General features: G+C 61.2%; 54 protein-coding genes and 1 pseudogene (2 of these 55 cut by a window edge). 34 read left to right on the forward strand and 21 right to left on the reverse strand.

Features of this window, described 5'->3' with window-relative positions; translation table 11 throughout:
* On the reverse strand, window positions 1-223 hold the 5' portion of the coding sequence (gene rimO, locus C4J90_RS05915) for a 30S ribosomal protein S12 methylthiotransferase RimO (RefSeq protein ID WP_124419406.1). Its footprint begins 1,118 nt before the window's first position; the window shows 223 of its 1,341 coding nt (coding positions 1-223); its start codon is at window positions 221-223; its stop codon lies off the left edge, out of view.
* A 111-nt stretch (window positions 224-334) separates the two neighbouring features.
* Between rimO and C4J90_RS05920 the strand changes: the two genes are divergently transcribed.
* Window positions 335-532 carry a hypothetical protein gene (locus C4J90_RS05920; protein WP_124419407.1) on the forward strand — a complete coding sequence of 66 codons (198 nt, stop codon included), beginning with the start codon at window positions 335-337 and terminating at the stop codon, window positions 530-532.
* 142 nt (window positions 533-674) lie between these two features.
* On the opposite strand, the gene C4J90_RS05925 is transcribed toward C4J90_RS05920, so the two are convergent.
* Complete coding sequence (locus C4J90_RS05925) at window positions 675-1,184, reverse strand: GNAT family N-acetyltransferase (protein ID WP_124361559.1); 510 nt, start codon at window positions 1,182-1,184, stop codon at window positions 675-677.
* Between the two features lie 9 nt (window positions 1,185-1,193).
* Window positions 1,194-1,625, reverse strand: coding sequence for a hypothetical protein (locus C4J90_RS05930; protein WP_124419408.1), 432 nt, complete (start codon window positions 1,623-1,625; stop codon window positions 1,194-1,196).
* Between the two features lie 378 nt (window positions 1,626-2,003).
* Here C4J90_RS05930 and C4J90_RS05935 point away from each other — a divergent pair, with 378 nt between their 5' ends.
* The 3 genes from C4J90_RS05935 (at window position 2,004) to C4J90_RS05945 (ending at window position 5,575) form a co-directional block, all read left to right on the forward strand.
* On the forward strand, window positions 2,004-3,905 hold the full coding sequence (locus C4J90_RS05935; RefSeq protein ID WP_124361561.1) for a potassium transporter Kup: 1,902 nt from the start codon (window positions 2,004-2,006) through the stop codon (window positions 3,903-3,905).
* 156 nt (window positions 3,906-4,061) lie between these two features.
* Window positions 4,062-5,168 (forward strand): NADH:flavin oxidoreductase/NADH oxidase, encoded by a 1,107-nt coding sequence (locus C4J90_RS05940; RefSeq protein WP_124361562.1) that lies wholly within the window; start codon window positions 4,062-4,064, stop codon window positions 5,166-5,168.
* A gap of 221 nt (window positions 5,169-5,389) precedes the next feature.
* On the forward strand, window positions 5,390-5,575 hold the full coding sequence (locus C4J90_RS05945; protein WP_124361563.1) for a hypothetical protein: 186 nt from the start codon (window positions 5,390-5,392) through the stop codon (window positions 5,573-5,575).
* A gap of 50 nt (window positions 5,576-5,625) precedes the next feature.
* On the opposite strand, the pseudogene C4J90_RS27355 reads toward C4J90_RS05945, so the two are convergent.
* Both C4J90_RS27355 and C4J90_RS05950 read right to left on the reverse strand, forming a co-directional pair.
* Window positions 5,626-5,721: pseudogene (locus C4J90_RS27355) on the reverse strand (N-acetyltransferase); the annotation flags it as partial.
* A 5-nt stretch (window positions 5,722-5,726) separates the two neighbouring features.
* On the reverse strand, window positions 5,727-7,352 hold the full coding sequence (locus C4J90_RS05950; protein ID WP_124419409.1) for a glucan biosynthesis protein D: 1,626 nt from the start codon (window positions 7,350-7,352) through the stop codon (window positions 5,727-5,729).
* A 302-nt stretch (window positions 7,353-7,654) separates the two neighbouring features.
* Between C4J90_RS05950 and C4J90_RS05955 the strand changes: the two genes are divergently transcribed.
* From C4J90_RS05955 to C4J90_RS06030, 16 genes are all read left to right on the forward strand, one after another.
* Window positions 7,655-8,362 (forward strand): tellurite resistance TerB family protein, encoded by a 708-nt coding sequence (locus C4J90_RS05955; protein ID WP_124361565.1) that lies wholly within the window; start codon window positions 7,655-7,657, stop codon window positions 8,360-8,362.
* A gap of 191 nt (window positions 8,363-8,553) precedes the next feature.
* Window positions 8,554-10,176, forward strand: coding sequence for a methyl-accepting chemotaxis protein (locus C4J90_RS05960; RefSeq protein ID WP_124419410.1), 1,623 nt, complete (start codon window positions 8,554-8,556; stop codon window positions 10,174-10,176).
* Window positions 10,176-10,688, forward strand: coding sequence for a chemotaxis protein CheW (locus C4J90_RS05965; protein WP_124361567.1), 513 nt, complete (start codon window positions 10,176-10,178; stop codon window positions 10,686-10,688). The genes C4J90_RS05960 and C4J90_RS05965 overlap by 1 nt, the downstream gene beginning before the upstream one ends.
* Entirely contained in the window at window positions 10,685-11,944 is a 1,260-nt protein-coding gene (locus tag C4J90_RS05970; RefSeq protein ID WP_124419411.1) for a protein-glutamate O-methyltransferase CheR, read from the forward strand. Before C4J90_RS05965 ends, C4J90_RS05970 begins: the two co-directional genes overlap by 4 nt.
* On the forward strand, window positions 11,941-12,642 hold the full coding sequence (locus C4J90_RS05975; protein WP_124361569.1) for a chemotaxis protein CheW: 702 nt from the start codon (window positions 11,941-11,943) through the stop codon (window positions 12,640-12,642). The genes C4J90_RS05970 and C4J90_RS05975 overlap by 4 nt, the downstream gene beginning before the upstream one ends.
* A complete protein-coding gene (locus C4J90_RS05980; protein ID WP_124419412.1) occupies window positions 12,639-14,906 on the forward strand; it encodes a hybrid sensor histidine kinase/response regulator in 2,268 nt (755 codons plus the stop codon). Before C4J90_RS05975 ends, C4J90_RS05980 begins: the two co-directional genes overlap by 4 nt.
* Window positions 14,903-15,913 (forward strand): chemotaxis response regulator protein-glutamate methylesterase, encoded by a 1,011-nt coding sequence (locus tag C4J90_RS05985; RefSeq protein ID WP_124419413.1) that lies wholly within the window; start codon window positions 14,903-14,905, stop codon window positions 15,911-15,913. The genes C4J90_RS05980 and C4J90_RS05985 overlap by 4 nt, the downstream gene beginning before the upstream one ends.
* Before the next feature lie 52 nt (window positions 15,914-15,965).
* Entirely contained in the window at window positions 15,966-16,967 is a 1,002-nt protein-coding gene (locus C4J90_RS05990; protein WP_124361572.1) for a PleD family two-component system response regulator, read from the forward strand.
* A gap of 628 nt (window positions 16,968-17,595) precedes the next feature.
* Window positions 17,596-18,691, forward strand: a protein-coding gene (prfB, locus tag C4J90_RS05995; protein ID WP_100226016.1) for a peptide chain release factor 2 whose coding sequence is annotated in 2 segments (ribosomal slippage) — window positions 17,596-17,667 and window positions 17,669-18,691 — 1,095 coding nt in all. Because the reading frame shifts where the segments join, the coding sequence is not laid out codon by codon here.
* Window positions 18,692-18,787: 96 nt separating this feature from the next.
* Entirely contained in the window at window positions 18,788-20,290 is a 1,503-nt protein-coding gene (gene lysS / locus C4J90_RS06000; protein WP_124419414.1) for a lysine--tRNA ligase, read from the forward strand.
* A 110-nt stretch (window positions 20,291-20,400) separates the two neighbouring features.
* Window positions 20,401-21,105, forward strand: coding sequence for a TetR/AcrR family transcriptional regulator (locus C4J90_RS06005; RefSeq protein WP_124419415.1), 705 nt, complete (start codon window positions 20,401-20,403; stop codon window positions 21,103-21,105).
* Between the two features lie 35 nt (window positions 21,106-21,140).
* Complete coding sequence (locus C4J90_RS06010) at window positions 21,141-22,418, forward strand: flavohemoglobin expression-modulating QEGLA motif protein (RefSeq protein WP_124361575.1); 1,278 nt, start codon at window positions 21,141-21,143, stop codon at window positions 22,416-22,418.
* Between the two features lie 41 nt (window positions 22,419-22,459).
* Window positions 22,460-23,365, forward strand: a complete 906-nt coding sequence (locus C4J90_RS06015; RefSeq protein ID WP_124419416.1) for an alpha/beta hydrolase — start codon at window positions 22,460-22,462, stop codon at window positions 23,363-23,365.
* On the forward strand, window positions 23,362-23,688 hold the full coding sequence (locus C4J90_RS06020) for a hypothetical protein (RefSeq protein WP_124366087.1): 327 nt from the start codon (window positions 23,362-23,364) through the stop codon (window positions 23,686-23,688). The genes C4J90_RS06015 and C4J90_RS06020 overlap by 4 nt, the downstream gene beginning before the upstream one ends.
* Window positions 23,689-23,856: 168 nt before the next feature.
* Window positions 23,857-24,222 (forward strand): hypothetical protein, encoded by a 366-nt coding sequence (locus tag C4J90_RS06025; protein WP_177413389.1) that lies wholly within the window; start codon window positions 23,857-23,859, stop codon window positions 24,220-24,222.
* 144 nt (window positions 24,223-24,366) lie between these two features.
* Window positions 24,367-24,573 (forward strand): hypothetical protein, encoded by a 207-nt coding sequence (locus tag C4J90_RS06030; protein WP_124361578.1) that lies wholly within the window; start codon window positions 24,367-24,369, stop codon window positions 24,571-24,573.
* Window positions 24,574-24,602: 29 nt separating this feature from the next.
* Here C4J90_RS06030 and C4J90_RS06035 read toward each other — a convergent pair whose 3' ends face one another.
* The 3 genes from C4J90_RS06035 to C4J90_RS06045 all read right to left on the reverse strand — a co-directional run bounded on the left by C4J90_RS06035 (window position 24,603) and on the right by C4J90_RS06045 (window position 26,487).
* The gene (locus C4J90_RS06035) at window positions 24,603-25,388 is read right to left on the reverse strand and encodes an OmpA family protein (RefSeq protein WP_124419417.1); all 786 of its coding nucleotides are present in this window, start codon (window positions 25,386-25,388) and stop codon (window positions 24,603-24,605) included.
* 56 nt (window positions 25,389-25,444) lie between these two features.
* A complete protein-coding gene (locus C4J90_RS06040; RefSeq protein ID WP_124361579.1) occupies window positions 25,445-25,870 on the reverse strand; it encodes a DUF4398 domain-containing protein in 426 nt (141 codons plus the stop codon).
* Between the two features lie 272 nt (window positions 25,871-26,142).
* The gene (locus tag C4J90_RS06045; protein WP_124366088.1) at window positions 26,143-26,487 is read right to left on the reverse strand and encodes a pilin assembly protein; all 345 of its coding nucleotides are present in this window, start codon (window positions 26,485-26,487) and stop codon (window positions 26,143-26,145) included.
* Window positions 26,488-26,650: 163 nt separating this feature from the next.
* Here C4J90_RS06045 and ppc point away from each other — a divergent pair, with 163 nt between their 5' ends.
* The 7 genes from ppc to C4J90_RS06080 all read left to right on the forward strand — a co-directional run bounded on the left by ppc (window position 26,651) and on the right by C4J90_RS06080 (window position 33,851).
* Complete coding sequence (ppc, locus tag C4J90_RS06050) at window positions 26,651-29,278, forward strand: phosphoenolpyruvate carboxylase (RefSeq protein ID WP_124419418.1); 2,628 nt, start codon at window positions 26,651-26,653, stop codon at window positions 29,276-29,278.
* 280 nt (window positions 29,279-29,558) lie between these two features.
* On the forward strand, window positions 29,559-30,206 hold the full coding sequence (adk, locus tag C4J90_RS06055) for an adenylate kinase (protein WP_124361582.1): 648 nt from the start codon (window positions 29,559-29,561) through the stop codon (window positions 30,204-30,206).
* Window positions 30,207-30,297: 91 nt separating this feature from the next.
* A complete protein-coding gene (gene tsaB / locus C4J90_RS06060; RefSeq protein ID WP_124419419.1) occupies window positions 30,298-30,984 on the forward strand; it encodes a tRNA (adenosine(37)-N6)-threonylcarbamoyltransferase complex dimerization subunit type 1 TsaB in 687 nt (228 codons plus the stop codon).
* A gap of 160 nt (window positions 30,985-31,144) precedes the next feature.
* Window positions 31,145-31,435 (forward strand): hypothetical protein, encoded by a 291-nt coding sequence (locus C4J90_RS06065; protein ID WP_124361584.1) that lies wholly within the window; start codon window positions 31,145-31,147, stop codon window positions 31,433-31,435.
* Window positions 31,435-32,295: a DUF72 domain-containing protein gene (locus C4J90_RS06070; protein WP_124413998.1), complete on the forward strand. Its 861-nt coding sequence runs from the start codon at window positions 31,435-31,437 to the stop codon at window positions 32,293-32,295. The genes C4J90_RS06065 and C4J90_RS06070 overlap by 1 nt, the downstream gene beginning before the upstream one ends.
* A gap of 26 nt (window positions 32,296-32,321) precedes the next feature.
* Window positions 32,322-33,149, forward strand: coding sequence for an oxaloacetate decarboxylase (locus C4J90_RS06075; protein ID WP_124361586.1), 828 nt, complete (start codon window positions 32,322-32,324; stop codon window positions 33,147-33,149).
* A 21-nt stretch (window positions 33,150-33,170) separates the two neighbouring features.
* Window positions 33,171-33,851: an extensin family protein gene (locus tag C4J90_RS06080; protein WP_124419420.1), complete on the forward strand. Its 681-nt coding sequence runs from the start codon at window positions 33,171-33,173 to the stop codon at window positions 33,849-33,851.
* 3 nt (window positions 33,852-33,854) lie between these two features.
* Here C4J90_RS06080 and C4J90_RS06085 read toward each other — a convergent pair whose 3' ends face one another.
* Window positions 33,855-34,475 (reverse strand): energy transducer TonB, encoded by a 621-nt coding sequence (locus tag C4J90_RS06085; protein ID WP_124361587.1) that lies wholly within the window; start codon window positions 34,473-34,475, stop codon window positions 33,855-33,857.
* A gap of 96 nt (window positions 34,476-34,571) precedes the next feature.
* On the opposite strand from C4J90_RS06085, the gene C4J90_RS06090 reads away from it, so the two are divergent.
* The gene (locus C4J90_RS06090) at window positions 34,572-35,354 is read left to right on the forward strand and encodes a class I SAM-dependent methyltransferase (RefSeq protein WP_124419421.1); all 783 of its coding nucleotides are present in this window, start codon (window positions 34,572-34,574) and stop codon (window positions 35,352-35,354) included.
* Window positions 35,355-35,398: 44 nt separating this feature from the next.
* Here C4J90_RS06090 and C4J90_RS06095 read toward each other — a convergent pair whose 3' ends face one another.
* The gene (locus C4J90_RS06095) at window positions 35,399-36,052 is read right to left on the reverse strand and encodes a TetR/AcrR family transcriptional regulator (protein ID WP_124361589.1); all 654 of its coding nucleotides are present in this window, start codon (window positions 36,050-36,052) and stop codon (window positions 35,399-35,401) included.
* A 93-nt stretch (window positions 36,053-36,145) separates the two neighbouring features.
* Here C4J90_RS06095 and C4J90_RS06100 point away from each other — a divergent pair, with 93 nt between their 5' ends.
* The 3 genes from C4J90_RS06100 to C4J90_RS06110 all read left to right on the forward strand — a co-directional run bounded on the left by C4J90_RS06100 (window position 36,146) and on the right by C4J90_RS06110 (window position 40,662).
* Window positions 36,146-37,246 carry an efflux RND transporter periplasmic adaptor subunit gene (locus C4J90_RS06100; protein ID WP_124361590.1) on the forward strand — a complete coding sequence of 367 codons (1,101 nt, stop codon included), beginning with the start codon at window positions 36,146-36,148 and terminating at the stop codon, window positions 37,244-37,246.
* Window positions 37,247-37,252: 6 nt separating this feature from the next.
* Window positions 37,253-40,312, forward strand: coding sequence for an efflux RND transporter permease subunit (locus C4J90_RS06105; protein ID WP_124403291.1), 3,060 nt, complete (start codon window positions 37,253-37,255; stop codon window positions 40,310-40,312).
* 128 nt (window positions 40,313-40,440) lie between these two features.
* On the forward strand, window positions 40,441-40,662 hold the full coding sequence (locus tag C4J90_RS06110) for a hypothetical protein (RefSeq protein ID WP_124361592.1): 222 nt from the start codon (window positions 40,441-40,443) through the stop codon (window positions 40,660-40,662).
* 61 nt (window positions 40,663-40,723) lie between these two features.
* On the opposite strand, the gene C4J90_RS06115 is transcribed toward C4J90_RS06110, so the two are convergent.
* From C4J90_RS06115 to plsB, 3 genes are read right to left on the reverse strand one after another with little or no spacing between them, the layout of a single operon-like run.
* The gene (locus C4J90_RS06115; RefSeq protein ID WP_124361593.1) at window positions 40,724-41,413 is read right to left on the reverse strand and encodes a DUF4197 domain-containing protein; all 690 of its coding nucleotides are present in this window, start codon (window positions 41,411-41,413) and stop codon (window positions 40,724-40,726) included.
* Between the two features lie 22 nt (window positions 41,414-41,435).
* Window positions 41,436-41,837 (reverse strand): YbaY family lipoprotein, encoded by a 402-nt coding sequence (locus C4J90_RS06120; protein ID WP_124403292.1) that lies wholly within the window; start codon window positions 41,835-41,837, stop codon window positions 41,436-41,438.
* Window positions 41,838-41,883: 46 nt separating this feature from the next.
* Complete coding sequence (gene plsB / locus C4J90_RS06125; protein ID WP_124419422.1) at window positions 41,884-44,394, reverse strand: glycerol-3-phosphate 1-O-acyltransferase PlsB; 2,511 nt, start codon at window positions 44,392-44,394, stop codon at window positions 41,884-41,886.
* 179 nt (window positions 44,395-44,573) lie between these two features.
* On the opposite strand from plsB, the gene C4J90_RS06130 reads away from it, so the two are divergent.
* Window positions 44,574-44,783: a cold-shock protein gene (locus C4J90_RS06130; protein ID WP_124366102.1), complete on the forward strand. Its 210-nt coding sequence runs from the start codon at window positions 44,574-44,576 to the stop codon at window positions 44,781-44,783.
* Between the two features lie 131 nt (window positions 44,784-44,914).
* Here the strand turns inward: C4J90_RS06130 and C4J90_RS06135 are convergent, their stop codons facing one another.
* From C4J90_RS06135 to C4J90_RS06150, 4 genes are all read right to left on the reverse strand, one after another.
* Window positions 44,915-45,292: a hypothetical protein gene (locus C4J90_RS06135; RefSeq protein ID WP_124419423.1), complete on the reverse strand. Its 378-nt coding sequence runs from the start codon at window positions 45,290-45,292 to the stop codon at window positions 44,915-44,917.
* A 54-nt stretch (window positions 45,293-45,346) separates the two neighbouring features.
* Entirely contained in the window at window positions 45,347-46,156 is an 810-nt protein-coding gene (locus tag C4J90_RS06140; RefSeq protein WP_124419424.1) for a putative RNA methyltransferase, read from the reverse strand.
* Complete coding sequence (gene dapE, locus C4J90_RS06145) at window positions 46,156-47,307, reverse strand: succinyl-diaminopimelate desuccinylase (RefSeq protein ID WP_124361597.1); 1,152 nt, start codon at window positions 47,305-47,307, stop codon at window positions 46,156-46,158. The genes C4J90_RS06140 and dapE overlap by 1 nt, the downstream gene beginning before the upstream one ends.
* Window positions 47,308-47,417: 110 nt before the next feature.
* A complete protein-coding gene (locus tag C4J90_RS06150; protein WP_124419425.1) occupies window positions 47,418-50,009 on the reverse strand; it encodes a glycosyltransferase in 2,592 nt (863 codons plus the stop codon).
* A gap of 217 nt (window positions 50,010-50,226) precedes the next feature.
* Between C4J90_RS06150 and tcdA the strand changes: the two genes are divergently transcribed.
* Window positions 50,227-51,036, forward strand: a complete 810-nt coding sequence (gene tcdA, locus C4J90_RS06155; RefSeq protein WP_372237484.1) for a tRNA cyclic N6-threonylcarbamoyladenosine(37) synthase TcdA — start codon at window positions 50,227-50,229, stop codon at window positions 51,034-51,036.
* Between the two features lie 100 nt (window positions 51,037-51,136).
* Here tcdA and C4J90_RS06160 read toward each other — a convergent pair whose 3' ends face one another.
* From C4J90_RS06160 to C4J90_RS06175, 4 genes are all read right to left on the reverse strand, one after another.
* A complete protein-coding gene (locus C4J90_RS06160; RefSeq protein ID WP_124361600.1) occupies window positions 51,137-51,544 on the reverse strand; it encodes a SufE family protein in 408 nt (135 codons plus the stop codon).
* Window positions 51,541-52,746, reverse strand: coding sequence for an aminotransferase class V-fold PLP-dependent enzyme (locus tag C4J90_RS06165; RefSeq protein ID WP_124419426.1), 1,206 nt, complete (start codon window positions 52,744-52,746; stop codon window positions 51,541-51,543). Before C4J90_RS06165 ends, C4J90_RS06160 begins: the two co-directional genes overlap by 4 nt.
* Window positions 52,747-52,814: 68 nt before the next feature.
* Entirely contained in the window at window positions 52,815-53,849 is a 1,035-nt protein-coding gene (dapD, locus tag C4J90_RS06170) for a 2,3,4,5-tetrahydropyridine-2,6-dicarboxylate N-succinyltransferase (protein WP_124361602.1), read from the reverse strand.
* Window positions 53,850-53,880: 31 nt separating this feature from the next.
* Window positions 53,881-54,243 (reverse strand): ArsC family reductase, encoded by a 363-nt coding sequence (locus C4J90_RS06175; protein WP_099583364.1) that lies wholly within the window; start codon window positions 54,241-54,243, stop codon window positions 53,881-53,883.
* A gap of 211 nt (window positions 54,244-54,454) precedes the next feature.
* On the opposite strand from C4J90_RS06175, the gene C4J90_RS06180 reads away from it, so the two are divergent.
* On the forward strand, window positions 54,455-55,918 hold the 5' portion of the coding sequence (locus tag C4J90_RS06180; RefSeq protein WP_124361603.1) for a Na+/H+ antiporter. Its footprint extends 180 nt past the window's final position; the window shows 1,464 of its 1,644 coding nt (coding positions 1-1,464); its start codon is at window positions 54,455-54,457; its stop codon lies off the right edge, out of view.

A 55,918-nucleotide genomic window follows, 5' to 3' on the forward strand; every position in this document is an offset into this window, starting at 1 on the left:
CCTTGATGGCTTCGCCGATCACTTCCAGGGATTCAGCCTTGGCCGAGTCGATAAAGCCGCAGGTGTTGACCACCACCACGTCGGCGTCCTGGTAAGTGGACACGACGTCATAGCCTTCCATACGCAGTTGCGTGAGGATGCGCTCGGAGTCAACCAGAGCCTTCGGGCAACCCAGGGATACAAAGCCGACCTTGGGGTTGGCTTTTGCGATGGTGGTGGACATGTCTAACCTCGGTATTGAATGACGCCGCCAGTCGGGCACGACACGGCGGTACACGGGCGTTTGTGACGCCTCTGATCAAAAAGTGCGCAATTCTAGCGGCGGGCCACGCACTTGACCAGCTTTATGCAGGGAAATGCGACGAGTGCTGCGCTTTACCTGCGCGCCGTTCTGGTCGAGATCAGGCAGCACACCGGATTGCGCTTTCGCGTCCTGGATCAACTTTATGTCGGCGTAAAAGCGCCGTTCTTCTACAGCCTGGTCGCTGGTTACCAAGACATGGCAGCGTCGTTCTGCGCAAAGGCGCTCTAAGTCAAAGCTTGGTAGATGGCTTGGGAGAAGGAAGGCCATGGTTTACGTGGGCTATGGCCAAGTCTTTCAGGTTCACCGGTTTGCACAAGTGTGCACACTGCTGCCCTGTGGATGACCAGGTACGAGCTATGTCTGCGGGAGGTTAGTTTCGTGCATCTAACATCTGGATGAAGGTTGCGGTAGAAAGTACCAAGCGAAGGGGGCTATTCGTGGATGGCACAAACCCTAACTTACGTTGGTAGTAATCCGCAGCATCTTGGTCTTTTGCATCGACGATCACAAAAGCTACACCAGACTGCTTGGAAACCGTGTACACGCGACGGAAGAAGTCAGACATCAATCTCTGGCCGAGCCCCTTGCTTTGAGCACCCTTGTCGATCGCCAGACGACTCAAAAGCACTGCCGGCATAGGATACCGAGGCATTTTCTTTTTTTGGTCATCGCTTAGCGCTTCAAGGGCTACAGAGGCATTCGCTAGGGTGTAATAGCCCAGCAGCGTCCCATCTTCGACGTACATGAATGTGCGGGAGACGTTTCGCTTTTGGTCTTGCCCTGCGTGCTGGGCAATGTACGTGTTCAAGGCTGGGTGCGCCCCGCAATCAAATGCAGAACGATCAATCGACTTGTCGAAGTCGACGGTGATGAAGTCCATTAACAGCCCTTAGCGCAAGGCAAGCAGGTTGCGAAGTGTGTCAGTGGGCTCAGGGGGATTATCTAGCAGTTGGTACGCTGTGTTGGCGTCAAGCACGGTTATGCCCTCGACATCAAAATCAGCAGCCTTCTCTTCATGCGCAACAGAGCGCACGGCCAGTGCCGCAACAACCTTCTTCAGTTCTTCCAGATCGCGTTCAAGGCCCGAGAGATGGGGCGCACGCATTGGACGATGCGTTAGGTCTTTTTGACTCAACACGCTGCTCGAGAGGCTTTTCGTGACATGCCGCTCAACCACATCGTCCGCGCTTGAAAGGAGAGCCTTGAAGCTTCCGTTTTTCCGGCCACGAATGGTCACGGACACCATTTTGCCGTACGTAATTCGGGTATGTTTTTTTGCTGAGCTGCTTTGTTCACGCTTTATTCCTCCGTCAGCCTTCATTCTATCTCATTTTTGCTAACCGCCTATGGCCTTGCCTTTAAGGGGTTATTACTAAAGATCAAGGTGTAGAGTAAAGATCTTAGGGGCAACCCAGGGATCCAAAGCCGACCTTGGGGTTGGCTTTTGCGATGGCGTTGGATATGTCTAACCTCGGTATTGAATGACGCCGCCAGCCGGGCACGACACGGCGGGCCACGCACTTGACCAGCTTTATGCGGGGAAATGCGACGAGTGCTGCGCTATGCTTCGCGCCGTTGCGCGTAGGTAAAATCCTAAGGTCAACAAAACGTCTGTTACGTGAAGTAAAACAGCGCATGCTAGGGGCCGTTTGGGCACGTTGTTTATAAAAGACCTCAGGTCAAAGGGCAGGAGTGGTTGATGGGTCAGGCAAGTAGTCAGGCAGCGGGTGCCGAGCATTCAAACGCCAAGCCGATTGGCATGCTGGTGGCAGCGGTCGGGGTGGTGTACGGCGATATCGGCACCAGCCCGCTCTACACCCTTAAAGAGGTGTTCAACGGCGGTTATGGGGTGCAGGTCAACCATGACGGCGTATTGGGGATCCTGGCGCTGATCTTCTGGTCGCTGATCTGGGTCGTGTCGATCAAGTACATGCTGTTTGTGCTGCGCGCCGATAACCAGGGCGAAGGCGGCATCATGGCACTGACCGCCCTGGCACGCCGGGCGGCGGGGGAGCGCAGGAAGTTGCGCAGCTTCCTGGTGGTGTGCGGCTTGTGCGGCGCAGCGCTTTTCTACGGCGATAGCATGATCACCCCGGCGATTTCGGTGTTGTCGGCCGTCGAGGGCCTGGAACTGGCTTTCGATGGCCTGGAACGGTGGGTAGTCCCTATCGCGCTGGTGGTACTGGTGGCGCTGTTCCTGATCCAGAAACACGGCACAGACCGCATCGGCAAGCTGTTCGGCCCGGTGATGGTGACCTGGTTTCTGGTGCTTGGCGGCCTCGGCGTGTATGGCATCACCCTGCACCCTGAGGTGCTCAGTGCCATGAACCCGATGTGGGCCGTGCGCTTCTTCGAGGCGCACCCCGGAATTGGCGTGGCCATCCTCGGCGCAGTGGTGCTGGCCCTGACCGGGGCGGAAGCGCTGTATGCCGACATGGGCCACTTCGGCCGCAAACCCATCGCCCGCGCCTGGTTCATCCTGGTGCTGCCGGCGCTGGTGCTCAACTATTTCGGCCAGGGCGCCATGCTGCTGGGCGATCCGGAAGCGGCCCGCAACCCGTTCTACTTGCTGGCGCCGAGCTGGGCGCTGGTCCCGCTGGTGGTGCTGTCGACCCTGGCCACGGTGATTGCATCCCAGGCGGTGATTTCCGGTGCGTTCTCGCTGACGCGCCAGGCGATCCAGTTGGGCTATATCCCGCGCATGCACATTCAACATACCTCCAGTGCCGAACAGGGCCAGATCTATATCGGCGCGGTGAACTGGTCGCTGATGGTCGGCGTGATCCTGCTGGTACTGGGCTTCGAGTCTTCCGGTGCGCTGGCGTCGGCCTATGGCGTAGCGGTGACTGGCACCATGCTGATGACCACGATCCTGGTGTCTGCGGTGATGCTGCTGCTGTGGAAATGGCCACCGGTGCTGGCCGTGCCGGTGTTGCTCTGCTGCCTGTTGGTGGACGGGCTGTACTTTGCCGCCAACGTGCCGAAGATCATCCAGGGCGGCGCCTTCCCGGTATTGGCCGGGATCGTGCTGTTCGTGCTGATGACCACCTGGAAGCGCGGCAAGCAATTACTCGTCGAGCGCCTCGACGAAGGCGGCCTGCCGCTGCCGATATTCATCAGCAGTATCCGCGTGCAGCCGCCCCATCGCGTGCAGGGCACGGCGGTGTTCCTCACGGCTCGGCCCGACGCCGTGCCCCACGCGCTGTTGCACAACCTGCTGCATAACCAGGTGCTGCACGAGCAGGTGGTGCTGCTGACCGTGGTCTACGAAGACATCCCGCGTGTGCCTGCGACGCGGCGTTTCGAAGTGGACGCCTATGGCGAAGGGTTCTTCCGGGTGATCCTGCACTTCGGCTTTACCGATGAGCCGGATGTGCCCGAGGCGCTGAAGCTGTGCCATTTGGACGAACTGGATTTCAGCCCGATGCGCACCACCTACTTCCTCAGCCGTGAAACCGTGATCGCCTCGCGCATCAAGGGCATGGCGCGTTGGCGCGAGGCGCTGTTCGCGTTCATGCTGAAGAATGCCAACGGCAACCTGCGCTTCTTCAAACTCCCGGTCAACCGGGTGATCGAACTGGGCACCCAGGTCGAAATGTAAGGCGCTGCAGGGCGGGGCGGGAGCCGGCAATCGGCTCCCGGTTTACTCCTGAACCGTTTACCTCTGAACCCTGTGCGATCCGTCGTTGTCGACTAGGCTCTAAGCACCATGAAAGAGAGCCTTGGAGCTTGCCCACAGAACCCGAAGAGGTGCGCCATGAGTCAGCTGCTCGAACCCTATACCCTGCGACAACTCACCCTGTTGAACCGCATCGCGGTCTCACCGATGTGCCAATACTCAAGTGAGGATGGCCTGGCCAACGACTGGCACCTGGTGCACCTGGGCAGCCGCGCCGTCGGTGGCGCCGGGCTGATTTTTACCGAAGCCACCGCCGTGACCGCCGATGGCCGCATCACCGCCCAGGACCTGGGCCTGTGGAAAGACGAACAGATCGAACCCCTGCAACGTATTACGCGCTTCATTGCGGCCCAAGGCGCGGTGGCGGGTATTCAGTTGGCGCACGCCGGGCGCAAGGCCAGCACGTATCGGCCCTGGATTGGCAAGCATGGCAGCGTCAAGCCAGCAGACGGTGGCTGGGTGCCGGTCGGCCCATCGCCCATCGCATTCGACCCCCAGCATACGCAACCCACGCCGCTGGACGAAGGGCAGATCCAACAGGTGATCGCCGATTTTGTCGCCGCCGCCAAGCGTGCCTTGACTGCCGGCTTCGAAGTGGTAGAGATCCATGCCGCCCACGGTTACCTGCTGCATCAGTTCCTGTCGCCCATCAGCAACCAGCGTCAGGACCAGTACGGCGGCTCGTTCGAAAACCGCATCCGCCTGGTCCTTGAGGTCACCCGCGCGGTGCGCGACGTGTGGCCCCAGGACTTGCCGCTGTTCGTGCGCGTGTCGGCCACCGATTGGGTGGAGGACGGCTGGAACCCCGATGAAACCGTCGAACTGGCGCGCCGCCTGAAAGACCTGGGCGTGGACTTGATCGACGTGTCCTCCGGTGGCACCGCCGCCAATGCCGAAATCCCTACCGGCCCCGGCTACCAGACGCGCTTTGCCGAACGTGTGCGCAAAGAGTCGGGTATCGCCACCGGCACGGTGGGCATGATCACCGAACCGGCCCAGGCCGAGCACATCCTGCGCACCTGCCAGGCCGACCTCATCTTCCTCGCCCGCGAATTGTTGCGCGACCCGTACTGGCCGCTGCATGCCGACGACGACCTGGGAGGGCGCAAGGCGACCTGGCCTGCGCAATATCAGCGCGCGACGCACCGCGACCAGCCGATTCATGAGTCCGATCTCAGGGATTGATCCTTAGCGTATGCCTACAGAGCCCACCCTGATCCGGTGGGCTTTTTTTTGCTCGCTTATAGGAAGAAGGCGGATCAAGCAACGAACGCATGGGAATCGACTGTAGGTATTTATTACCGATCTAATTATTTAAGTTAATACTCTAAAAAAATCCCACACGTAACTGGATTCTTTCTAAGCTTAAGGCAGGAGTATTGGATCGATATCAGGAGAAGCAGTCCATGGCCAAGTCCTATGGTGTAGCGGGTGTGGTGATGTCTTTTCTGACCCGCAGGCTGTCCTTGCGTGGCCGCAGATTGAGTTCGGATGAAGTTGAATTGCTGGCGCATTATCGCACCCTGACCGAGAACGACCAGGTAGCGATGCGCTATCTGATTGGGGCGATGAAAACTGTGTCGCGGTTCTGAATGACGAAACGGGCTCGCCACGATGCCCTTCAGGCATGGCGAACACGGTACCTGTGGCGAGGGAGCTTGCTCCCGCTGGACTGCGCAGCAGTCCCATCGTTTGGGGCCGCTTCGCGGCCCAGCGGGAGCAAGCTCCCTCGCCACAGATGGTTCAGGTGTATTTGCGCTTGTCCGGCGCGGGCGGGAAGTACTGATACAGCCAGGTTTCACTCAAGGTGCGGTCCTGGGTGCGGATAAACAAGCGCAGCTCTACCGGCTCCACGCTGTCGCTGGTGGGGTACCAGTCGAACAGAATGCGATAGCCCTTGATGTTATCGAGCACCAGCACGCTGAAATCTTTCACCTCGCCGTGAGAGCAGGTGACCACCGGCTCGATGCCCGTGCCGGGTGGCAAACGGTCCAGGCCGCCGCCCTTGAAGTCCACGGCAAAGCGGCGTGCCCACACCTCAGGGTAATGCTCGCCCGGGGCCCAACCTTCGGTGAATCCCCCCATGCCTGAACGGGTCGCGTCGACCTGGGCCAGCGGTGTGCTCACCGGCGGCAGGGCGCTCCAGTAGAGTTTGTAGCCGTAGTTGAGCGAATCACCGGCCGCCACCGGCTTTTTCGGGGTCCAGAAGGCCACGATGTTATCGAGGGTTTCGCCGGTGGTCGGGATTTCCAGCAGGTCGATCGAGCCCTCACCCCAAGCGGTGGTGGGTTCCACCCACAGGCTGGGGCGCTTGCTGTACCAGTCCACCGTGTCCTGGTAACTGGCGAATTCGTGGTCGGTTTGGACCAGGCCAAAACCTTTGGGATTAGTGTCGGCGAATGCGTTGAATTGCAGCTTGGCCGGGTTGTTCAGCGGGCGGCAGATCCACTCGCCGTTGCCGCGCCACATGGCCAGTCGGTCCGAGTCGTGAATTTGCGGGTGGATGGTGTCGCACATCCGCCGTTCGTGTGTGCCGCAACTGAACATGCTGGTCATTGGCGCAATCCCCAGCTGTTCGATGGCGGTGCGCGCATTGATATGTGCGTCGATGGCCATCACCACTTGATTGGCCTGGCAGTCGATATCGAAGCGATAGGCGCCGGTAGCGCTGGGCGAATCGAGCAGGGCGTAGACCACGAAGCGGGTGGCGTTCTTGTCCGGGATTTCGAACCAGAACTGCGTGAAGTCAGGGAATTCCTCACGTTTTTTCGCGTAGGTGTCAATGGCCAGTCCGCGCGCCGACAGGCCGTACTGGCCGGTGGAGTCCACGGCACGGAAGTAGCTGGCCCCGAGGAACGACAGCACGTCATGCCGGTCCAGCTCCGGCGCCTTGAACAGCTTGAAGCCGGAGAAACCCAGATCGCCGGTCAGCTGTTTAGTGTCGACCGTGGTTTTTTCATAGTTGAACAGCGAAGGGCGGAAATGCACTTCGCGGGCCTCGCGGGTGTTGGGGTCGACGCTGTGCATGCGCACCGGCGTCTTGAAACCCATGCCGACGTGGAAAAACTGCACGTCCAGTTGCCCCTTCAGTTCCTTCCACAACGAATGGTTGGCGTCATAGCCGATGGCGTTGAAATTCTGTGGGGTCATGGTCGCCAAGGTGGGCGGCAGCACCTGCCGAGTATCTTTATACGCGCTGCCAGCGAGCTGCTTGGCCTGGGCTTTGAGCGTTTCAAAATCGAATGCCACGGCCTTGCCATCGGCGGCACGGTTGCCGGCCCAGGCCTGCGCGGCCAACAGGCCACTGGCCGACAAACCGGTGTAGGCCGCAATGGCCATGGACGCTTTGAGCAAATTCCTGCGGTGCATAGAGACAACCTGTCGTGAGCGAATCCCGCGCCGTTCCTGGCACGTAACGGATCAGAAATAACGGTTCGGACATGCCTTCGGCCAAACGCAACGGACAATAAACAGACGCCGGATAGCTTAAGCGGTTCGATGCTGAAGCAAAAATCATTGATGGCGGGATGATGGCGCCGCTGTGCAACAAGACATTTCTGATATCAGGATGAGCGTTACATCTGGAAGCACTCTAGATCGGGGCTTTTTTGCACTTAGTTTTACGCTGGGGGCCTATTGGTCCTACGAACCCAAGTGTCTGGAGGCTACGCATGAATACCCGTGGATTGCTCGATCAGTTGCTCAAGTCTGGTCAGGACATGTTGCAGAACAAGGCTGGCGGCCAGCGCCCGTCAGCCGACAAAGGCGCCCTCGGTGGGCTGCTTGGCGGCGGCGGGCTCGGCAGTTTGCTCGGTGGTGCCGGCGGTGGCGCACTGGCGGCCGGCGCCATGGGCTTGCTGCTGGGCAACAAAAAAGCCCGCAAGTTCGGCGGCAAGGCCCTGACCTACGGAGGCCTGGCCGCCTTGGGGGTCATCGCCTACAAAGCCTATGGCAATTGGCAGGCGCAGCAGGCCAGCGCGCCCCAGGGTGAGCCGCAAACCATCGACCGCCTGCCGCCGGCCCAGGTCGAGCAGCACAGTCAGGGCATTCTCAAGGCGCTGGTTGCCGCCGCCAAGGCCGACGGCCACGTGGATGAGCGTGAACGCGCGTTGATCGAAGGCGAGTTCACCAAACTCGACAACGACCGCGAGCTGCAAACCTGGCTGCACGCGGAGCTGAACAAACCCCTCGACCCGGCCGACGTCGCCCGCGCCGCCAGCACGCCGGAGATGGCCGCCGAGATGTACATCGCCAGCGTGATGCTGGTGGACGAGGAAAATTTCATGGAGAAGGCCTACCTGGACGAACTGGCGCGCCAACTCAAACTTGAGCCGGGTTTGAAGGCAGAGCTGGAGAAACAGGTACGCCTCAACACATAAGCAGCGCCGTGCATCCATTTAAGTGTGGAGGGGGCAAGCCTCTCCCACATTTAAATCGAGTCTGGCTGAGTCGCCGCAATGGCGCAGCCCAATACCGGCACTGCTGCTCAAACCCCCGAAAACCATTGATTAGTAGACGCCTTCGCTCAGCTATACTCCCCTCCATTTGAATGGCCCTGCGAGGAATTACTGTGAAGAACTGGACCCTGCGCCAACGGATTTTGGCGAGCTTTGCGGTAATCATTGCGATCATGCTGCTGATGGTCGTGCTCTCGTATTCGCGGCTGCTGAAAATCGAATCCAGCGAAACCCTGGTCCGGGACGACGCCGTGCCTGGCGTGTTTTTAAGCTCGATGATTCGCAGCGCCTGGGTCGACAGCTACCTGCAAACCCAGGAGTTGGTGGGGATCCACAAGAACCAGGGCATTTCCGAGGACGACAAGCAGGATTACAAATCTTTCGAGGCGCGCCTTGAGAAGTACATGGCCGATTACGCGAAAACGATCAACTTCACTCGGGACCGCAACGAGTTCGATGCCTTCGAAAAATTCCACCAGAGCTACAACCAGACCCTCGCCAAGGTGCTCGAGGCGCAGCAGAACAACAACGGCGCCGAGGCACTCAAGCTGTTCAACGAACAACTGACGCCCGCCTGGGTCGCCGGCCGCATGAAACTCAATGACATCATCCTCGCGAATAAACAGGTCGCCGACGACGCCACCGACGCCATCGACAGTGCCGTCGAGGCCGCGAAAATCAGCATGGGCGTCTCGCTGCTGCTGGCGATTCTTGCCGCCGCGCTGTGTGGCCTGCTGCTGATGCGCGCAATCATGGCGCCGATGCAGCGCATCGTCGATATCCTCGAAACCATGCGCACCGGCGACCTGAGCAAGCGCCTGAACCTGGAGCGCAAGGACGAGTTCAACGTGGTTGAAACCGGCTTCAACGACATGATGACCGAACTGACCGCTCTGGTTTCCCAGGCACAGCGCTCGTCGGTGCAGGTCACGACCTCGGTGACCGAGATCGCCGCCACCTCCAAGCAGCAACAGGCGACCGCCACCGAAACCGCCGCCACCACCACTGAAATCGGCGCCACTTCCCGTGAAATCGCCGCGACCTCCAAGGACCTGGTGCGCACCATGATCGAAGTGTCCACCGCCGCCGACCAGGCCTCGGTCGCCGCCGGTTCCGGTCAGCAGGGCCTGGCGCGCATGGAAGAAACCATGCACTCGGTGATGGGCGCCGCCGACTTGGTCAATGCCAAGCTGGCGATCCTCAATGAAAAGGCCGGCAACATCAACCAAGTGGTAGTGACCATCGTCAAAGTGGCGGACCAGACCAACCTGCTGTCCCTCAATGCCGCCATCGAGGCCGAGAAAGCCGGTGAGTACGGGCGCGGTTTTGCGGTGGTCGCCACCGAAGTGCGCCGCCTGGCCGACCAGACCGCCGTCGCGACGTACGACATCGAGCAGATGGTGCGTGAGATCCAGTCGGCCGTATCGGCCGGCGTGATGGGCATGGACAAGTTCTCCGAAGAGGTGCGCCGAGGCATGTTCGAAGTGCAGCAGGTGGGTGAGCAATTGTCGCAAATCATCCATCAAGTGCAGGCCCTCGCGCCGCGAGTGCTGATGGTCAATGAAGGCATGCAGGCCCAGGCCACCGGTGCCGAGCAGATCAACCACGCGCTGGTGCAACTGGGCGATGCCAGCAGCCAGACCGTCGAGTCCCTGCGCCAGGCCAGTTTTGCCATCGATGAACTGAGCCAGGTTGCGGTCGGTCTGCGCAGCGGCGTGTCGCGTTTCAAAGTCTGATGAGCGACCTCGCGGCTAAACGCGGCGCCGTCCCGGCAGCGAAAAAGGCGTTGTTCCTGGTGTTCCACATCGGCAGTGAACGCTTTGCCCTCAAGGCGACGGAAGTGGTCGAGGTGCTGCCGCGCCTGCCGCTCAAACCCATCGCTCATGCACCGGTGTGGGTGGCGGGCATCTTTGCCCATCGCGGCGCGCTGGTGCCGGTCATCGACCTGAGCGCCTTGACGTTCGGCGTTGCGGCCCAAGCGCGTACCAGCACGCGGCTGGTGCTGGTCAATTATCAGCCACAGCCCTGGAGCGAAGCGCGTTGGCTGGGGCTGATTCTGGAGCAGGCTACCGACACCTTGCGTTGCGACCCCGCCGAATTCCAGCCCTATGGCCTGGATAACCGCCAGGCGCCTTACCTGGGGCCGGTGCGCGAAGATGCGCTGGGCTTGATGCAATGGATTGGCGTCGCCGAGCTGTTGACCGATGACGTGCGCGCCTTGCTGTTTTCCAGCGAGTTGAGCCTATGAGCAGTGACCCGCGCTTCTGGGCCTTCCTTAAAGAACGCATAGGCCTGGACGTCGCCTCGGTGGGTGAGGCGATTATCGAGCGCGCGGTGCGCCAGCGTTGCCAGTTGTCCCAGGCGCAGACGGCAGAAGCGTACTGGCAACTCCTGCACAGCTCCCATGATGAGCAGCAGGCGCTGATCGAAGCGGTGATCGTCCCCGAAACCTGGTTCTTCCGCTACCCCGAGTCCTTTGCAACCCTGGCCCGCCTGGCCCACGCACGGTTGGCCGAAATCAAGCAGATGCGCGCTTTGCGCATTCTCAGCCTGCCATGCTCCACTGGAGAAGAACCCTATTCGATCGCCATGGCCCTGCTTGACGCGGGCCTGGCACCGCACCAATTCAAAGTCCAGGGCATGGACGTCAGCCCGCTGTCGGTGGAGCGTGCGCGCTGCGGCGTGTACGGCAAGAACTCGTTTCGCGGCGGCGACCTTGAGTTTCGCGACCGTCACTTCACTGAAGACGGCGGTGCCTATCGCATTGCCGACCGGGTTCGCGAACAAGTACGCCTGCAAGTCGGCAACTTGCTCGACCCGGCCCTGCTGGCCAACGAGCCCACCTACGACTTTGTGTTCTGTCGCAACCTGCTGATCTACTTCGACCAGCCCACCCAAAAGCAAGTTTTCGACGTGCTCAAGGAACTGACCCACGTGGACGGCGTGCTGTTTATCGGCCCGGCCGAAGGCGGCCTGCTGGGGCGCCATGGCATGCGCTCGATTGGCGTGCCGCAGTCGTTTGCGTTCAGTCGGCATGTGGAGCCGGCTGCACCCGCCCCTGTGTTTGTACCGATGCTGGCGCCCGCGTCGCAACGCAGTCCGGCGCCGATCGCGCTCAAGCCGCGCCCGTTCAGTACGGCCGGCACCCAGGCGGTACCGGTCAAAGCGCCGCCCCCGGAGGCTGGCGAGATGCTCAACCAGATCGCCACCTTGGCCAACCAAGGCAAAAGTGCCGAGGCCCGTGCTGCCTGCGAACGTTATTTGAACAGCTATCCGCCGGCCGCCGCCGTGTTCTACTGGCTGGGCCTGCTCAGCGATGTCGCCGGCAGCGCCGTGGAGGCGCAGAGTTATTACCGCAAAGCCTTGTACCTGGAACCGCAGCATCCGCAGGCCTTGATGCACCTGGCCGCGTTGCTCGAGTCCCAGGGCGACAGTGCGGGGGCGCGCCGTTTGCAGGCGCGCGCCGCACGTAGCGAGCGAGCTGACAGTGAGTCCAAACGATGAGTAGCCCTGACGCGCTCGGCACCGCAGGCCTGGACCTGACCCTGGCCGACACCCAAGCCATTGATGACTGCTGGAACCGCATCGGCATTCATGGCGATAAATCCTGCCCCTTGCTGGCAGAGCACATCCATTGTCGCAACTGCTCGGTGTATTCCGCCGCCGCCACGCGCCTGCTCGACCGCTATGCGCTGCAGCAGGACGACCGGCCTGCGCAGGCGGCTGGCGAGCTCGATCACCAGATGGTCACCCGTTCCTTGCTGATGTTCCGCCTCGGCGAAGAGTGGCTGGGCATCGCCACCCGTTGCCTGGTGGAAGTGGCGCCGTTGCAACCGATCCACTCGCTGCCTCACCAGCGTTCCCGGGCCTTGCTGGGTGTGGCCAACGTGCGCGGGGCATTGGTGGCCTGCCTGTCGCTGGTGGAATTGCTCGGCCTGGACAGCAGCAGTACCGGCGCTACCGGCGGGCGCATCATGCCGCGCATGCTGATCATTGCCGCGCAGGATGGCCCGGTGGTCGTACCGGTGGACGAAGTGGATGGCATCCATGCCATCGATGAGCGCACCTTGAACGCCGCGTCGACCTCCGGCACCCAGGCCAGCGCGCGCTTTACCCAGGGTGTCGTGCAGTGGAAAGGTCGCAGCCTGCGCTGGCTGGACGAAGCCCAATTGCTGTCCGCCGTGACCCGGAGCCTCGCATGACCCCCGACCAGATGCGCGATGCCTCGCTGTTGGAATTGTTCAGCCTGGAAGCCGATGCGCAAACCCAGGTGCTCAGCGCAGGCTTGCTGGCCCTGGAGCGCAACCCAACCCAGGCCGACCAGCTCGAGGCCTGCATGCGCGCCGCACATTCGCTCAAAGGCGCGGCGCGGATTGTCGGTGTGGAGGCTGGCGTCAGCGTGGCCCATGTCATGGAGGATTGTCTGGTCAGTGCCCAGGAAGGCCGCTTGTACCTGCAGCCCGAACATATCGACGCGTTGCTGCAGGGTACGGATTTACTGATGCGCATCGCCACCCCGGGCAATGACGTCGGGCCTGCGGATATTGCAGCCTATGTGGCGCTGATGGAGCGCTTGCTGGACCCGTCGCAACCCAGCGCCATGCTCGCGCCGAAACCTGCGCCGGTGCCCGCGCCGGTGATCGAAGCGTCGGAACCTGAGCCGGCGCCAGCCGTGCCGAGCGAGCCGCCGCGTCAGAGCAAACCTATGACCGAAGGCGGCGAGCGCGTGCTGCGGGTCACGGCCGAGCGCTTGAACAGCCTGCTGGACCTGTCCAGCAAGTCGCTGGTGGAAACCCAGCGACTCAAGCCTTACCTCGCCAGCCTGCAGCGCCTCAAACGCATTCAAAGCAACAGCCTGCGCGCCCTGGATGTCCTGGACGGTCACCTCAAGGTCGTCGATTTGAACCTCGAGGCCCAGGAAGCCCTGGCCGATACCCGCCGTTTGTTGAGCGAAGCCCAGGCGCTGCTGGCGGAAAAAAATGCCGAGCTGGACGAGTACGCCTGGCAGGCCGGCCAGCGGGCCCAGGTGCTCTACGACACTGCGTTGGCCTGTCGCATGCGCCCATTTGCCGATGTGCTGGCCGGCCAGGCGCGCATGGTGCGCGACCTCGGTCGCAGCCTGGGCAAGCAAGTGCGCCTGGAGATCGAAGGGGAAAAAACCCAGGTCGACCGCGACGTGCTGGAAAAGCTCGAGGCGCCCCTGACGCATTTATTGCGCAATGCTGTCGATCACGGCATCGAAATGCCCGAGCAGCGGCTGCTGGCGGGCAAGCCGGCGGAAGGCTTGATTCGCCTGCGCGCGTCGCATCAAGCCGGGCTGCTGGTACTGGAGTTGAGCGATGACGGTAACGGCGTCGACCTTGAGCGCCTGCGCGGCACCATTGTCGACCGGCACCTGTCCCCCGTGGAAACCGCGCTGCGCCTGAGCGAGGAGGAACTGCTGACGTTCCTGTTCCTGCCGGGGTTCAGCTTGCGCGATAAGGTCACCGAAGTCTCCGGTCGCGGCGTTGGCCTGGATGCGGTGCAGCATATGGTGCGTCAATTGCGCGGCGCGGTGGTGCTGGAGCAGGCGGCAGGGCAGGGCAGCCGTTTTCATCTGGAGGTGCCGTTGACCTTGTCGGTGGTGCGCAGCCTGGTGGTGGAAGTCGGCGAAGAGGCGTATGCCTTCCCGCTGGCGCACATCGAACGCATGTGCGACCTGGCCCCCGAGGACATTGTGCAGCTGGAAGGTCGCCAGCATTTCTGGCACGAGGGCCGGCATGTCGGCCTGGTCGCCGCCAGTCAGCTGTTGCAGCGTCCACCGGGGCAGACCCCTTCGGAAACCTTGAAAGTGGTGGTGATCCGCGAGCGCGATGCCGTGTATGGGATTGCCGTGGAACGTTTCATCGGCGAGCGCACCCTGGTGGTGTTGCCGTTGGATGCTCGCCTGGGCAAGGTCCAGGATATTTCCGCTGGAGCCTTGCTCGACGATGGCTCGGTGGTCTTGATCGTCGACGTGGAAGACATGCTGCGTTCGGTGGACAAGTTGCTCAACACCGGCCGCCTGGAGCGCATCGCAAGGCGCAGCCAGCAGGCCAGCGAAGCGCCGCGCAAGCGCGTGCTGGTGGTGGACGACTCGCTGACCGTGCGTGAGCTGCAACGCAAGTTATTACTCAATCGCGGTTATGAAGTGGCCGTCGCGGTCGATGGCATGGATGGCTGGAACGCATTGCGCTCCGAGGATTTCGACCTGCTTATCACAGATATTGATATGCCACGCATGGACGGTATTGAATTGGTCACACTCTTGCGCCGTGACAGTCGCCTGCAATCGTTGCCGGTGATGGTGGTTTCCTACAAGGATCGTGAAGAAGACCGACGCCGTGGCCTCGACGCCGGCGCCGACTATTATTTAGCCAAAGCCAGCTTCCACGACGACGCCCTGCTCGATGCCGTGGTTGAATTGATTGGAGGCGCCCGGGCATGAGGATTGCAATCGTCAATGACATGCCGTTGGCCGTCGAGGCGTTGCGTCGCGCCTTGAGTTTCGAGCCTGCCCATGAAGTGGTGTGGGTCGCCAGCAATGGCCTGGAGGCGGTGCAGCGTTGCGCTGAGGTGATCCCGGATTTGATCCTGATGGACTTGATCATGCCGGTGATGGACGGCGTGGAAGCGACCCGCCAGATCATGGCCGACACGCCATGCCCGATCGTGATTGTCACCGTGGACCGCCAGGCCAATGTCAGCCGGGTCTTTGAAGCCATGGGCCACGGCGCGTTGGATGTGGTGGACACGCCAGCGCTGGGGGTGGGCAACCCCAAGGATGCGGCGGCGCCGTTGTTGCGCAAGATCCTCAATATTGGCTGGCTGATCGGCCAGCGCGGCAGCCGCGTGCGCGCCGAAACCGCGCCGCAGCGCAGCACCGGCAAGCGCCAAAGCCTGGTGGCCATTGGTTCGTCGGCAGGTGGCCCGGCGGCCCTGGAAGTGCTGCTCAAGGGGTTGCCGCGTGACTTTTCTGCCGCGATCGTGCTGGTGCAGCATGTGGATCAGGTGTTCGCCGCCGGAATGGCCGAGTGGTTGAGCAGTGCGTCCGGCCTGCCGGTGCGCCTGGCCCGTGAAGGGGAGCCGCCCCAAAGCGGGGTGGTCTTGCTGGCCGGTACCAACCACCATATTCGCTTGTTGAAAAATGGCACGCTAGCCTATACCGCAGAGCCGGTGAACGAAATTTACCGGCCTTCCATCGACGTGTTTTTTGAAAGTGTCGCCAGCCATTGGAACGGTGACGCCGTCGGCGTACTGCTGACCGGCATGGGGCGCGACGGGGCCCAAGGCCTCAAGTTGATGCGAGAACAAGGATATTTGACCATCGCCCAGGACCAGCACAGTTCGGCGGTGTATGGCATGCCCAAAGCGGCAGCGGCGATTGACGCCGCTGTTGAAATTCGCCCACTGGATAGAATTGCGCCCCGACTGCTGGAGGTCTTCGCAAAATGATCGAACATCTCCCGCTGTGCAGGTTTGCAGGCAGTAATTCAGGTGACTGCACATGATTGATTTACAGCTCGACGACTTCAAGACCGACGAAAACGCCGCCATGGTGCTGCTGGTCGACGACCAGGCCATGATTGGCGAAGCCGTGCGGCGCGGCCTGGCCCATGAAGAAAACATCGACTTCCACTTTTGCGCCGACCCGCACCAGGCGATCTCCCAGGCGATTCGCATCAAGCCGACGGTGATTCTGCAAGACCTGGTCATGCCCGGCCTCGACGGCCTGACCCTGGTGCGCGAATACCGCAATCACCCGGCCACGGCGAATATCCCGATCATTGTGCTCTCCACCAAAGAGGACCCGCTGATCAAGAGCGCAGCGTTTGCGGCTGGCGCCAACGATTACCTGGTCAAGCTGCCGGACAATATCGAACTGGTGGCGCGCATCCGTTATCACTCGCGCTCTTACATGACCCTGTTGCAGCGGGACGCGGCTTACCGCGCGCTGCGGGTCAGCCAGCAACAGTTGCTGGACACCAACCTGGTGCTGCAACGGCTGATGAACTCCGACGGTTTGACCGGGCTGTCCAATCGCCGTCACTTCGACGAATACCTGGAACTGGAATGGCGCCGTGCCATGCGCGACCAGACCCAACTCTCCTTGTTGATGATCGACGTGGACTTCTTCAAGACCTACAACGACAGCTTCGGTCACGTCGAAGGCGACGAAGCACTGCGCAAAGTCGCCGAAGCCATCCGCGACGCCAGCAGCCGCCCTTCGGACTTGCCGGCGCGCTACGGCGGTGAAGAGTTCGCCCTGGTGCTGCCCAACACCTCGCCGGGCGGTGCGCGGCTGGTCGCGGAAAAACTGCGCATGGCAGTGGCCGCGCTGAACATCCCGCATATCGCGCCGGCGGAAGGTTCGAGCCTGACCATCAGCATTGGCTTGTCGACCCTGACCCCGGTGCAAGGCACCGATTGCCGCCAGTTGATCATGGCGGCGGACAAGGGGTTGTACATGGCAAAGAATAATGGGCGCAATCAGGTCGGCATCGAATAACTCTAGGCCGACTCAAAGCCAAATGTGGGAGGGGGCTTGCCCCCGATGGCGGTGTGTCAGCTCAGGATAAACTGACAGACAGACTGCATCGGGGCACAGGTATCTACACAATTTTGCAGCAGCCTCCGGTAACCACGATGCGAAGCGAGCCGCTCTTGATCTTGATCTTAAGCGCCCCGTTAAACCACGCTGGCCGGAATTCGGCATTGATTTGGAGGGTAAACCGGCAGGGATGCCGGTTTAGCCGCCCCGCGCCATGGATGGCGCGTGGCGGCGGCCCTCCAAATCAATGTCGGATTACGGGCACACCGAGCCTAGGCGAGGTGCCGAGTGGTGGGGCAAGAGCCCTTTTGGTTACTTTTGGGGCTCTTTTCCAAAAGTGACCCGCCGTAAGGGCGGAACCCTAAGCCGCCGTTACCGCAGCAACGGATATGTACTCGCTCTGATCCAACATAATGGTCGGCTGCCAGGCCGCCATCGGGGGCAAGCCCCCTCCCACATTTAGATCTTCATTGGCCTTGGGATTGTGTACAAATCCGAGCCTTTTCGGCCAGGCGGGCTGCCGTTTCCAGGCGTTTGCCGTTATACTCGCCGGCTTTCAAAAGTTCGCCAACGAGTGCTGCCCGCCATGGAAATCAACCCGATCCTGAACACCATCAAGGACCTGTCCGAGCGCTCCGAAACTATTCGGGGGTATCTTTGACTACGATCAAAAGCATGAGCGCCTGACCGAAGTCAATCGCGAGCTTGAAGATCCGAGTGTCTGGAACAAACCTGAATATGCCCAGGAACTGGGCCGCGAGCGCGCTGCGCTGGCGCAGATCGTCGATACGCTCGACGAACTGAATACCGGCCTGGCCGACTGCCGTGACCTGCTGGACATGGCCGTTGAAGAAGATGACGAAGGCGCAGTGGGCGATGTCGTCGCCGAGCTGGCCCGTCTCGAGGAAAACCTCGCCAAGCTTGAATTCCGCCGCATGTTCAGCCACGAAATGGACCCGAACAACGCCTACCTGGACATCCAGGCCGGTTCCGGCGGCACCGAGGCCCAGGACTGGGCCAACATCCTGCTGCGCATGTACCTGCGCTGGGCCGACAAGCGCGGTTTCGACGCGACCATCATGGAACTGTCCGCCGGTGAAGTGGCGGGCATCAAGGGCGCCACCGTGCACATCAAGGGTGAATACGCCTTTGGCTGGCTGCGTACCGAGATCGGCGTGCACCGCCTTGTGCGCAAGAGCCCGTTCGACTCCGGCAACCGTCGCCATACCTCGTTTTCCGCTGTTTTCGTCTCGCCAGAGATTGATGACAAGGTGGAAATCGAGATCAACCCGGCCGACCTGCGTATCGACACCTACCGCTCCTCCGGTGCCGGTGGCCAGCACGTAAACACCACCGACTCGGCCGTCCGTATCACCCACGTACCGACCAACACCGTGGTCAGTTGCCAGAACGAGCGTTCCCAGCACGCGAACAAGGACACCGCCATGAAAATGTTGCGGGCCAAGTTGTACGAGCAGGAAATGCAGAAGCGCAACGCCGCTTCTCAAGCACTGGAAGACACCAAGTCGGACATCGGTTGGGGTCACCAGATCCGCTCCTATGTGCTTGATGCGTCGCGGATCAAGGATTTGCGCACTAACATCGAACGCAGCGACTGCGACAAGGTGCTCGACGGTGATATCGACGAATACCTGGAAGCCAGCCTGAAATCGGGCCTCTAAAGAACCCTGTAGGAGCGGGGGGGACGCCTAGTCCTTGCCTCGCGATCCCCAGCCGAAGGCTGGGGAAAACGTATTTGTGATGGAATTTCAAAAGACATGAGCGACCAACAACTCGACCCGCAAGCCCTGCAACAGGAAGAAAACTCCCTGATCGCCCTGCGCAAGGAAAAGCTTGCTGCCGAGCGCGCCAAGGGTAACGCCTTCCCCAACGACTTCCGCCGCGAAAACTACTGCGATGCGTTGCAGAAGCAGTACGCGGACAAGACCAAGGAAGACCTGGCAGAAGCGGCGATCCCGGTCAAGGTGGCGGGTCGCATCATGCTCAACCGTGGCTCGTTCATGGTGATCCAGGACATGACCGGGCGTATCCAGGTCTACGTCAACCGCAAGACCCTTTCCGAAGAAACCCTGGCCTCGGTGAAAACCTGGGACATGGGCGACATCATCGCAGCCGAAGGCACCCTGGCCCGTTCCGGCAAGGGCGACCTGTATGTCGAAATGACCAGCGTCCGCCTGCTGACCAAGTCGCTGCGCCCGCTGCCGGACAAGCACCACGGCCTGACCGACACCGAGCAGCGCTACCGCCAGCGCTACGTTGACCTGATCGTCAACGAAGACGTGCGCCAGACCTTCCGCGTGCGTTCGCAAGTCATCGCCCACATCCGCAGCTTCCTGATGCAGCGTGACTTCCTCGAAGTGGAAACGCCGATGCTGCAGACCATCCCCGGTGGTGCCGCAGCCAAGCCGTTCGAAACCCACCACAATGCGCTGGACCTGCCAATGTTCCTGCGTATCGCGCCGGAGCTGTACCTCAAGCGCCTGGTGGTTGGCGGTTTCGAAAAAGTCTTCGAAATCAACCGCAACTTCCGTAACGAAGGCGTCTCGACCCGACACAACCCTGAATTCACCATGTTGGAGTTCTACCAGGCCTACGCCGACTACGAAGACAACATGGACCTGACCGAAGAACTGTTCCGCGAGCTGGCGCAGCTTGTTCTTGGGACTACCGACGTGCCCTACGGCGACAAGGTCTTCCACTTCGGCGAGCCGTTCGTGCGCCTGTCGGTGTTCGACTCGATCCTCAAGTACAACCCTGAGCTGACCGCCGATGATCTGAACGACATCGACAAGGCCCGTGCCATTGCCAAGAAAGCCGGCGCCAAGGTGTTGGGCTTCGAAGGCCTGGGCAAACTGCAGGTGATGATTTTCGAAGAGCTGGTGGAGCACAAGCTGGAACAGCCGCACTTCATTACCCAGTACCCGTTCGAAGTGTCGCCGCTGGCCCGTCGCAACGATGACAACCCGAACGTCACCGACCGTTTCGAGCTGTTCATCGGTGGCCGCGAAATCGCCAACGCCTATTCCGAGCTGAACGACGCGGAAGATCAGGCCGAGCGCTTCATGGCCCAGGTGGCCGACAAGGACGCCGGCGACGACGAAGCCATGCACTACGACGCCGACTTCGTACGTGCCCTGGAATATGGCATGCCGCCAACCGCCGGTGAAGGTATCGGCATCGACCGCCTGGTGATGCTGTTGACCAACTCGCCGTCGATCCGCGATGTGATCCTGTTCCCGCACATGCGGCCACAAGCATAAAAGCAGCCGCCTTCTTAGTAAGGCGGCTTTTTTTTAACTTGGAGAAAGCTTCAAGCCGCAAGCTGCAAGCTTTCCGTGCCCGCTTTTACTTGCCGCTTGGAGCTTGAAGCTTGCAACTCTATTCCCCTTCTTCCGTTGCCGCCTCGGTGGCTGATAGCGTCCAATACCAAGGCCGCAAGGCCAGCCGCCGGGGCAGTGAACAACGCCGGCAAGACATTCTCGATGCGGCCATGCGCATCGTGGTCCGCGATGGAGTACGTGCCGTGCGCCACCGGGCCGTGGCGGCGGAGGCCGGCGTGCCGTTGTCGGCGACCACCTACTACTTCAAAGACATCGATGACCTGCTCACCGACACCTTCGCCCAATACGTCGAGCGCAGCGCTGCCTTCATGGGCAAGCTGTGGGTGCGCAACGAAGGCCTGCTGCGCGAGATGGTCGCGTACGGCGATGGCAGCCCGGCGTCGCGTTCGCAGCTGGCCGATGACATTGCGCGGCTGACCGCCGACTACGTGCAGCGCCAACTGGCCAATCGCCGCGAATACTTGATGGCCGAGCAGGCCTTTCGCCAGGAAGCCTTGTTGAATCCGCGCCTGGCCGAGCTCGTACGCTCCCACCAGCAGATCCTGTTGCAGGGTACCGGGCAGTTTTTCCAGGTATTGGGCTCGCGCGAGCCGCAACAGGATGCCAAGGTGTTGACGGCGATTATCAGTCGGATGGAATATCAGGGCCTGTTGGGCGGCGCAGAGCCTCTGACCGGTGACGAGATGCTGGAGATACTCAAGCGTTACATGCACCTGGTATTGGCTTCGGTCTGATACCAGCAAGGCCACGTTTAAAGAGGAAGCACCGGGTGGACGATTACCAGCAGACGATACGCACCTTGTCCGATCGCATTGTGCTGGCGCAAACGCCGATCCGCGTCCTCGACGCCGTGAAGTGGGACGAGAATATTCGCCAGGGCTTTCTCAAGGCCAAGGGCAAGGCCATGCCCGCCGTGGATCGCGATTACTACCTGAACCGCCCGTTGTCGTTCGACTCCAGTGCGGTCAAGCTGGAATTCCAGAACATCGAGCGCGACATCACCCGCCGCCTCGGCCAGTTCAGCCCGGTAGGGCAGATCATGCGCCGTATGTGCCGGGAGTACCGCATGGTCGTGCGTATGCTCGAAGCCCGTGGCACCGAGGATTTCGGCCTGATTTCCCAGGAACTCTACGGCGCCGCGTCCGACGCCTTCCACGCCGGTGACCCGACCCTGGCCGATCTGGGCCTGATGCTCTCGGACTATCTGAACAATATCGACGGCCGTGGCGACCTCAAGGACGAAGCCAAGACCTTGACCGCCAAGGACGCCGTCGCCTTGCTGCAAACGCGCTTGAACAAAGTGTTCGGCGAGGCCGAAGAAACCATCCGCGTGTTCGAATCCGATGGCATCGTCGCCGACGCGGCGGCGGGCGCCGACTACATCAAGATCCGCGCCGACGCGATGTTCAACGACCGTGACGTGCGCGCCCTGGAAGTGCACGAAGGCCTGGTGCATGTGGGCACCACCCTCAACGGCCAGAACCAGCCGATCTGCACGTTCCTGTCCAAGGGCCCACCCTCATCCACCGTGACCCAGGAAGGCCTGGCGATCCTGATGGAGATCATCACGTTCGCCTCCTACCCCAGCCGGCTGCGCAAACTGACCAACCGCACCCGCGCCATTCATATGGTGGAGGAGGGCGCCGACTTCCTGCAGGTGTTCGAATTCTTCCGCGAGCAAGGCTTTGAAATGGCTGAAAGCTACGGCAACGCCAGTCGCGTGTTCCGTGGCTCGGTGCCCACTGGCTTGCCGTTTACCAAGGATCTGTCCTACCTCAAGGGCTTTATCATGGTCTACAACTACATCCAGCTGGCCGTGCGCAAGGGCAAGTTGGAACAAGTGCCGTTGTTGTTCTGCGGCAAGACCACGCTTGAAGATATGCGCACCTTGCGCCAACTGGTCGATGAAGGCCTGGTAGTGCCGCCCAAATACCTGCCCGAACAGTTCCGCGACATGAACGCACTGGCGGCGTGGATGTGCTTCTCCAACTTCCTCAACCATTTGAGCCTGGACCGCATCGAGGCGGACTACTCCAATATCCTGTAAGGATGCTGGCTATTTTCAACTCACCCACGAGGCTTCAACGGATGAGAATCCTCGGCATTCTTTGCCTGCTACTCACATTGAACGGCTGCAGCTCCCTGCTGTTCTACCCGGAGCCCGGCCTGCCGTTCACGCCGCAAAAAGCCCACCTTGCGTACCGCGACGTCACCCTCACCACCGCCGACGGCGTAAATCTGCACGCCTGGTGGCTACCCGCCAAGCCCGGCGTGCCACTCAAAGGCACGGTGCTGCACCTGCACGGCAATGGCGGCAATCTGGCCTGGCACCTGGGCGGGAGTTGGTGGTTGCCGGAGCAGGGCTACCAAGTGCTGTTGCTCGACTATCGCGGCTATGGGCTCTCCGAAGGCAAGCCGTCATTGCCGGCGATTTATCAGGATGTGGACGCCGCGTTCAGTTGGCTCGATCAGGCGCCCGAAGTCCGCGGCCAGCCGCTGATCGTCCTTGGCCAGAGCCTGGGCGGTGCGTTGGCCGTGCATTATCTTGCGGCCCACCCCGAGCGCCAGTCCCGGCTCAAGGCCCTGGTATTGGATGGCGTGCCCGCCAGTTATCGTGACGTAGGACAATTTGCCCTGAGCACGTCCTGGTTAACATGGCCGTTGCAGGTCCCTCTGTCCTGGCTGGTACCCGACGCCGACAGCGCGATCAACGCCATGCCCCAACTGAGCGGCGTGCCCAAGCTGCTGTTTCACAGCCTGGATGATCCGATCGTGCCCTTGTCCAACGGTATCCGCCTGTACCAGGCGGCGCCTGCACCCAGGGTGCTGCAACTGACGCGAGGTGGGCATGTGCAGACATTTGCCGACAAGACCTGGCAAACCGTGATGCTGCGTTACCTGGATGACCCGCTGCACTTCAACGGCCTGCGTCGTCTCGGCGAAATCCCGAATTATCCCCTACCTGAAGCTGACCCATCAGAGAGCCCGCAATGAGTGAAGAGCGCAACATGATCCCGCTGATTCTCACTGGCATCGGCACCATCATCGGTACTGTCGGTTGCCTGTGGTACTACGGCTACCTGCACTTCGCCAAGCCGGAGGATGCGCTGTTGCTCAGCGATTTCACGATGCTCAAGACCGTGCCGGGTGAGGACTACAAAATCTCGTTGACCCCTGCCGCTCAAGTGGCGCAGTGCATTGATGGCGTATTGGTGATGTTCGACACCGACCAGAAAGGCCTGAGTGGCGTGCTGGTGAATAACAAAAAGCAGGCAGTGCGTTGCATGGGGCAGGAAACCCCACAACTGCAGCAGTGACAGCCGGCTTCCCCGCCGTGGGAAAGTGCCGTTATCTCTACAGATTATGGATTTGTCACCTGTCAGTCCGCCCCGCTGAGCGGAACCATCCTGACGCTCCCACCACAGATATGGACTGATTGGCGCTGCTGATCAGCCTATTTTATTCATTGGTTGGAGTGAGCGTTTATGGCGGGAATCAACGGCGTATCGGGTGGTGCAAACATGGGTGGCCTGGGCGGTGTCGGCAATGCCGGCAATCGCCAGGGGGGCTCGCAGCAGGGGCTCGACCAACAGATTCAAGATGTAAAGAATCAGCTCCAGGAGCTTAAATCCAAAGGTTCTCAGGAAAACCAGGGAAGTGGCGGTGCGGGTGGCGAAGGCTCTCCCACGGCATTGGAGGAGCTACTGAAGAAACTACTCGCCCAGAAAGCTGGCGGTGCGCAGGGTGGTCAAGGCGCACAAGATGGCCAAAGCGGAGGACAAAGCGACGGCCAAGGCCAGGGCCAGATCCAGTCTCCGCCATCGCAAGGTACAGGCTCCGTCGACTATTGATGGGTGTCTCTGGAAAACCGCCTTCATTGGCGGTTTTTCAGGTTGCATCAAGCGACCGGTTTCGTTGTTGACGCGAATACCTGGAACCGTATCGCGTCAGATGCCACAGACAGCGATGAAACTACACAAAGCGGGGCCTAGAATGTGGCGATAACCATTGCTGCAATACGCAACATGTTGGACATGGCCAGGGAGCATCAGAAGCTGGAGCGGCGAGACGCTGAGGACGATGAACTCAAGCAACTGATGGATAAGCTGTCGCAAAATGCTTATGGCCCCAAAATCGAAATGCCTGCCGACGATACTCACCGCACCATCCAGTTTGACGAACCCAAAAAAAACCCACCGTAAGGTGGGTTTTTTCATGCCGCTTAAACCAATCAGTTAGCTACGGAAGAACGTGGCTTGACCGGTTGGTTGTCGTTGGAGATGGTCACTTCAACGCGGCGGTTCATTGCACGGCCCGATACGCTGCCGTTGTCGGCAACCGGGTATTCCTTGCCGTAGCCCTGGGTCACGATGCGCGAGATATCCACGCCTTGCTGTGCCAGTGCACGTTGCACGGAAGCTGCACGGCGCTCGGACAGGCTCTGGTTGTACGAGTCGGAACCGGTGCTGTCGGTGTAGCCTTCGACGATCACTTTACGGTTCGGATTGTCGCGCAGGAACTGAGCCAGCTTGGTGATATTCACCAGGCCGCTGGACTTAAGGTCGGACTTGTTGGTGGCGAACAGCACGTCACCAAAGGTCACCAGGGTGCCGCGATCGGTTTGCTTGGCGTTCAAGCTGTCTTGCAATTGTTTGATCTGCGCGTCACGGGCGTCCAGCAGGGCGCGGGCACGTTCGTCGCCAGCGTTTTTCAGCTTGGCTTCGGACTCACGCAGAGAAATGGTGTCTTTGGCCACTTCTACACGCTGGTTGGTCAGGTAAGCCAACTGGTCGACTTTCTTCTCGTCTTCCTTGTCGCGGTAGGCCTTGTCTGCCTTGTCCAGCCACTCGCTGGCGTCTTTGGTTTCCAGCGCTGCGAGCTTGGTAGCCTGCGGGTTGGTTTGCAGGGCCGTGAAATTGGTCCGTGCGTTTTCCAGATTTGCGTTCGGCGGGGTGGAGCAGGCTGCCAAGGCAACGCTCATCGCCAACAGGGCAGGGATCATCAATTGTTTACGCATAGTCGTGTCGTCCTTTCAATTCGATATCAGGTGCGATGCAGTCAAGGGGCAGCGGCTTACTTCTGCTGGATAGCAGCCGGGCGCATGCCTTCCTTACGCAACTCGTCAACTGCTTTCTGGGAGTCCTTCACCGCTTGCTCAGCCTTGGCAGCCTGGGCTTTACGCTCAGCAACGCGAGCGTCCCACTCGGCTTGTTCAGCCAACTGACGCGCTTTGTCGTAGTTCTTGTCGTGCATGGCGATTTCGGCTTCTTTGAGCTTGTCCTGGGCCGACTTCATTTCCACGGCTGCAAACTCGGTACCGCCAGCGCTGACCGCGCTGTTAACCGCAGATTGGGTCACTGCGTATTGCTCGGTCGGCGGGTTACCGGCACAGCCAGCCAGAACGAAGCTGGTGCCGATTGCCAGCGCGGCCAATTTGAGCCCGCGCAGGTGGTTAAACGAGGATTTGGCAGTGCTGGTCTTCATCGTCTTCAACTCCATTGGATAACTCCTGAAAAATCCATCTTGGCGTTCGTTTGCGGGCCCGGCGGTTAAGCACATGACGCCAGTTCAAACGAGCGTTCCAAGTGATGGCTTACTGGCTGTGACCGGATGCTTTTTTCAAAAGTTCAGCGGAGATGGCGATTTGCCTAAAAAAATATCTGACTGAATGGTCAGCATCAGAAAATTGGAACTTTCACCCCGCGCAGCGGTACGCCGGGCCGCTGAAAGGCCCGGAATACAGGGGTTGAATCGGTTTGAATAGGGGAAGATCAGTGCTGCGGTTCGTCAGCACTCGCTGACAAATCATGCAGATAGCGGCGCGACAACGTCAGAAAACGCGGTGTGGGCCCAACGTCTTCATACAGCGGGTCGCCTTCCTCATCGGTGGCAATCACCTGCTGGCCTTTGACGTAGGGAAAGCTGGCTTCCAGCTCTTCGAGGGCGGCGCCGATCAGTTCGCCAAGCAGTTCTTCGGTGTGGCGCTTGGGGTACATTTCGGCAAGGGCGGCCAGCCGCGCGGCGGCTTCTACGTCCAGATGAATCGCGTATTGGGTTTGGGTCAGTCGACCCTTGGCGGTTTCTTCCCAATGCTGGGGCAGGTCTCGAATTTTCATGGCAACCTCAATAATGAGTGACCAGCCACCGGTGTGGATAACCCGGCGACTTAACCTTGAGACTAGCTGCAAGCCGCAAGGTTTAAAGTGTCTTGTCAGAAAGCGCCGCCGACGGCACTCTGGAACACCTGCGCGTCCCGGATTTCTGGCTGGAGATTGGCTGATGAGTGATATCGATGCACGCTTGCGTGAGGATGTTCACCTGCTGGGTGAACTGTTGGGCAACACCATTCGAGAGCAATACGGCGATGCGTTTCTCGACAAGATCGAGCAGATCCGTAAAGGCGCCAAGGCTGACCGGCGCGGCGCGGGCGCTGAGCTCAGCGCGAGCCTGAATCAGCTGCAGGAAGATGAACTGCTGCCTGTAGCGCGGGCCTTCAACCAGTTCCTCAACCTGGCCAACATTGCCGAGCAGTACCAGTTGATTCATCGGCGCGATGAATCGCAGCCGGCGCCCTTCGAGTCCCGTGTGCTGCCGGAGTTGCTGGCCCGCCTGCAACGCGAAGGCCACAGTGACGAATCCCTGGCCCGCCAATTGGCGCGGCTGGAGATCGAGTTGGTCCTCACCGCCCACCCCACCGAAGTCGCGCGCCGCACGCTGATCCAGAAATATGACGCGATTGCCGCGCAACTGGCGCTGCAGGATCACCGTGACCTCACCAGCGCCGAGCGCGAGCAGATCCGTGAACGCTTGCAACGCCTGATCGCCGAGGCGTGGCACACCGAAGAAATCCGCCGCGTCCGGCCCACGCCGGTGGATGAAGCCAAATGGGGCTTTGCGGTCATCGAGCATTCGCTGTGGCAGGCCATTCCCAATTATCTGCGCAAGGCCGATCAGGCCTTGCACGCCGCCACCGGTTTGCGTCTGCCGCTTGAGGCCGCGCCAATTCGATTTGCCTCGTGGATGGGCGGCGACCGTGACGGCAACCCGAATGTCACGGCGCCGGTCACTCGCGAAGTGCTGTTGCTGGCGCGCTGGATGGCCGCGGATTTGTATCTGCGCGATATCGATCAGCTCGCCTCCGAGCTGTCCATGCAACAGGCCAGCCCGGCGTTGCTGGCTCAGGTGGGGGACAGCGTCGAGCCTTACCGTGCCTTGCTCAAGCAACTGCGCGAACGCCTGCGCGCCACGCGCCAGTGGGCTCATTCCGCGTTGAGTGGCCCTGCACCGGCACCGGCGCAGGTGTTGCAGGACAATCGCGACCTGCTCGGTCCCTTGGAGCTGTGCTATCAGTCGCTGCATGAGTGCGGCATGGGCGTGATTGCCGATGGTCCGTTGCTCGACTGCCTGCGCCGCGCTGTCACTTTCGGCCTGTTCCTGGTCCGCCTGGATGTGCGCCAGGACTCCACGCGTCACTCGTCGGCCATGACCGAAATCACCGACTATCTGGGCCTGGGTCGCTATGAAGACTGGGATGAAGACACGCGCATCAACTTCCTGAGCAAAGAACTGACCAATCGCCGACCGCTGCTGCCGGGTTATTTCAAACCGTCGGCGGACACCGCTGAGGTGTTGAACACCTGCCGCGAAATCGCCGCTGCACCGGCCGCATCGCTGGGCTCCTATGTGATTTCCATGGCCGGCGCCGCATCGGATGTGCTGGCGGTGCAACTGCTGCTCAAAGAGTCGGGCGTACAGCGGCCAATGCGCGTCGTGCCGCTGTTCGAGACCCTGGCCGACCTGGATAACGCCGGGCCGGTGATGGAGCGGCTGTTGCAACTGCCGGGCTATCGCGCGCGGTTGCATGGCCCGCAGGAAGTGATGATCGGCTATTCGGACTCGGCCAAGGACGCCGGCACCACCGCCGCCGCTTGGGCGCAGTACCGGGCACAGGAACGGCTGGTGGATATCTGCCGCGAGCAACAAGTGGAATTGCTGTTGTTCCATGGTCGCGGGGGCACTGTCGGCCGTGGCGGTGGCCCGGCGCATGCGGCGATCCTGTCGCAGCCGCCGGGCTCGGTGGCGGGGCGGTTCCGCACCACCGAACAGGGCGAGATGATCCGCTTCAAGTTTGGCCTGCCGGATATCGCCGAACAGAACCTCAACCTCTACTTGGCGGCGGTACTCGAAGCCACGCTGTTGCCACCGCCGCCACCGGAGCCGGCCTGGCGTCATCTGATGGACGAATTGGCCGCCGACGGCGTCAGCGCCTACCGCGCGGTGGTGCGGGAAAATCCGCAATTCGTCGAGTATTTCCGCCAGTCCACGCCGGAGCAGGAGCTCGGGCGTTTGCCGCTCGGCAGTCGCCCGGCGAAGCGGCGCGCCGGCGGTATTGAAAGCCTGCGTGCGATTCCCTGGATCTTCGGCTGGACCCAGACCCGCCTGATGCTGCCCGCCTGGCTCGGCTGGGAAGCGGCATTGAGCAAAGCCCTGGAGCGCGGCGAGGGTGAATTGCTGGGGCAGATGCGCGAGCAGTGGCCGTTCTTCCGCACGCGCATTGATATGCTGGAAATGGTGCTGGCCAAGGCCGACGCCGATATCGCCCGCCTCTATGATGAGCGCCTGGTGCAGCCCGACTTGCTGCCATTGGGTGCGCACTTACGCGACCTATTGTCGCAGGCGTGTGACGTGGTGCTGGGCCTGACTGGCCAGTCGCAGCTGTTGGCCCACAGCCCGGACACCCTGGAGTTCATCCGCCTGCGTAACACCTACCTCGACCCGTTGCACCTGCTGCAGGCCGAATTGCTTGCCCGCTCGCGCCAACGCGAAGCGGCGCAAGACAGCCCTCTGGAACAGGCGCTGCTGGTGTCCGTCGCCGGTATTGCCGCCGGTTTGCGCAACACCGGTTGAGGTTTTTCGCCTGTTCTCAATGGCTTGCGAATGAGCCGCGACGACCGCCCTGAAACGGGCGGTCGTTGTTTGAGGGGGTGGGTTGCGCCCAGGCAAACCCTTTGGCTGACGCATGCCTGGCGCGGGTTTCTCCTACTTTTGGCGGCTTGTGTGGTAAGGGCCTGCTGTGTATCTTGATCAGCCTTTGGCCGTTTGATCGGCCTGGAACCACATTTCTACGAGATTGGCCCCACGCGGCGAATCCGAGCGTCATCTCTATAAAAAATTGAGGAGCACATCGATGCGCGTCATTCTGCTGGGAGCTCCCGGGGCCGGTAAAGGTACTCAGGCAAAGTTCATCACTGAAAAATTCGGCATTCCACAAATCTCCACCGGCGACATGCTGCGCGCTGCCGTCAAGGCCGGCACTGAGCTGGGCCTGATCGCCAAGAGCGTGATGGACAGCGGCGGCCTGGTCTCCGATGACCTGATCATCAACCTGGTCAAGGAACGCATCAGCCAGGAAGACTGCAAGAACGGTTTCCTGTTCGACGGCTTCCCGCGCACCATTCCCCAGGCTGAAGCGCTGGTGAAAGCGGGCGTCGAGTTGGACGCGGTGGTCGAGATCGCCGTTGAAGACGAAGAAATCGTCCAGCGTATCGCCGGTCGGCGCGTTCACGAAGGCTCGGGCCGCGTGTATCACATCGTCTACAACCCGCCGAAAGTGGCCGGCAAGGACGATGTCACCGGTGAAGACCTGGTGCAGCGTAAAGACGACACCGAAGAAACCGTACGTCATCGCCTGTCGGTCTACCATTCCCAGACCAAGCCGCTGGTGGACTTCTACCAGCAGCTGTCCGCTAAACAGGGCAAGCCGAAATACAGCCATATTCCTGGCGTCGGCTCCGTGGAAGCGATCACTGCCAAGGTGCTGCAAGCACTGAGCTGATGCGTTGATCGGCTGCATTCACAACGGCCCGCTTGCGGGCCGTTGTTGTTTATACTGGCGCACTTTTTTTTCGACTTGGACACCCACACCCATGAGCACCCTGCTGGCCCTGGACACCGCGACTGAAGCTTGCTCCGTGGCCTTGCTGCACGACGGCAAGGTAACGAGCCACTACGAGGTGATCCCGCGGCTGCACGCGCAGAAGCTGCTGCCCATGATCAAGCAACTGCTGGAAGACGCCGGTACCAGCCTGGCCGCCGTGGATGCCATCGCGTTCGGCCGTGGCCCCGGCGCGTTTACCGGCGTGCGGATTGCCATTGGCGTGGTGCAGGGCCTGGCGTTCGCGTTGGAGCGTCCGGTATTGCCGGTCTCCAACCTCGCGGTACTGGCCCAACGTGCGCTGCGTGAGCATGGCGCCACGCAAGTGGCGGCGGCGATTGATGCGCGCATGGATGAAGTCTATTGGGGCTGCTACCGCGAGAGCGCCGGTGAAATGCGCCTGGTTGGCGTGGAAGCCGTGCAGGCGCCGGAGTCATCGGTACTGCCCGATGATGCCAGCGGCGACTGGTTCGGTGCCGGGACTGGCTGGGGCTATGGCGAGCGTATGGGAGTGCAGCTTGCGGGTCTGGACGCTGCGATGCTGCCCCATGCCGAAGACCTGCTGACCCTCGCACGCTTTGCTTTCGAGCGCGGCGAGGCGATTGCGGCGGATCTGGCGGCGCCGGTCTACCTGCGCGATAAAGTCGCGCAGACCAAGGCAGAGCGAGGGATTATTTGACGCCAGAATTGCGGTAAATCTGCGGCAAATATCGCCAATCGTCAGAATTTGCACTGGGTTTTAAACCTTTTTCAAATTATGTGTTCTAGTTATCACCAGAGCATTTGCGCGCTACGGATCGCGCCACTAAAATGCCATTACTGATAGCGAGTTCGCGCCCATGCGTATTGATGGCTTTTCCTCACAGTCGTACCCAATCAAACGTAAGCCGCGTAAGGCTAACGTTACTGTGGACGACTCCGTCGAGGACTCGCCAGACTTCATTGAAGTCCACTCCGACGCACAGCCCAGCACTCAAGCCCGCATCAGCGGTCTTCCCGCCCGTCAGCAAGACATGGTCTTCCCCCGCTCCATGAGCAAAAGCGTTGCCACTGCCCTGGCCAGCTACCTGACCACCGCCGGCTTTGTCGAATGGGATATGGAAGTGCTGGGTCTCGATATCCACATCTGATGCGTCTGCCTTACTACATCGGCTGCCCGTCCTGGAGTGAAAACGCCTGGCGAGAATATCTGTATCCCGCCGATGCGCGCGCCAATGATTACCTGGCACTCTATTCCCAAGTCTTCAACGCGGTTGAAGGCAACACTACGTTTTATGCGCGCCCCTCGGTCGCCACCGTGCAGCGCTGGGCCGAGATCATGCCCGAGCACTTTCGCTTCACCGCCAAATTCCCAGGTGATATCAGCCATGCCGGTGACTTGCGCGAGCAGTTGCCGGCGGCGGAAAGCTTCGTCGGCTTGATGAGCCCCTTGGGCGAGCGCGTTTCGCCGCTGTGGCTGCAACTGTCGAAGGCTTTTACCCCGCAGCGCCTCGGTGAGCTGGCCGGATTCCTCGATGGCATCGATCGCCCACTGGCCGTTGAAGTCCGCCACGAGGAGTTCTTCGCCCGAGGCGAGGCCGAGCGCAGGCTTAACCGCCTGCTGCGCGATCGCGGTGTCGAACGCGTCTGTCTCGATCCGCGCGCGCTGTTCAGTTGCACCTCCACCTCGGCGGCCGTCCTGCATGCCCAATCGAAAAAGCCCAGGGTGCCTCCGCGCCCGGCGGCGCTGACGCTGTTTCCGCAAGTGCGCTTTATCGGGCATCCCGAGCTTGAAGCCAACGATCCGTTCCTGATGCCCTGGGTCGAAAAGATCGCCAGCTGGATCGAAGAGGGGCGTACCCCCTACATGTTCCTGCACACCTCGGACAACCGCCTCGCCGCGCAATTGGCCTTGCGTTTCCACGACCAGTTGATGGTGCGATTGCCAGGGCTCGCGCCGCTGCCAACCTTGCATCGAGAACCCGTCGCGGAACAACTGGGGTTACTCTAGGGCTTCTTTCCCGCCAGGAGTCAGTCATGGATGCCCAAACCCTTCGCGCCGAAACCTTCAAAGCCCTGCACGCGCGCGACCGTGCCTTTGTCATGCCCAATCCGTGGGACGCCGGCTCTGCCATCATGCTTGCCAGCCTGGGCTTCGAAGCCTTGGCAACCACCAGCGCGGGCTTTGCGTTCAGCCTGGGACGGCCGGATGCGGAAGGCGCGCTGTCGCTGGAAGACACCCTGGGCAATGCCGGAGCCATTGTTCGGGCGACTTCGCTGCCAGTCGCCGCTGACTTGGAAAACGGCTTCAGCGACACCCCCGAAGGCTGTGCCCAGACCATCCTGCGAGCTGCCGCCACCGGTATCGTCGGCGGCTCCATCGAAGACGCCACCGGGGTTGCCGTCGATCCGATCTACCCCTTCGACCTTGCCGTCGAGCGCATCGAGGCCGCCGTCGCTGCCGCCCGCAGCCTGGGGTTTCCCTTCACGCTGACGGCTCGTGCAGAAAACTTCCTGCATGGTCGCCCGGACTTGCCCGACACCATTCGCCGCCTGCAAGCCTACGCCGAAGCGGGCGCCGATGTGCTGTATGCGCCGGGCCTGCGCAGTGCCGAAGAGGTGCTGGCGGTGGTCAAGGCCGTCGCGCCCAAACCGGTGAATGTATTGATGTCCGGTGGCCTGAACCTCAGCGTCGCGCAGTTGAGCGAACTGGGCGTGCGGCGCATCAGCGTGGGCTCGGCCCTGGCCCTGGCGGCCTATGGCGAGTTCTATCGGGCGGCGCAGGAAATCTACGGGTTGGGCACCTTTACCTTTACCGAGCGCAAGATGCCGTTCGACCAGGCCAATCGATTCTTCAAGGGCTAAGCGGTGCGGTCGATCAGGTGGATGGGCGCGTTGCTGGTGCTCGGCGGCGCGCTGGCCGTGGGCGTATGGCGCGGCTGGGTGCCGTTGCCGCATGAATGGAACCCATGGGCGCCGCTGGATGTGCGCGTCAGTCCGAACCTGTTGACGCGTTACAAACTGGGGCGGCTGCAGGATGATCCCGCGCTGTGCGACCAGGTGCTGAAAACCTCAGGGTTGCGGGTGAGCCATCAGGCCGACTCGCGCGCCGACGCCACTTGCCCCCTGCGCAACACGTTGAGGGTACAGGACGCAGAGGTTGGCTTGAGCAGCAGCTTCCTGGCCAGTTGCCCACTGGCGGTAGCGTTTGCCCTGTTCGAGCGCCACAGCCTGCAACCGGCGGCTCAGGCGATATACGGCCAAGCGGTGACGCGGGTCGATCACCTGGGCAGTTTTGCCTGTCGCAATGTCTACAACCGCGCCGAAGGCCGACTCAGCCAGCACGCGTCGGCCAATGCATTGGATATCGCCGGGTTTCGCCTGGCTGATGGGCGCCGTATCAGTGTGCTCAAGGACTGGCCGGGGGAGGGTGCTGACGCGCGATTTTTACGTCAGGTGCGTGACGGCGCGTGCCACGCTTTCAATGGGGTGTTGAGCCCCGACTATAACGCCGCGCACCGTAACCACTTCCATCTGGATATGGGCCGCTGGTGGATGTGTCGCTAAGCGTCAGGCGGCCAGGCGCAGGTTGTTGGCGATCAGCGGGCGTGCCCAGTGGTAGTCAAAATCCAGGGCTTTCTGTTGTTCTGCCAGAGCCTGCTCGGTGAACGGAGTCGCGGCCGGTGGCAACAAGTCCAGCTCGAACTCGGCAATCGGCAAGTGCAGCGGCCGGGGTTGCGGCGCCGGGCCCGGCTCAGCGACGGGTTGACCTGCGCTCAGGACAATCGGGCGTACCCAGCCGCTTTCGAAATTCTGCTGGCGTTGCTGGGCGATGATGTCTTCATCAGGAAAGGGTGGCGCTGCGGGTGGCAGCAACTCGGTCTCGAATTCGGCAATCGGCAGGAACAGCGGCTCAGGCGGGGCGATCACGGTGTCTTTTACGTCGCACTCGCGCTGGGTGAGGATCTGCGCGAGCAGGTCGGCGCCTTCGCCGGGTTCCACCGCGGGGTCTTTCGGTGCAGTCGCCATAGCGGCCAGCGCGCCCGGCGTGGCACCGAGCTGCTCGGCCAGGGCGCGGGCGAAGAAGTCCTGCCACACATGGCTCACCCCGGCCAGCGCTTGAGTATTGCGCAGGCCGTAGTGGTTGTGGGTCGGCAGTACACCGATAGTTAGGGGAAGAATGTCTGACATTTTTTTCGGTCGACGCTCAGCTCTGGCAAAATACCTGACTGTTGTTTTTATCGGCCGGTGTTTGCCGATCCTTAATATTTTTGAGCGTAGCGATTGATGAGCGAACAACCAGCGGCCAGCCGCATTCGGGTCGAGGCTTTGGCCGAAGGATTCCAGGCCCGCGCCGAGCAGTGGGCGACGCTGCTTGGCTTGCCTGTGCAACTCGATGATGCGGATTTTTCCCTGCAAGTCGGGGAACAAGGTCTGCAGTTGCAGCAGCTCGGGCCTGACGCGCCGGGGCCGGTGCGGGTCGACTTTATCGAAGGCGGCGCAGCGCACCGGCGGCTGTACGGCGGCGGCAGCGGGCAGATGATCGCCAAGGCCGTGGGCATCGCCCAAGGCGTTCGCCCGCGCGTGCTCGACGCCACGGCGGGCCTGGGCAAGGATGCTTTCGTGCTGGCCAGCCTGGGCTGCGAGATGAGCCTGGTCGAGCGCCAGCCGTTGATCGGCGCCTTGCTTGAAGATGGCCTGGCACGCGCTGCAGAGGATTTTGAAGTGGCGCCGATCGTGGCGCGGATGCAGCTGCTCAAGGGCAACTCCATCGAGGTGATGTGCAATTGGGAGGGTGAGCCGCCGCAGGTGATCTACCTTGACCCGATGTTCCCGCACCGTGAGAAAACCGCCCTGGTGAAGAAGGAAATGCGTCTGTTCCGGCCACTGGTCGGCGATGACCCGGACGCACCGGCCTTGCTCGCAGCGGCGTTGGCCCTGGCCAGCCACCGTGTGGTGGTCAAGCGCCCGCGCAAGGCACCGTGCATTGAGGGGCCCAAGCCGAGCCATGCGCTGGAGGGTAAATCCAGTCGGTACGATATTTATCCTAAAAAAGCGCTCAAGCCTTAAGCTGCAAGCTGCAAGCAGAAGCGCGCTCAACTTGCCGCTTGCAGCTAACCACTTGCCGCTGCCCCTCGCCCATATGCCCGCATAAACAACCCCACCACCTCCTGCACATGCGCCTCGGCGTCCGCCTCGCTCAGCTGTCCGCCACAGCCATACAGCAGACGGAAGTTCGCGGTGCCTTTGAGCAGGCAAAAGAAGTGCTCGGCCGCCTTGAAGGGTTTGTCGATGCTCAGGGCGCCACTCTCGTCGATTCGACTGAGCAGACGCTCCATGCCCTGCAACATGCGCATGGGGCCTGCTTCGAAGAAGATCTGTGAGAGTTTCACGTCCTGATTGCCGGTCGTCATCATCAGGCGATGCAGGTTCACCGATTCCTCGCTGTTGATCAGCCGATGAAACCCGCGCGCGATGTTCAGCAGCACTGTTTGCACCGGCATGGCGTCGGGCAGTTCGAAATACATCACCGGCAGTTGTTCCTCGCACTTGGCGACGACAGCGGCAGTGAACAAGGTTTCTTTGTCGGTGAAGTGGCTGTAGACGGTCAGTTTCGACACCCCCGCTTCAAGCGCCACAGCGTCCATGCTGGTACTGGCATAGCCATTGCCCAAAAACAGAACTTTGGCGGCTTCGAGGATTGCCTGGCGTTTTGCCATGTCCTTGGGGCGCCCGGGACTGTTGGTGTTTATAGGATTGTCGGACATTTTCACCTTTAATACTGGACTGGTGAGTTTGGTATTAATAACATACCGGCCAGTATAATTATTCCTAGCTTCATTTGCGAAAGGTCCTACAGCATGCGCAGTACTTTCCTGCCCCTTGCGTTGCCTGTCAGCTTGGTCTTCCTGTTAGCCGCCTGCGGCCACGAAGACGCGGTCCAAACCACTATTCGCCCGGCCATGGTGGTGCAACCCCAGCCTTCGGCGCAGGCGATGGACAGCTATCCAGGTGAAGTGCGCGCCCGCTATGAACCGGATATGGCCTTTCGCATCGGTGGCAAAGTCAGCAAGCGCCTGGTGGAAGAGGGTGAGCGGGTCAAGGCCAACCAGCCCCTGGCAGAGCTCGACCCCCAGGATGTGCGTCTGCAACTGGAAGCCTCCCGTGCCCAAGTGGCGGCTGCCCAAGCCAACCTGAGCCTGGTGCGCGCCGAGCGTGACCGCTACAAGACCCTGATGGACCGTCAGATGGTTAGCCGGTCCCAGTACGACAATTCTGAAAATCTTTATCGAGCCGGTGAGGCACGCCTCAAGCAGATCAACGCTGAATTCGACGTGTCCAGCAACCAGGCCGGCTATGCGGTGCTGCGTGCGCCCCAGGACGGTGTCGTCGCCAGGCGCGCGGTTGAAGTCGGCCAGGTCGTCTCCGCTGGCCAAACCGTTTTCACCCTGGCCACCGATGGCGAGCGTGAAGTGTTGATCAGCCTGCCTGAGCAAGGCTTCGGCCGTTTCAAGATCGGCCAGCCGGTGTCGGTTGAGCTGTGGAGCCAGCCGGATCAACGGTTTGCCGGGCGCATTCGCGAGTTGTCGCCCGCCGCCGACCCGAAGTCGCGCACCTTCGCTGCGCGGGTGGCCTTCACGGGCGGTAAGGTCCCGGCGGAACTCGGCCAGAGTGCCCGCGTATTCATACAGGTCGACGGTGTGGTTCCACTGTCGGTGCCGCTGTCTGCCCTGAGTGCGGAGAACGGCGCGTCGTACGTCTGGCGTGTGCAACCGGATAACACCCTCAAGCGCACACCCGTGCGCATCGGCGCGTTTGGAGAGAAGACCGTGCCGGTACTCGAAGGCCTGACGCCCACCGACTGGGTGATTGCGGCGGGTGTGCATGTGCTCCATGAGGGGCAGCAAGTGCGCCCGGTGGATCGCGCCAACCGTGTGGTGAATCTGGCGGCCAAGGAGTAGTCCCCGATGGGTTTCAATCTTTCCGAGTGGGCGTTGCGTAATCGCCAGATCGTACTGTTCCTGATGATCCTGCTGGCGGTAGTCGGCACCTTGTCCTACACCAAGCTGGGGCAAAGCGAAGACCCTCCCTTCACCTTCAAGGCCATGGTGATCAAAACCAACTGGCCTGGGGCCACGGCCCAGGAAGTTTCACGCCAGGTCACCGAGCGCATCGAAAAAAAACTGATGGAAACTGGCGAGTACGAGCGCATTGTTTCGTTCTCGCGCCCCGGCGAATCCCAAGTCACCTTCATCGCGCGCGATTCCATGCACTCGGCGCAGATTCCCGAGCTGTGGTATCAGGTGCGCAAAAAGATCAGCGATATCCGCCAGACCTTGCCGCCGGATATTCAGGGACCGTTTTTCAACGATGAGTTCGGCACCACGTTCGGCAATATCTACGCCTTGACCGGTGACGGTTTCGACTACGCCGTGCTCAAGGACTACGCCGACCGCATCCAGATTCAGCTGCAACGGGTGCCGGACGTGGGCAAGGTTGAGCTGCTTGGCCTGCAGGACGAAAAGGTCTGGATCGAGCTGTCCAACCTCAAGCTCGCTACCCTAGGCTTGCCAATGGCCGCTGTGCAGCAGGCGCTGCAGGAGCAGAACGCGGTCTCCACGGCAGGCTTCTTTGAAACCCCGACCGAACGGGTGCAGTTGCGGGTGTCGGGTAACTTCAAGAGCGTGGAAGAGATCCGCAACTTTCCGATTCGGGTGGGCGAGCGAACCTTCCGGATCGGTGATGTGGCCGATATTCACCGTGGTTTCAATGACCCACCGGCACCGCGCATGCGCTACATGGGCGCCGACGCCATCGGCCTGGCCGTGGCCATGCGTGACGGCGGCGACATTCTGGTGCTGGGCAAGGCCCTGGAGCGTGAATTCGCACGATTGCAGAAGAATCTTCCGGCGGGCATGGAGTTGCGCAAGGTCTCCGATCAACCGGCAGCGGTGAAAACCAGTGTCGGCGAATTCGTCCAGGTGCTGGCCGAAGCGTTGGCCATTGTGTTGCTGGTGAGCTTCTTTTCCTTGGGGGTGCGCACCGGCATGGTGGTGGCGTTGGCGATTCCGTTGGTACTGGCGATGACTTTCGCCGCCATGTACTACCTCGGCATCGGCCTGCACAAAATCTCCTTGGGCGCCCTGGTATTAGCCTTGGGTTTGCTGGTGGATGACGCAATCATCGCTGTGGAAATGATGGCGATCAAAATGGAGCAGGGCTACGACCGGCTCAAGGCCGCGAGTTTCGCCTGGACCAGCACCGCGTTCCCGATGCTCACCGGTACCTTGATCACGGCGGCGGGCTTCCTGCCGATTGCCACCGCGCAATCGAGTACTGGCGAATACACTCGCTCGATCTTCCAGGTGGTGACCATCGCTTTGCTGGCGTCCTGGGTTGCCGCCGTGGTGTTCGTACCCTATCTGGGCGAAAAGCTCCTGCCGGACCTGGCGAAGATTCATGCGGCTAAACACGGCACCAACGGTCCTGATCCTTACGGCACGCCGTTCTACCAGCGCGTAAGACGATTGGTGGAGTGGTGCGTACGTCGGCGCAAGACGGTGATCGTCCTGACGCTGCTGTTGTTTATCGGCTCGGTTGCCTTGTTCCGTTTCGTGCCGCAACAGTTCTTCCCGGCCTCCGGTCGCCTGGAACTGATGGTCGACCTGAAACTGGCCGAAGGTGCCTCCCTGAGCAACACTGCCGACCAGGTCAAACGCCTCGAAACCTTGCTCAAGGAACACGCTGGCATCGGCAATTACGTGGCCTACGTGGGCACCGGTTCGCCGCGCTTCTACCTGCCACTCGACCAGCAACTGCCGGCGGCCAGCTTCGCGCAATTCGTGGTGCTGGCCAACACCATCGAAGAGCGCGAAAGCCTGCGCACCTGGCTGATCGAAACCCTGAACGAACAGTTTCCCGAACTGCGTTCACGCGTCACCCGTCTGGAGAATGGCCCGCCGGTGGGCTACCCCGTGCAGTTTCGCGTGACGGGCGAGCACATCGAAGAAGTCCGCGCCCTGGCGCGCAAAGTGGCAACCAAGGTTCGCGAGAACACCCACGTGGTCAATGTGCATCTGGACTGGGAAGAGCCGAGCAAAATCGTCTACCTGAATATCGACCAGGACCGCGCCCGAGCACTGGGCGTGAGCACTGCCAATCTGTCGAAATTCCTGCAAAGCTCCCTGACCGGCAGCACCGTCAGCCAGTACCGGGAGGATAACGAGTTGATCGAAATCCTCCTGCGCGGCACCGTTCACGAACGCACTGAGTTGTCGCTGCTGCCCAGCCTGGCGGTACCCACCGACAACGGTAAAAGTGTGGCCTTGGCGCAGATTGCAACCCTTGAGTATGGCTTTGAGGAAGGCATCATCTGGCACCGTAACCGTCTGCCTACGGTGACCGTGCGCGCCGATATCTATGGCAAGGAACAACCGGCGACGCTGGTCCAGCAGATCCTGCCGACCCTTGAAGGCGTGCGTGCCGAATTGCCTGACGGCTATTTGCTGGAGGTCGGTGGCACCGTGGAAGACTCTGCGCGCGGACAGAACTCGGTGAAGGCCGGCGTGCCGTTGTTTATCGTGGTGGTGCTGACCTTGCTGATGCTGCAACTGCGCAGCTTCTCACGCACCGCGATGGTGTTTCTGACTGCTCCCTTGGGCCTGATCGGCGTCACCCTGTTCCTGCTGGTGTTTCGTCAACCGTTTGGTTTCGTGGCGATGCTCGGCACCATCGCCCTGTCGGGGATGATCATGCGCAACTCGGTGATATTGGTCGACCAGATCGAACAGGACATCAAGGCAGGACTGGCGCCCTGGCAGGCGATCATTGAAGCCACGGTCCGACGCTTCCGGCCGATCGTGCTGACCGCACTCGCTGCGGTACTGGCGATGATTCCACTGTCGCGTAGTGTGTTCTTCGGGCCGATGGCGGTGGCAATCATGGGCGGGTTGATCGTGGCGACGGCGTTGACGCTGCTGTTTCTACCGGCGCTTTACGCCGCGTGGTTCAGGGTCAAGCGGCAATGACAGGGGGCATCGCAAGGAACGTTTCTTAAGGTTTCGCCACTCATGGACTACCTGATTACAGGTATTCGGTCCGACGGATTTCATACCGGCGGGCCGGATCTCACATCTGATGATTCAAGGAGTGTCCAATGGGATTTTTCATCGGCAAATCGTTGAGCGTTTCTGTCAGCAGCAGCTTCGGCGGCGGTAACTGCGCAAAGCCCAAGCCACCTGCAAATGACTGTAATGACAAGTGCAAACCCAAACCCAAACCCGACTGCCATGGCGGTGGTGGCTCGATCAAGTTCGGCGTAGGCGTGATGCCGCTGGGTGCGGTGATCTTTGGCGGGCTGGCCGGCAAGCTGTTTTGACGGTGCAGTGAGCGGCTCCCGAGCAGGTGATCTTCCCCGCCTGCTCGGGTGCATACACTGTCTACAGGGCGCCGAACACTTTCTTGGCAAGGCTGGTGGCGGCAGCTGCCGGATTCTTGCGAATCGTTTCTTCCTGCTGCGCGATCATCTTGAACAAGCCGTCCAGCGCCTGTTCGGTCACGTAGTTTTCAACATTGGCGCTTTTGGCGTCCACCGCGCCAAACGCGGCGGCCTTGCCGGCGAGTGCGTTGTACTGCTGGGCCACGCCGACCTTGTCGGTGGCAGCCTTGACGATGGGCAGGAACTTGGCGCGGATTTGGTCGCGACTGCTCTTGTTCAGGTACTGGGTAGCTGAGTCCTGGCCGCCGCTGAGGATGCCTTTGGCATCGGTCACACTCATGTTTTTCACGGCATTGACCAGAATCGGCTGAGCCTGGGTAACGGCGGTTTCCGCCGCTTTGTTCATGCTGGTTTCGAGCTGGGTGACCTGATCGCCCATGCCGAACATCTTCAACTTGTCAGCGACCTTGCCCAGCTTGCCTGGCAAGCCGATCTTCACGTCGGGGTTATTGCTGAAACCACCGGGCGTGCCCAGTTGTTTCACGGCGATCTGCGCGCCTTGGGTCAAGGCGTCCTTGAGGCCGCCGCTGGCGTCGCCCTGGGACAGGCTGCCAAGGTCCAGTGCCATGGCGCTGGTGCCCAGCAGCAGGCCGGTGAGCAGGGCCGTGAGGCGAAGAGGGTTACGGAGCATGGGCGCTTCCTTGTGGTTGAATTCAGTGGGCTGCAGCATCGACGCGCACGCGCAGCGGCTGTTGATCCTGGCCGTCGAGCTGTACGGCGTGCCGTTCAGTGGTGATGAACAGTAGCTTGCCATCCACCTCGATGCGAGCGCTGACCGAGTAGCTATGGCCAGGCTTGACCTGCGCCGGGTCATAACTTAAGTGAAACGCCAGCGGCACCTGGCCTTTGATCGGGCCTTTCTGTTCGGCGAGCACCACGGCCGGGGCGTCCATCAGCGACACGTCTTGCAGGCTGACGCTCAAGGTGGCGGTGGGCGGCAGCGCGATGCGTTGCAGGTAGAACACTTCGCCGTCGAGGCTGGCCTTGGGGGTGGGAGACATGGATTGGCAGGCTCCGAGCAGGGCCGTGAGGCCCAGGAGGATGATCTTCTTCATAGTGCAGCTCCTTATCAACGGCGCCGGAAACCGCCCGGCGCCTTGTTCAATCTAGTGGAGATTGCGCCGGTTCCACCGGCTGCTCGGCCGCGCCATCGACGCGATGCAACGCCACTTGGCGGATCGACAAACGAATGTCCGCCGGCAATACACGCTTCGCCGCGCCTTCGGCCAGCTCGCCGAGCAGGTCGTGATAGCTCAGTTTGCCGGCTTCATCGCGGCGCAGCACATCTTGCTCCAGCAAGGTCTGGATGAAATGTCGGAAAAGGCTCTTGTCGAAGAACTCCGGGGCATTGAGGCCATGCAGGATCGACAGCCGCTGGGCCATGACCGTGCACAGGTCTTCCAGCTCCTCGGCGCTGATGCTGTTCTGGCCACTGTTGAGCAGCAGCGAGATCGCCATGTAGAAGCGTTGCAGGGTCTGGGCGATGCTCTTGGACAGTAGCGTCAGCAGCACGAAATGCCGCGAACTCGGCGCCGGGCGCAGGTACACGTTGTTTTCGAAGCGCAGCAGGCCCTGTTCGACGAACGCATCCAGCCATTGGTCGACCACCGCATCCAGCTCCTCCAGAGACCAGCGGATGAACAGCTCCGACTGCAGGTACGGATAGAGCGCATGGGTGTAGCGCAGGATCTGTTCGCGGCTCATCCGCGAACTGCTCTGGAAGAAACTCGCCAGCAACGCGGGCAGGGCGAAGATGTGCAGCACGTTGTTGCGGTAATAGGTCATCAGGACGGCGTTCTGCTCATCCAGATAGACGATTTTGCCCAGGGCATCGCTCTGTTCCGACAGCAGCTTCATGTCCTTGACGTGCTTGATCAGCGCCAGGCCGTCGCCTTCCGGCAGGGTGGTATGCGGTGAATAGGGCACGCGGCGCAGCAGCGCCAGGTACAGGTCCAACTGGCGGGCCATGGCCTGCTCATCCAATGCCAGGCGAGTGGTAGACAGCAGCGCCAATGCCACCAGGTTCACCGGGTTCACCGCAGCGGCTTCGTTCAGATGGCGGGCCACCTGCTCGCCGAGGCGGTGGGTGGTTTCATTCAGCCAGGCCGGCTTGTAGTTCGGGCCCAGTTCCTGGGAGCGCCAATCCGGTTGCTCGTGGTCGAGAAACTCCGCCAGCTTGATCGGCTCGCCGAAGTTGACCGCGACCTGGCCGAAGCGCTGCTTGAGCGCGCCTGCCACTTTGAAAATATCGAAAATCGACTCTTTCTTCTTGCTCGCACCGCGCAGCTCGCCCAGGTAGGTACGGCCTTCCAGCACCCGTTCGTAGCCGATATACACCGGCACGAACACGATGGGCATGCGCGAAGAGCGCAGGAAACTGCGCAAGGTGATCGCCAGCATCCCGGTTTTCGGCTGCAGCATGCGCCCGGTGCGCGAACGGCCGCCTTCGACGAAGTACTCCACCGGGAAACCCTTGGTGAACAGGGTGTGCAGGTATTCGTTGAATACCGAGGTGTACAGCGGGTTGCCCTTGAAGGTGCGGCGCATGAAAAACGCACCGCCACGACGCAGCAGGCTGCCGATCACGGGCATGTTCAGGTTGATGCCGGCGGCAATGTGCGGCGGGGTCAGGCCATTCTTGAACAGCAGGTAGGACAGCAGCAGGTAGTCGATATGGCTGCGGTGGCAAGGCACGTAGATCACTTCGTAGCCTTGGGCAACCTGTTGCACACCTTCGATGTTATTGACCTTGATGCCGTCGTAGATTTTGTTCCAGAACCAGCTCAGCACCACTTCCAGGAAGCGGATCGCCGTGTAGGTGTAGTCCGAGGCGATTTCATTGCCATAGCGCAGGGCCAGGGCCTTGGCTTTTTCCGGCGAGATTTTCTCGCGCTCGGCTTCATCGGCAATGGCCTGACGCACCAGCGGCATATTGACCAGGCCCTTCACCAGGTTGCGACGGTGGGACAGGTCGGGGCCGATCACCGCGGTCTTCAGGTTACGAAAGTGCACGCGCAGGATGCGTTGGGCCATGCGCACGGTGCGTTCGTGCCCTTTATTGTGCTCGATCAATTCACGCAGGTTGATGGGCGCGGAGAATTGCACCCGGGTCTTGCGACCCAGGATCAGAATGCTCAACAACCGGCGCAAGCGCCCGGTGACCGCCCAGCTGTCGGCGAACAACAGTTTCCAGGGGCTGGACTCACTTTCGGGGGATTGGCCCCAGAACACGCTGACCGGAATGATTTGTGCATTCTCTTCGGCATGTTCGGTCAGGGTGTTGACCAGGCGCGTCAGGGTGGGCGGTGTGCCGCGCTTGTCCTGGCGGCCGAGCCAATCCGGGTCCGGCGTGAGGTAAAAGAACGCTGCGGGTTCCATCAACGGGCCTACCGAAACCGGCAGCACCGGGCGCGGCAGGCCGGCCTTGGTGCACTCGGTATCGACCACGGCCAATTCGGTCAGGGAGGGCGATTGCAGGACGTAGAACACCGGCCGGCTGCGGTCCAGGTTAAGGGTGAGGGACGACTGGTTGATCGTCTCCGAGCGAACCCAGAGGTACAGCAGTCGACGCAAGGTGCCAAACACCAGACGACGGAACGGGGAGCGGGTCATAGGCGAACTGCTTCAAGTGGAAAAAACCGAGCAGGCGCTCGGGCGGGTAGTGTGCCGTATTCATCGAAAATCGGCAAAAAAGCGGCGATGTAAAGTTGGGTTGATGGTTTTTGAACGTGTCTTATACTCGGCAGTTCAACGCCAGCGACTCAATAATAAAAACCAGTGGGAGTGAACAGATGACAACGCGTGAAACCGGCAGTGTGAAGTGGTTCAACGACGCCAAGGGCTATGGCTTTATCCAGCGTGAAGACGGCAAGGATGTGTTCGTGCACTACCGCGCTATTCGCGGTGACGGCCACCGCTCGCTGGCCGAGGGCCAACAGGTGGAATACGCCGTGGTGACAGGCGATAAGGGCTTGCAGGCGGAGGATGTGGTCGGCCTTTAAGACCACTGCTGGACCCCTGTGGGAGGGGGCTTGCCCCCGATAGCGGTGGGTCAGTCACTGTATCTGGTGACTGACACTCAGTCATCGGGGGCAAGCCCCCTCCCACATTTGACTGGGTTTGCAACTCAGAATCAGGCGGTTTTCCAAGTGATTTCTTCTTCACCATCGGCACTGATGCGCATCCAGCGGTCAGCGCTTTCCTCACCCTCTTCCTCGACCCAAGTCCCCGGCGCGCAGCGCACTTCAACATTCAATGCGGCAAACGCGGCGCGGGCGCAGGCGATGTCGTCGTCCCACGGCGTCTGATCGCTTTCCAGGTACAGGCTGTTCCATTTGCCGACGGCTTTTGGCAACCACGTCACCGGCACGTTGCCGGCTTTGCACTTGTAGGTCTGGCCCTTCTGGACCCACTCGGTGCACGGGCCCAAAGCGGCGCCCAGCCAGGCGGCGATGGCCTTGTAGTCGACGTCGGCGTCCTTCAGGTAAATCTCAATATCGGGTTGGCGCATGGATGTTCCTCGTTGCGGGATTCGAAAATCCATTCGCGGGTGCTGAAAAGTCGGTTATTGAAGCACGAAATAATCGTAGCGCATCGACACGGTCACCTGCAGCGGCTCGGCGGCTTCGATCACCTCGCTGCGGCGCTCGGCGCTCGCACGCCAGCCGTGAGGGGTCATGGCCAGCAGGTTGGCGCGGTCCCTGGGCTCGGCCAGGCGCAGTGTGAACTCAAGGGTTTCACTGTGCGCCAGGCCCATGCCATCCCGCACCAGTGCCAGGTGTTTGTCGTCGGTGTATTCGCGCACTTCGTCGTACAAGCGTTCGCGCAGCTCCATCAAGTGGCCGCGGGTGGGGCCCACCTTCATCAAGCCGCCGCCAGGGCTGAGCAGGCGTTTGGCTTCCTGCCAGTCCAGCGGGCTGAACACGCTGGCGAGAAACTGGCAACTGGCGTCGGCCAATGGGACGCGGGCCATGCTGGCGATCAACCAGGTCAGCGCCGGGTTGCGCTTGCACGCGCGCTTGACCGCTTCCTTGGAAATATCCAGGGCGTAGCCGTCGGCTTGGGGCAGGGCATCGGCGATTTGCGCGGTGTAGTAGCCCTCGCCGCAACCGATGTCCACCCAGCGTTGTGGCGCGCGTTCGGCGGCAAGCTCCGCCAGTCGCTTGGCCACAGGGGCGTAGTGCCCAGCATTGAGGAAGTCGCGGCGCGCCTCGACCATCGCCAGGTTATCGCCCGGGTCGCGGCTGTTCTTGTGCTGCACTGGCAACAGGTTCAGGTAACCCTGGCGCGCGCGGTCGAAACGGTGCCCGGCGGGGCACGCCACACCGTTGTCCACCGCGGTGAGCGGGGCGCTGCAAAGAGGGCAGGCAAGCATCAGGCGAGCAACTTGATCAGGGTCTGGTAGTAAATTTCGGTCAACACATCGAGGTCGCTGGCGAGGACGCGCTCGTTGACCTGATGGATCGTCGCATTCACCGGGCCCAATTCGACCACCTGGGTACCCAGGGTCGCAATGAAACGGCCATCGGAGGTACCGCCACTGGTGGATGCCTTGGTTTCACGCCCGGTGATCGCCTTGATGCTGGCCGATACCGCGTCGAGCAATGCGCCCGGCTCGGTGAGGAACGGCAGACCCGACAGCGCCCAGTCCACATGCCAGTCCAGGCCGTGTTTATCCAAAATCGCTGCGACCCGCTGCTGCAACCCTTCCACGGTGGACTCGGTGGAGAAACGGAAGTTGAACACCGCTGTCAGGTCGCCGGGAATGACGTTGGTGGCGCCGGTGCCGGAATTAAGGTTGGAGATCTGGAAACTGGTCGGTGGGAAGAAGGTGTTGCCGTCATCCCAATGCTCGGCGGCGAGTTCGGCCAATGCCGGTGCGGCCAGATGGATCGGGTTCTTCGCCAGGTGCGGATACGCCACGTGGCCCTGTACACCGCGCACGGTCAGGGTGGCACCGAGGGAGCCACGACGGCCGTTCTTGACCACATCGCCCACCAGCGTCGTGCTCGATGGCTCGCCGACGATGCACCAGTCAAGGCGCTCATTGCGTGCGGCCAGGCGCTCGACCACGGCCTTGGTGCCATGGTGCGCCGGGCCTTCTTCATCGCTGGTAATCAGGAAGGCAACCGAGCCTTTATGGTCTGGGTAGTCAGCGACAAAACGCTCCGCCGCCACCAGCATCGCCGCCAGGCTGCCTTTCATATCCGCCGCGCCACGGCCGCAGAGCATACCGTGTTCGTCGATCAGCGCGTCGAATGGGTCGTTCTGCCAGGCCTGCACCGGGCCGGTCGGCACCACGTCGGTGTGGCCGGCGAAGCACAGCACCGGGCCTTCCTGGTTGCCATGGGTGGCCCAGAAGTTATCCACATCGAAGATGCGCATCGGCTCGAGCGCAAAACCGGCGTCGCCCAGGCGCTGCATCATCAGCTTCTGGCAATCGGCATCGATCGGCGTGACCGACGGGCGACGGATCAGGTCGATGGCGAGTTGAAGGGTCGGCGAAAGGTCGGCATGGACCGTCATGGGAAAACTCCGGAAAGCGTGTTTGGAAGAGCAGGGCGGGCAGACAAAACGGCCGTTATCTTATAGCAAAACGGCGGCCAGAGGCCGCCGTTTAGTGCATTGCGCAAGTTTTACACGGCGGTAACAGGCTCTGCCTTCGGCGCCGGTTTCGGCAGCGACGACAAAAACGCCATGATCAGCGCCGCCAAGTACGGCAGCGACTGCACCAGCAACATTACCACCCAGAAACGCATGTCATTGCTCGGCAGGCCTTGCACCAGGTAAATCCCAAAAGCGGCGCCCCACAACAGCAGCATGATGAACATTTCTTCGCGGGCTTCGGAAATCGCCACCCAGAAGCCGTGGTTATCCGCGTTTTTCGGTGTACGAAAGAACGGAATGCTGGTGGTGAAGAAGCCGTACAGCACCGCTTTGGCGATGGTGTGCGACAACGCCAGGCCGGCCAGGGCCGCGCAGAAGGCATCTTTGAGGTTTACCCCGACCGCACGGCGGTAGAGGAAGATGATCTTGCCCACTTTGAACACGAACAACGCCAACGGCGGGATCGCGAAGATCAGCAACGGCGGATCGACGCGGGTCGGCACGATGATCATCGCCGCCGACCACAGCAGCGCGCCCACGGTGAAGAAGATGTTCATGCCATCAGCCACCCACGGCAGCCAGCCCGCGAGAAAGTGATAGCGCTGGCCACGGGTCAGCTCGGTGCCTTTGCCGCGTAGCAGGCTGGCGGTGTGGCGCTTGATGATCTGAATCGCACCGTAGGCCCAGCGGAAACGCTGTTTCTTGAAGTCGATAAAGGTGTCGGGCATCAGGCCCTTGCCGTAGCTGTCGTGGTAATACGCCGCCGACAGGCCTTTTTCGAACACGCGCAGGCCCAGTTCGGCGTCTTCACAGATGCACCAGTCGGCCCAGCCGAGTTCTTCGAGCACCGAGCGGCGGGTCATGGTCATGGTGCCGTGCTGGATGATCGCGTCGCGGTCGTTGCGGGTGACCATGCCGATATGGAAGAAGCCTTTGTATTCCGCGTAGCAGAGCTTCTTGAAGGTGCTTTCGTTCTGGTCGCGGTAATCCTGGGGCGACTGCACTACGGCGATTTTCGGGTCGGCGAAATGCGGCACCATGTGCTTGAGCCAGTTGGGCGACACGCAGTAGTCCGAGTCGATCACCGCGATCACTTCGGCGTCCTTGGCGGTGTGCGGGATCAGGTAGTTCAGCGCGCCACCCTTGAAACCGGCCAGGGGCGCGACATGGAAGAACTTGAAGCGCGGGCCCAGGGTTTCGCAGTAGTCGCGCACCGGTTCCCATACCGCCGGGTCCTTGGTGTTGTTGTCGATGATCAGGACTTCGTAGTCCGGGTAATCGAGTGCGGCCAGGGCGTCGAGGGTCTGTTTGACCATCTCCGGCGGCTCGTTGTAGCACGGCACATGGATCGACACTTTCGGGCGGTAGTCCGATTCCCCTTCGACCGGCAGGAATTCACGTCGGCGTTTGTGGGTCCACACCGCTTCCGCCAGTTCGTGGGCTTCGGTCAACAGCACGATAAACACACCCAGGGCACCGAGGGCCAGGAGAATGCCCACGGTCACGCTGAACCAGGTGCTGTATTGCTGGCTGTAGTCGTAGCCGATCCACACCAGCACCGAACCGCACAGGAACGCGATAAACGTCAGGAAGGTACGACCGCGCTGGCGCAGGGCCGAGCCGTCGATCATCAGCAGGGTCAGGGACAGCAGCGCCAGCACCACCGAACCGATGGCCAGCACGCGCCACTGCGGAATTGCTACCACCGGGCCTTCAAAGTTGAATTTCTGCTGACGCGCGGCGTTGAATACGCCCCAATAAGCGCCCGCCGAGCCTTCGTCGCTGACTTTCCAAGGCTGATCGAACGCCTCGATGACAAAGTAGTTGTAGCCCTGGCGATTGAGTTTGTTCACCAGCGTGCGCAGGTAAACCGCCTGGTCGGCAGGTGAGGCTTCATTACCGCCGCGCATGCGTCCGTTACTCGGCCAGCCAATTTCCGACAGCAGCAGCGGCTTTTTCGGGAACAGTTTTTTCAGGTCCCGCGCACGGTCGAGTACATACTGGCCGGCCTTGTCCATCGGGATAAACTCCCAGAACGGCAGGATGTGCGCGGCGATCAGGTCGACGTGCTTGGCCAGTTCCGGGTTTTTTTCCCAAATGTGCCACTGCTCGGAAGTCGTCACCGGAACCTTGACCGCTGCACGCACGCGGTCCAGCAGCACGATCAGGTCCTGCGGGGTGATTTCTTCACGGAACAACGCTTCGTTACCGACCACCACGCGAACGACGCTGCGCGAGCTGTTGGCGATTTCGATGGCGCGCTGGATTTCGCGTTCGTTGCGCTCAAGGTCCGGGCTGATCCAGATCCCCAGTGTCACCCGCAGGCCGAACTCTTCGGCCAGCTTGGGAATGTCGCCCAGGGTGCCGTCGACCGAGTAGGTACGGATGTTGTCCGTCAGCTTGCTCATGATCGCCAGGTCCTGGCGCATCTGGTCGTCAGACGGGTACTGGTTTTTCTGAGGATACTGGCCTTGCTGGAACGGCGAGTAAGAAAACCCGGAGATCTGTTCGGGCCAGTTGGGAGCGGTGACCGGGCGGTTGATCAGCGCCCAGAAGCCAGTGAACAGCGCGGCGATTGCCAGCACGATCACCAGGTTGAGTCCAAATTTACGCGATGCCATGGTTATTTCGGGTTCCAAAGGGTGTGGAACGAAAAGAGGTGTCGGCCTGCACCGAACGGCGCGCATCCTACACCGGCCTTTCCCTGAGCGTACAGCAGACAGAGAAAAGCCGGACGTTAGTCCGCGAATGTTCACCTAAGTTCTTTACTTGTAGCTGGAAGCTTCGAACTTGTCGCGGCGTAGTCCATAATGCTCGCCGGTTTTTAGGGTAATGGTCATGAGCACAGAAGATCCGCGGTTTGCAGGCGTCGCCCGCTTGTATGGCATTGAGGGCCTGGAACGCTTGAAAGCGGCCCATGTGGCGATCGTCGGCGTCGGCGGCGTGGGCTCGTGGGCGGCGGAAGCGATAGCCCGTTGCGGGGTGGGCGAGATTTCGCTGTTTGACCTGGATGACGTTTGCGTCAGCAACAGCAACCGCCAGCTGCATGCGCTGGACAGCACCGTGGGCAAACCCAAAGTCCAGGTGATGGCCGAACGCCTGCGCGGTATCAACCCGGATTGCACCGTGCATGCGGTGGCGGACTTCGTTACCCGCGACACCATGGCCGAATACATCACCCCGAACATCGATTGCGTGATCGACTGCATCGACGCGGTCAACGCCAAGGCGGCGCTGATTGCCTGGTGCAAACGCCGCAAGATCCAGATCATCACCACCGGTGGCGCCGGCGGGCAGATCGACCCGACGCTGATCCAGGTGTGCGACCTGAACCGCACCTTCAACGACCCGCTGGCCTCGAAAGTACGCTCCACTCTTCGTCGTGACTATGGCTTCTCACGCACGGTAACCCGCCATTACAGCGTGCCCTGCGTGTTTTCCACCGAGCAGCTGCGCTATCCCAAGCCGGACGGCAGCATCTGTTTGCAGAAGAGTTTTGTCGGCGACGGCGTGAAGCTGGACTGCGCGGGAGGGTTTGGCGCGGTAATGATGGTGACCGCTACGTTCGGCATGGTGGCGGCGACCAAGGCGGTGGACAAGATTGTGGCTGGGGTTCGCCGGCCGTCGGAGCGGGTCAAGCCTGCCTGAAAATGTGGGAGGGGGCTTGCTCCCGATAGCTTAGTGTCAGTCACTGAATAAGTTGACTGATCCACCGCAATCGGGGGCAAGCCCCCTCCCACATTTGGTTTTATGTATGGCTGAGTTCGCGCATGCGCTGCAGGACTGCATTCAAGCCGTTGCTGCGTGACGGTGACAATTGTCGCGACAATCCGAGTTGAGCAAACCATCCGGGCAGATCAACCGCCTGCAACTCAGCCGCCGACAACCCATTCACCCGCGCCAGCAACAACGCCACCAGTCCACGAATCATCCGCGCCTCGCTGCTGGCGGCAAACTGCCAGTGGCCATTGTGCAAATGCCCCACCAACCACACCAGGCTCTCACAGCCCTGTACGAGGTTGGCATCGACCTTGTCCTCATCCGCCAAGGCGGGCAGGCGTTCACCCCATTGCATCAGCATTCGGGCACGTTGTTCCCAACTGCCGACTGACTGAAAGGCTTCCAGCGCAGCCACCGCATCCACCGGCAAGCTCATCGCAGCATCTCCAGCGCCTGGTCCAGCGCTTCAAAGAAGCGTTCCAGGTCATCGGAGTCGTTGTACAGCGCGAGGGACACGCGAATCGCCCCCGACAGTTGCAGCATCTTGAGCAGCGGCATCGCACAGTGATGGCCGGCACGCACGGCGATCCCCTGCTCGGTCAGCAGGTGCGCGAGGTCTGCGTTATGCACGCCCTCGACCACAAAGCTGACCAGCGCCACCTGCGGCGCGCCGAGTATGCGTACGCCATTGCGCGCTTTTAAGCCGCGCAGCAAATAATCGTGCAGTGCCGCTTCATGCCTGACCACCGCCTGTGGATCCAGCGAAGTCAGGTAATCCAGGGTCGCACCCAGGCCGATCACGCCAGCTATCGGTGGCGTTCCCGCCTCAAAACCCAGGGGGGCAGGGCGGAAGCTGGCGCTGTGGTAGTCCGTCTGTTGCACCATTTCTCCGCCAAACTGCCAGTGGCGCAGGTGATGCAAGGCTTCATGGCGGCCGTAGAGCACGCCGACTCCGTCTGGGCCGTACAGTTTGTGACTGGAAAATACATAAAAGTCGCAGCCCAGAGCTTGCACGTCGTGGCGGCCATGGACGATGCCTTGGGCACCGTCGACTACGGTCAGCGCGCCGTGGCTGCGGGCCAGCTCGAGCAAGGCGTCGAGCGGCTGCCAGGTGCCGAGTACGTTGGATAACTGGCTGACCGCCAACAACCGCGTGCGCGGGCCGATCAGCCGTTCGGCGGCGTCAAGGTCGATCACGCCGTCAGCGTCCAGGGGCAGTATCACCAGCGTCAGTGCGCGACGTCTGGCCAGTTGCTGCCAGGGCAACAGGTTGGCGTGGTGCTCCAGGGCGCTGATGGCAATCTCATCGCCCGCATCGAATAAGTGCTCGAGGCCGTAGGCCAGGAGGTTCAGCGCAGAGGTTGCGCCGTGGGTAAACACCACCTGCCCGCTGTCGCCCGCATTCAACCACTGCGCAACCTTGCTGCGACTGTCTTCAAACGCCTGGGTCGCATGGGCTCCCGGCAAATGCTGGGCACGGTGCACGTTGGCTGCGCCATTGGCGTAGTAATGGCTGATTGCATCCAGCAGGGCTTGGGGCTTTTGCGTGGTGGCGGCGTTGTCCAGATAGGTCTGGTCTTGCCGTTGCAGGGTGGCGATGGCTGGAAAGTCCGCACGCCAAGGGGAGGGCACAAGCATGATGTTCAAGACTCGTATAAGCGGGCCGCAACCCGAAGGTGCGGCCCACTGGGGCATCGAGTGGCTGCTTAGTTGTGAGCGTGCAGCGCTTCGTTCAGTTCGATGGCCGATTTGTGGGTTTTGCACTCCACGGCACCGGTCTCGGAGTTGCGGCGGAACAGCAGGTCCGGCTGGCCAGCCAGTTCACGCGCCTTGACCACTTTGACCAGTTGGTTCTTCTCGTCCAACAGCGCAACTTTGGTCCCGGCGGTCACGTACAGGCCGGACTCCACGGTGTTGCGGTCGCCCAGCGGGATACCGATACCGGCATTGGCGCCGATCAGGCAGCCTTCGCCGACCTTGATCACGATATTGCCGCCGCCCGACAGGGTACCCATGGTCGAGCAGCCGCCGCCCAGGTCGGAACCCTTGCCGACGAACACGCCAGCCGATACGCGGCCTTCGATCATGCCCGGGCCTTCGGTGCCGGCGTTGAAGTTGACGAAACCTTCGTGCATGACGGTGGTGCCTTCGCCCACGTAGGCGCCCAGGCGCAGGCGGGCGGCATCAGCGATACGCACACCGCTCGGTACGACGTAGTCGGTCATTTTCGGGAATTTGTCTACCGAGAACACTTCCAGCAGCTCGCCGCGCAGGCGCGCTTCCAACTGGCGTTCGGCCAGTTCGGCGATGTCGATGGCGCCCTGGCTGGTCCAGGCCACGTTCGGCAGTTGCGGGAACACGCCGGCCAGGTTCAGGCCGTGGGGCTTGACCAGGCGGTGCGAGAGCAGGTGCAGCTTGAGGTAGGCCTCAGGCGTGGAGGTCAGGGCGGCGTCTTCGGCCAGCAAGGTCGCAACCAGCGGCGTATGGCTTTCAGCCAGGCGGCTCAGCAGCGCGGCCTGGGCGGTATCGACGCCTTTGAGCGCGTCGGCCAGTTGCAGGGCCTGGGTGACGGTGAAGGTAATCGCCTGGTTGCCTTCGGTGTAGCCGAGGATCGGCGCGATGGCCGCGACGATGTCAGCCGATGGGTTGAGCAAGGGCTGTGCGTAAAACACTTCCAGCCAAGCACCTTGGCGGTTCTGAGTGCCGACGCCGAAGCCCAGGCTGAACAGGGAATTGGACATGCTGTTACCTCTACAAAAATGGAAGGCTGGCCTACTTGAGGGCCGCCGAATAACTATCTGGCTTGAAGCCAATCAGGGTTCTGTCACCGAGATCAAGCACCGGGCGCTTGATCATCGAGGGTTGCGCGAGCATCAATTCAATGGCTTTCGACTGATCGAGATCGGCTTTGCGTTCGTCTTCGAGTTTGCGAAAGGTGGTGCCCGCACGGTTCAAAACCACCTGCCAACCGTGCTCGTCGCACCATTGGGTCAAGTGTTCGCGGTCGATACCGGCCGTTTTGTAATCATGGAACTCATAGCTCACAGCGTGCTCATCAAGCCAGGTGCGCGCCTTTTTCATGGTGTCGCAGGCTTTGATGCCGAAAAGGTGCAAGGTTTTGCTTGAAGCGGTCAAGGAATTGCCCCCTTTGGATGAATGAAAAATGAAAGATCGCGGATTATGCCACGCCCAGCGCGTTTCGGCGCCGCTCGTCAGCGCTGTGCGACGTTTGTGCAAAAGGCAGCGCGCCGCATAGCCGGTTACCATAGCCGGGTAATATGGCACTTCAACGGCCAGTTGTTGCCTCATGTGTCGTTGCAAGTCGATTGTCTGGGAAACCCGCGTTATGCAAACCGCCTACACCGTTCTTATCCTACTGATGCTGGTCAGCGTGTCGCGTCTGATCGGGCGCATCATTCCCCTGCCGCTGCCGCTGGTACAGATTGCCGCCGGGGCCCTGCTGGCCTGGCCCACGTTGGGGCTGCATGTGGCGCTGGACCCGGAGCTGTTCCTGTTTCTGTTCTTGCCGCCGCTGCTGTTTTCCGATGGCTGGCGCATGCCCAAGCGTGAGCTGTGGCGCCTGCGCGGGCCGATCCTGACCTTGGCGGTGGGGTTGGTGCTGTTCACGGTGGTCGGCGCGGGTTATTTCATTCACTGGATTCTGCCGACGATTCCGTTGCCGGTAGCCTTTGCCCTGGCGGCCGTGTTGTCGCCGACGGATGCCGTGGCGGTGTCGGCCATTGCCCAGAACCGCCTGCCCACCCCCTTGATGCATATGCTCCAGGGTGAGGCCTTAATGAATGATGCGTCGGGCCTGGTGACCTTCAAGTTTGCCCTGGCGGCCGCGTTGACCGGAGTGTTTTCCCTGGCCGATGCCAGCCTGACCTTTGTCTTGGTCGCAGTGGGTGGGCTGGCAGTCGGTGTGGCGTTGAGCTGGCTAGTCGGTCGCCTGCGCGCCTGGATGATTGCACGTGGTTGGGATGACCCGGCCACCCACGTGGTGTTCATGTTGCTGCTGCCCTTCGCGGCCTACGTACTGGCGGAACGCTTGGGCGCGTCGGGCATTTTGTCGGCCGTGGCGGCGGGCATGATGCAGAGCTGGCTGGACCTGCTGCCGCGTCAAACCAGTACACGCCTGCTCAATCGCAGTGTCTGGTCGCTGCTGGAGTTTGCCTTCAACGGCCTGATCTTTCTGCTGCTGGGCCTGCAACTGCCGGACATTATCAAGGCAGTGGTGAGCCATGAGCCGACGTTGTGGCCGACCTTGATGTACCGCTGCCTGGACGTGATTGCGATCTTCGTGGTGCTGGTGGTGTTGCGCTTTATCTGGGTTCAGAGCATTTGGCGGCTGTCAGGCTTGCTGCGTCGCGTGCGTGGCAAAAGCGAGCTGACCCTGGTGCCCACGGCGCGATCCTGTTGGCTGCTGACGGTGGGCGGCGTACGCGGTGCGGTGACACTGGCGGGCGTGATGTCGGTGCCATTGCTGCTGGCGCCGGGCCAGGCTTTTCCGGAGCGCGACCTGCTGATCTTTATCGCGGCCGGCGTCATTCTGTTGTCGCTGGTCGCCGCCTGTATCGCGCTGCCGTTGCTGCTTCGCGGTATCGAAAAGAGTCCCGATGAAAAGCGTCACCGAGAGGTTCGCGAGGCCTGGAAAAAAACCGCCGTGGCAGCGATCCATGCGCTGGAAGCTGAAGAGCCTGATGAAACCGCAGTGTCGGATGCGGCTCAAGCGGCATTGGCCACTGAGCTCAAGGCGCGATTGATGTCGGAATATCGCCACCAGCTTGAGGTATTCAACGATTCCGCCGAA

Origin of the sequence: Pseudomonas sp. R2-60-08W, from assembly GCF_003852335.1 — a bacterium.
GTDB lineage: Bacteria > Pseudomonadota > Gammaproteobacteria > Pseudomonadales > Pseudomonadaceae > Aquipseudomonas.

Excerpts from the sequence above, each read along its gene's own strand:
- C4J90_RS05925 (WP_124361559.1), bottom strand. The coding sequence starts at position 1,184 with ATGGACTTCATCACCGTCGACTTCGACAAGTCGATTGATCGTTCTGCA.
- C4J90_RS05930 (WP_124419408.1), bottom strand. The coding sequence starts at position 1,625 with ATGAAGGCTGACGGAGGAATAAAGCGTGAACAAAGCAGCTCAGCAAAA.
- C4J90_RS05935 (WP_124361561.1), top strand. The coding sequence starts at position 2,004 with ATGGGTCAGGCAAGTAGTCAGGCAGCGGGTGCCGAGCATTCAAACGCC.
- C4J90_RS05940 (WP_124361562.1), top strand. The coding sequence starts at position 4,062 with ATGAGTCAGCTGCTCGAACCCTATACCCTGCGACAACTCACCCTGTTG.
- C4J90_RS05945 (WP_124361563.1), top strand. The coding sequence starts at position 5,390 with ATGGCCAAGTCCTATGGTGTAGCGGGTGTGGTGATGTCTTTTCTGACC.
- C4J90_RS05950 (WP_124419409.1), bottom strand. The coding sequence starts at position 7,352 with ATGCACCGCAGGAATTTGCTCAAAGCGTCCATGGCCATTGCGGCCTAC.
- C4J90_RS05955 (WP_124361565.1), top strand. The coding sequence starts at position 7,655 with ATGAATACCCGTGGATTGCTCGATCAGTTGCTCAAGTCTGGTCAGGAC.
- C4J90_RS05965 (WP_124361567.1), top strand. The coding sequence starts at position 10,176 with ATGAGCGACCTCGCGGCTAAACGCGGCGCCGTCCCGGCAGCGAAAAAG.
- C4J90_RS05970 (WP_124419411.1), top strand. The coding sequence starts at position 10,685 with ATGAGCAGTGACCCGCGCTTCTGGGCCTTCCTTAAAGAACGCATAGGC.
- C4J90_RS05975 (WP_124361569.1), top strand. The coding sequence starts at position 11,941 with ATGAGTAGCCCTGACGCGCTCGGCACCGCAGGCCTGGACCTGACCCTG.
- C4J90_RS05980 (WP_124419412.1), top strand. The coding sequence starts at position 12,639 with ATGACCCCCGACCAGATGCGCGATGCCTCGCTGTTGGAATTGTTCAGC.
- C4J90_RS05985 (WP_124419413.1), top strand. The coding sequence starts at position 14,903 with ATGAGGATTGCAATCGTCAATGACATGCCGTTGGCCGTCGAGGCGTTG.
- C4J90_RS05990 (WP_124361572.1), top strand. The coding sequence starts at position 15,966 with ATGATTGATTTACAGCTCGACGACTTCAAGACCGACGAAAACGCCGCC.
- lysS (WP_124419414.1), top strand. The coding sequence starts at position 18,788 with ATGAGCGACCAACAACTCGACCCGCAAGCCCTGCAACAGGAAGAAAAC.
- C4J90_RS06015 (WP_124419416.1), top strand. The coding sequence starts at position 22,460 with ATGAGAATCCTCGGCATTCTTTGCCTGCTACTCACATTGAACGGCTGC.
- C4J90_RS06020 (WP_124366087.1), top strand. The coding sequence starts at position 23,362 with ATGAGTGAAGAGCGCAACATGATCCCGCTGATTCTCACTGGCATCGGC.
- C4J90_RS06025 (WP_177413389.1), top strand. The coding sequence starts at position 23,857 with ATGGCGGGAATCAACGGCGTATCGGGTGGTGCAAACATGGGTGGCCTG.
- C4J90_RS06035 (WP_124419417.1), bottom strand. The coding sequence starts at position 25,388 with ATGCGTAAACAATTGATGATCCCTGCCCTGTTGGCGATGAGCGTTGCC.
- C4J90_RS06040 (WP_124361579.1), bottom strand. The coding sequence starts at position 25,870 with ATGGAGTTGAAGACGATGAAGACCAGCACTGCCAAATCCTCGTTTAAC.
- C4J90_RS06045 (WP_124366088.1), bottom strand. The coding sequence starts at position 26,487 with ATGAAAATTCGAGACCTGCCCCAGCATTGGGAAGAAACCGCCAAGGGT.
- ppc (WP_124419418.1), top strand. The coding sequence starts at position 26,651 with ATGAGTGATATCGATGCACGCTTGCGTGAGGATGTTCACCTGCTGGGT.
- adk (WP_124361582.1), top strand. The coding sequence starts at position 29,559 with ATGCGCGTCATTCTGCTGGGAGCTCCCGGGGCCGGTAAAGGTACTCAG.
- tsaB (WP_124419419.1), top strand. The coding sequence starts at position 30,298 with ATGAGCACCCTGCTGGCCCTGGACACCGCGACTGAAGCTTGCTCCGTG.
- C4J90_RS06065 (WP_124361584.1), top strand. The coding sequence starts at position 31,145 with ATGCGTATTGATGGCTTTTCCTCACAGTCGTACCCAATCAAACGTAAG.
- C4J90_RS06070 (WP_124413998.1), top strand. The coding sequence starts at position 31,435 with ATGCGTCTGCCTTACTACATCGGCTGCCCGTCCTGGAGTGAAAACGCC.
- C4J90_RS06075 (WP_124361586.1), top strand. The coding sequence starts at position 32,322 with ATGGATGCCCAAACCCTTCGCGCCGAAACCTTCAAAGCCCTGCACGCG.
- C4J90_RS06080 (WP_124419420.1), top strand. The coding sequence starts at position 33,171 with ATGGGCGCGTTGCTGGTGCTCGGCGGCGCGCTGGCCGTGGGCGTATGG.
- C4J90_RS06085 (WP_124361587.1), bottom strand. The coding sequence starts at position 34,475 with ATGTCAGACATTCTTCCCCTAACTATCGGTGTACTGCCGACCCACAAC.
- C4J90_RS06090 (WP_124419421.1), top strand. The coding sequence starts at position 34,572 with ATGAGCGAACAACCAGCGGCCAGCCGCATTCGGGTCGAGGCTTTGGCC.
- C4J90_RS06095 (WP_124361589.1), bottom strand. The coding sequence starts at position 36,052 with ATGTCCGACAATCCTATAAACACCAACAGTCCCGGGCGCCCCAAGGAC.
- C4J90_RS06100 (WP_124361590.1), top strand. The coding sequence starts at position 36,146 with ATGCGCAGTACTTTCCTGCCCCTTGCGTTGCCTGTCAGCTTGGTCTTC.
- C4J90_RS06105 (WP_124403291.1), top strand. The coding sequence starts at position 37,253 with ATGGGTTTCAATCTTTCCGAGTGGGCGTTGCGTAATCGCCAGATCGTA.
- C4J90_RS06110 (WP_124361592.1), top strand. The coding sequence starts at position 40,441 with ATGGGATTTTTCATCGGCAAATCGTTGAGCGTTTCTGTCAGCAGCAGC.
- C4J90_RS06115 (WP_124361593.1), bottom strand. The coding sequence starts at position 41,413 with ATGCTCCGTAACCCTCTTCGCCTCACGGCCCTGCTCACCGGCCTGCTG.
- C4J90_RS06120 (WP_124403292.1), bottom strand. The coding sequence starts at position 41,837 with ATGAAGAAGATCATCCTCCTGGGCCTCACGGCCCTGCTCGGAGCCTGC.
- plsB (WP_124419422.1), bottom strand. The coding sequence starts at position 44,394 with ATGACCCGCTCCCCGTTCCGTCGTCTGGTGTTTGGCACCTTGCGTCGA.
- C4J90_RS06130 (WP_124366102.1), top strand. The coding sequence starts at position 44,574 with ATGACAACGCGTGAAACCGGCAGTGTGAAGTGGTTCAACGACGCCAAG.
- C4J90_RS06135 (WP_124419423.1), bottom strand. The coding sequence starts at position 45,292 with ATGCGCCAACCCGATATTGAGATTTACCTGAAGGACGCCGACGTCGAC.
- C4J90_RS06140 (WP_124419424.1), bottom strand. The coding sequence starts at position 46,156 with ATGCTTGCCTGCCCTCTTTGCAGCGCCCCGCTCACCGCGGTGGACAAC.
- dapE (WP_124361597.1), bottom strand. The coding sequence starts at position 47,307 with ATGACGGTCCATGCCGACCTTTCGCCGACCCTTCAACTCGCCATCGAC.
- C4J90_RS06150 (WP_124419425.1), bottom strand. The coding sequence starts at position 50,009 with ATGGCATCGCGTAAATTTGGACTCAACCTGGTGATCGTGCTGGCAATC.
- tcdA (WP_372237484.1), top strand. The coding sequence starts at position 50,227 with ATGAGCACAGAAGATCCGCGGTTTGCAGGCGTCGCCCGCTTGTATGGC.
- C4J90_RS06160 (WP_124361600.1), bottom strand. The coding sequence starts at position 51,544 with ATGAGCTTGCCGGTGGATGCGGTGGCTGCGCTGGAAGCCTTTCAGTCA.
- C4J90_RS06165 (WP_124419426.1), bottom strand. The coding sequence starts at position 52,746 with ATGCTTGTGCCCTCCCCTTGGCGTGCGGACTTTCCAGCCATCGCCACC.
- dapD (WP_124361602.1), bottom strand. The coding sequence starts at position 53,849 with ATGTCCAATTCCCTGTTCAGCCTGGGCTTCGGCGTCGGCACTCAGAAC.